The sequence below is a fragment of the Rhodococcus sp. C3V genome (assembly GCF_029269915.1).
In the GTDB taxonomy this organism is placed as follows: domain Bacteria; phylum Actinomycetota; class Actinomycetes; order Mycobacteriales; family Mycobacteriaceae; genus Rhodococcus_F; species Rhodococcus_F qingshengii.
The window spans coordinates 518254-575924 of record NZ_JARJBE010000002.1; the positions used below are offsets into that span (position 1 = coordinate 518254).

Sequence of the window (57671 nt, forward strand, 5' to 3'; positions counted from 1 at the left end):
GACGTACTCGGTGGTCGGCGATGCATCCACGGAGGTGACGGGAGCGGTCAGGTTTCCACTCGGCAGCGCGTCCATTCGTGAGCCGTCGATCGCGACCTGGACGACCGGTATGTCGGCTCCACTGCGCGCGATCACGATGGTGTCGCTGTTGCTCCAGTCGAGTGAGAGCGCGGTACTGCCCAAGCCGGACGCCACTGCGCGTGGACTCGTCAGGGCGTAGACCCCGCTGGCGGTGCGCACGACCACAGCCAGGTAGACCTTGCCGTCGATGATCATCGCCGCTCGCACGCCGTCCCGCGACAGACGCAGTTCCGAGATCGTGGAACCGACCGACGTCAGGGCCCCGACGTCGACGTTGGTGACCGACACCCGGCCGGTGCCTGGTTCACGGACGACCCGAACGACGGTATTGCCGTTCACAGCCGTCCAGACCGCGTTGTTGTCCAGCTCCCACGAGGGTCTGGTGATGGCGCTGCCTTCGAGTACCGGAACGGACCCTTCGCCGTATGTCCCGAGCGACAAGTCGAATCTTGTGCCGGGATCCGGCCGAGCGGTGTCCGCGACGGCTGCCACCAACTTGCCGTCCCGTGAGAGAGCAGCCGCCGTGAGGTTGCCCGCATTGCCTGCGAAACCGGGCACCGGAGTCGCCTCTTGCTCGGTGACACTCACCAGTGAACCGTTGCGCAGTGCATGCAGTCCGACGGTTGCACTCGTGGTGGCCAGTGGGTTGGTGGATGCGACGTCGGCGGTGGTCCAGCCGTCGGCATGAGCCGCGTCCAGCGGTTCGCCGTCGATCTCCAGAACGTACGGCCCTGCCACATCGGCGTTGGCGAGCGTCCAAATGACCTGTGCTGCAAACAAACCGCGAGTAGCAGCATCCATCGGGTTGTCAAGGCGGAAGTTGATGCGCACACCACCGAGACCGACTCCGACCTGTCCCGGCTTACCGTCGGCCTTGGTGATCGGACCGATCACCGACACGCCATTGCCCAGTTCGTTTCGCACAGCCGGCGCCAGCGCTGCCTTCGGTCCGTCGATCATCAGACCGATCAGCTGAGCCGCCACCTGGTCCTGCCCGCCGGAGATCCAGCGAAGATCGGGGACGACCGTCTGGCTGGTGGGGTCGAGGAAGAACAACGACTTCCGCTGGTAAGCGCCGAGGAACTGCGGACGCTCCATGATCACGCCGGGAGGCAGATCACTGATCCGCCATTCGCCGTCGGTCAACGCCAGGGTCATCCTCGCTTCGAAGCTGCCCTCTTCGGGAACGTACAGTCCTCCCGGGTCGAGGCGACCGACCTTGTTCACACGAATCGTGTAGACGGCTTCGGTGCTGGTTCGAGAAACCGAGAGCACATCGACCTTGTCGACGATGACAGCACTTGCCGCGTCGTCCCAACGCGCCGAAGCGTCCTTGGTGAGGTACTGACGGGCTGCGGCGTGCCGGTTGGACGGATCGGTACTCGCCTTGACGAAGTCACGTACCAGCAGGTCCGGCTCTCGCCCCGAGGCCGGTGATTCGACGGAGGTTCCGGGCACAGCGGTTGCCAGAGTTCCGATTGCCTGCGGCGAGGAGGATTCCGGCAAACTCGCGCACGCGCCGGTCAGCAACAGCACGCTGAGCGTTGTTGCGAGAAGTGCCAGACGGCGGCGGGTTCCGATCATGATCGATCCCCACCGTTGGACTCGTTCCGCGAGTCCGATTCGCGCGGAGTCGGCAGGGACGACGTGACCTCGCCGACGGTATCGGCGACGATGTCGGCTTCGCTCGGCGTGCGGACGAACTTTGTGGTCGTCGGCTTGAGAGGCAGTGGGCTCGACACGACTTTCTTGCCACGGGTGCGCGAGAGCGTCAGCCGGAAGCAGGCTCCGACTCCCGGTTCGCCCCAGGCCTCGAGCTTGCCGTCGTGCAGATTCGCGTCCTCGACACTGATTGCGAGGCCGAGTCCGGTGCCACCACTGCGGCGCACACGGGACGGGTCCGATCGCCAGAACCGGTTGAAGACCAACTTCTCCTCGCCCGGACGCAACCCGACGCCACTGTCGCGGACGATGAAGGCGAGGGCATTGTCGTCGGCGCGAAGGCGAAGCAGAATCGGCTTCCCCTCACCGTGGTCGATGGCGTTGGCAAGGAGATTTCGCAGGATGCGTTCGACGCGGCGCGGATCGACATCTGCCATGACCGGCTCGTCGGGCATGTCCACGATCAGTTCGGTGCCGGATTCGCGGGCGAGATGGCGAACCGTGGAAACGGCCGCTCGCGCACACATACGGACGTCGAGTTGTTCGGACGCAAGTTCCGCGACACCGGCGTCGTGACGGGAGATCTCGAGGAGGTCCGCCAGAAGCCCCTCGAACCTGTCCAGTTCGGCGACAAGCAGTTCCGACGACCGACGCAGCATCGGGTCGAGGTTCTCGCTGCCGTCGTAGATCAGGTCGGCGGCCATCCGGACCGTGGTCAGAGGTGTGCGGAGTTCATGGCTGACATCGGAGGTGAAGCGTTTCTGGAGGCTGCCGAACTCCTCCAGCTGGGTGATCTGTTTGGACAGACTCTCGGCCATCTCGTTGAAGGACATGGCCAGGCGCGCCATGTCGTCCTCGCCGCGGACCGGCATTCGTTCCTTGAGTCGGCCGTCTGCGAAACGCACCGCGATTCGCGAGGCCGATCGGATGGGAAGCACGACCTGTCTGGCAACCAACAGCGAAATCGCCGCCAAGAGCACCAGCAACACGGCTCCACCGATCAGCAGGGTGCTTCGAACAAGCGACAGACTTCGGTCTTCGCTGGCGAGCGGGAAGATCAGATACAGCTCGAGTCCCGATATCGACGACGCGGTGGGGCTACCGATGATCAGCGCCGGTCCGGAGTAACCGTTCGGGTTGGACACCGTCGCGAATTGGTAACTGATCTGGCCGCGTTTGACGAACTCGCGAAGGTTGTCGGGGATCTGATCGACCGGTCCCGAACTCGTCGGCTGGCGCGGCCCGTCCCCTGGCACGATGAGCACCGGGTCGAAGGTGCCGGCCGACCCGGAGGCCTGGCCCGAGGTCTGGTTTCGACGGCTCGTCAGTCCGGATGCAGCGCTTTCCAATTGAACGTTGAGCGCCGTCGAATCGTCGACGCCCGCGAGTTGGTCTTCGACGATGCCGCGGGCTCGGTCCATTTCCTCGGTCGCCGCGGTGATCTTCGTTTCCAACAGCCGATCGGTGATCTGGCTGGTCAGCACGACACCGAGAATGACGATGACGATCAAGGACAACGTCAAAGTCGAGACGACCACTCGCAATTGGAGCGAGCGTCGCCACGTGTGCGCGAGGGTGTTGCTCATCGAGTGACACCACCGCAGAAATGGCGTCAGCCGTCGGTTGAGACGACGACGCCACCTGGAAACTCCGCTCACGGCGGTCCGGCCTTGTAGCCGACCCCCCTGACCGTCAGAACCACTTCGGGATTCTCGGGATCAGTTTCGACCTTGGCGCGCAAACGCTGAACGTGCACGTTCACCAGGCGGGTGTCGGCGGCGTGGCGGTATCCCCACACCTGCTCGAGGAGGACTTCACGGGTGAACACCTGGCGCGGCTTGCGCGCCAATGCGACCAGCAGGTCGAATTCGAGTGGTGTGAGCGAGATCTGCTCGCTGCCGCGGCTGACCTTGTGTGCCGGAACGTCGATCACGATGTCGGCGATGCTCAGCAGTTCGGCCGGCTCCTCTTCCGTACGGCGCAGGCGAGCACGCACTCGCGCCACCAGCTCCTTCGGCTTGAACGGCTTCATGATGTAGTCGTCCGCACCGGATTCGAGGCCGAGCACGACGTCGACGGTGTCGGTCTTGGCCGTCAACATCACGATGGGCACGCCGGAATCCGCACGCAGAACTCGGCATACGTCGATCCCGTTCATTCCGGGAAGCATGAGATCGAGCAGGACGAGGTCGGGCCGGGTCTCACGCACTGCCGCGAGCGCCAGGGTTCCGTCGCCTACCACGTAGGGATCGAAACCCTCACCACGCAGCACGATCGTGAGCATCTCGGCGAGTGCCGTGTCGTCGTCGACAACCAGAATCCTTGGTTTCATATCCCTATCGTTGCATCTCGGAGCGATGAATCAGACCGTTACGAGGCCGTGCGGCGTGCCGCGTCTTTCCCTCTACTGTGCCGGAAAGTTCGAATCCCGGCCGCAAGGGTGACCGATCACGCGAAATCCGCGAGCCTGCGCGCCAGTTCGCCCGGGTCCGTCTCCGGCCCCACGATCCACCAGGGCGAGACCCAGTCCGTCGCTGCCAACTGCTTGTAGAGCTCACCGGTTCTGGCCTGCAGGCCGCCGTCGCGCTCGTAGGCGTCGAGCTGACGCGACGCGTCCTCGGCCTCACGCGAGCGGGCACGCTGCTCGGCCAGAGCTACCGGCACGTCGAGGTACAACTGCAGATCGGGAGCGGGAAGAGCGAGTCGACCCAACTCCAATTCACGGACCCAGGCGACCATCTCGCCGTCCACGCTCTGATGCGCGCGCGCCGCGTTGTAGGCGGCGTTGGACGCCACGTAGCGGTCGAGGAGAACAATGTCGTTGGCGGACAACAGGTCCGAGATCCGATCCGCCGCACCCGCGCGGTCCAGGGCGAACAGGACTGCCATCGCGTTCACGGATTCAGCCAGGTCTCCGTGCGATCCTTTGAGTGCCTCGGCAGCAAGATCCGCGTGGATCGACTTCCCGTACCGCGGAAAATCCAGAGTCGCGATCGACGTGCCGCCGCGGCGGAGTTCGCTCTCCACTTTGCCGATCAACGTTCGCTTTCCAGCGCCGTCGAGGCCTTCCAATGCCACCAGTGTTCCCACGGCGGACAAGCCTATCCCCCGGCCTGCTTGCGCAGACCGGGGGACGGCGGACACTACATCCTCAGTGACGAATCACCGGGTCAGTAGCGGTAGTGCTCGGGCTTGTACGGGCCTTCGACGTCGACGCCGATGTACTCTGCCTGATCCTTCGTGAGCTTGGTCAGCGTGCCACCGAGTGCCTCGACGTGGATCTTGGCGACCTTCTCGTCGAGGTGCTTCGGGAGGCGGTAGACCTCGTTGTCGTACTCGTCCGGCTTCGTCCACAGTTCGATCTGCGCGATGACCTGGTTGGAGAAGCTGTTGCTCATCACGAACGACGGGTGGCCCGTCGCGTTGCCGAGGTTGAGCAGGCGGCCTTCGGACAGCACGATGATCGAGTGGCCGTCGGCGAACGTGAACTCGTCGACCTGCGGCTTGATGTTGATCCGCGTGACGTCGCCGGACTTCTCGAGGCCGGCCATGTCGATCTCGTTGTCGAAGTGACCGATGTTGCCCAGGATGGCCTGATGCTTCATGGCCTTCATGTGCTCGAACGTGATGATGTCCTTGTTACCGGTGGACGTGATCACGATGTCGGCCCAGCCGATGGCCTGCTCGACTGTCTTGACCTCGAAGCCGTCCATGAGCGCCTGCAGGGCGTTGATGGGGTCGACCTCGGTGACCGCGACGCGAGCGCCCTGGCCGCGAAGTGCCTCGGCACAACCCTTGCCGACGTCTCCGTAACCGCAGACCAGCGCAGCCTTGCCGCCGATCAGAACGTCGGTGCCGCGGTTGATGCCGTCGAGCAGCGAGTGGCGCGTGCCGTACTTGTTGTCGAACTTGCTCTTGGTGACCGAGTCGTTGACGTTGATAGCGGGGAACGTGAGTTCACCGGCAGCGGCAACCTGGTACAGGCGCAGAACGCCCGTGGTGGTCTCCTCGGTGACGCCCTGGACGGACTCGGCGATTGCCGTCCACTTGCCCTTGTCGGACTCGAGGGACTGACGCAGAAGTGCAAGGAAGACCTTGTACTCGTCGGAATCCTGGTCGTCGTCCGTCGGCGGGACGACGCCGGCCTTCTCGAACTGTGCGCCCTTGAGCACCAGCATGGTGGCGTCGCCGCCATCGTCGAGAATCATGTTGGCAGGCTCACCCGGCCAGGTCAGCATCTGCTCGGCCGCCCACCAGTACTCTTCGAGAGTTTCACCCTTCCAGGCGAAAACCGGAACGCCCTTGGGCTCTTCCGGGGTGCCGTGCGGACCGACGACGATGGCGGCGGCAGCGTGATCCTGCGTGGAGAAGATGTTGCATGAAGCCCAGCGGACCTCGGCGCCGAGCGCGGTCAGCGTCTCGATCAGCACCGCGGTCTGAATGGTCATGTGCAGCGAGCCGGAAACGCGAGCGCCCTTGAGCGGCAACACCTCTGCGTATTCGCGACGAAGCGCCATGAGGCCGGGCATCTCGTGCTCTGCCAGACGGATTTCCTTGCGACCGAACTCCGCGAGCGAAAGATCTGCAACTTTGAAGTCGATGCCGTTACGGCTCTCGGCCACGGGCGTTGTTGAAACTGAGGTCGTCATCTGCCTCTCCTGGTTGACGTGCATACTCTGCACAAGCCTATCGGTGTACCAGGCTATCGGTTAGACGCCCTCTCCCGCCCGCCCCTCTACTGCGCGGCCCTCGCGCGCCACGTCGATGAACGGCCCGAGCAGTATGCCCAGATCCTCCGCCACCGAAGCCTCGGACTCCGGCGGCATCGAAATGTAGCTCAGCCCGAGACGCGCAATCGCCCTGGCCAGAATTCCGGCGTCGGCGGGTGACGCCTGAATCCACCCTCGCTGGAAACTCTCCGCAAGCCGCGACGACGCGCGCTCGATGATGACCGCACTGTCGGTGGTGATCAGGCGAAGCAGGTCCGGCTTGGCCTCACCGGTGAGCAGAGAGATCACCAACGGGTCGGTTGCACTGGAGGCGAAAAACGATCCGAAACCCGCCGTCAACGCCTCGACTGCACGTCCGTCGTTCGCCACCATGGCCTCGTCCACCACGTCGACGAAGCCGTCAGCAAGGCGAAGCGCGTACGCCTCGGCAAGCCCTTGCCTCGAGCCGAACTCGTTGTAGAGCGTCTGACGACTCACACCGGCATGCTTGGCCAGAACCGTCAGCGTCACCTCGGACCAGTCGCGCTCGGTCAACAACTCACGCATCGAATCGAGCACCGACGTACGCAGCAGCAGGCGCGACGCTTCTTTCTGCGGCAGACGAGTGGGCGTCGAAGTCATGGTGACGACACTACCGCCGCACCTAGGTCCGTTCGACGCCGACGCATCTCACCGTCGTTCGACCTCAACCATGAAGAAGTCGCTCTTCGCCGCCCCGCAGTCCGGGCAACTCCAGTCTTCGGGAATGTCGTCCCAGCGAGTGCCCGGTTCGATACCGTCCTCCGGCCAGCCGACTGCCTCGTCGTACTCGAAGCCGCATTGCGCGCACTGATACAGCTTGTAGTCGTTCATGATTCACTCCCCGCCGTTGCCGGCATCGGCTCGAAGTCCAGCTTTTCCCTCACGCCGCAGTCCGGACAGCACCAGTCGTCCGGCACGGCATCCCACGGCGTGCCCGCCGGAAACCCTTCTCGTGGTGCACCCTTCGATTCGTCGTAGACGTATTCACAGACCGGGCATCGATAGCTGCTCATCACGCTGCTCCGTACCGAGCAAGGATGCGATCACGCTTGGACGGCTGAACGTTGACGCGGGTGATGTCGCCGCCGTAGTGCGCAAGGACTTTGGGATCCATCACTTTTCGCCACAGCGGTGGAACGTAGGCGAGGATGATCATGCTCGCGTACCCACTGGGCAGGTTGGGCGCACCGTCCATGCTTCGAAGCGTCTGATAACGACGCGTCGGGTTCGCGTGATGATCGCTGTGACGCTGGAGGTGATACAGGAAGATGTTGGTGCAGATGTGATCACTGTTCCAACTGTGCTCCGGTGCTGCACGCTCGTACCGCCCGCTGTCCAGACGACGACGCTTCAGTCCGTAATGTTCGAGGTAGTTGACGGTTTCGAGCAGACAGAATCCGAACACGGCCTGCAGCACCAGGAACGGCAGTACCGAGAGGCCGAAGACGGCGACGAGGACACCGAACAGTACGACGGACATCAACCACGAATGCAGGACGTCGTTGCGAATTGTCCACGGCTTCTTACCCAGTCGATCGAGTCTGGCCTTTTCCAGGGACCACGACGAGCGCAGAGATCCCCACACACTGCGCGGCAGGAAGGTCCAGAAGCTCTCACCGAAGCGAGACGACGCCGGATCCTCGGGCGTGGCGACGCGCACGTGGTGTCCACGATTGTGCTCGATGTAGAAGTGGCCGTAAAACGACTGCGCCAGAGTGATCTTCGACAACCAGCGTTCGAGATCGTCCTTCTTGTGACCGAGCTCGTGTGCGGTGTTGATCCCGATTCCTGCGACACAACCGATACTGATCGCCAGACCGATCTTGGAGATCAGCCCAAGTCCCCCGTCGATTCCGAGCCAGGACAGATCGGTCGCCGACCAGAGGTAGCAGGCCAGGACCAGGCTGACCAACTGGAACGGTATGTAGATGTAGGTGCAATACCGGTAGTACTTGTCGTTCTCGAGGCGCTCCATCACTTCGTCCGGCGGATTCTCGCCGTCCGGGCCGAAGAAGATGTCGAGGATCGGGAGCAGGATGTAGACGAGCAGCGGCCCGATCCACCACCACACCGGCGAGACCGCATTCCATCCGAGACTGTTGAACAACGCGACCAATCCGACGGCGATGAAGACCGCCGTCGGCGGCACGAGGCCGAGCAGCCAGAGGTATCTCTTCTTGTCACGCCACTGCTCGGGCGGGAGCGTCTGGCCGGATTGCGAGTCCACGTGCGTCGACACGGTCTACCTCCTCGATTCGGACCGACCCGAAAACTGTGAGTCAGTTCACTATGAGGTAGACAGTACTACTGATTTTGTACAAGTGATAGACAAATCATAAACTTTGTACATCTACTCGATTTCGCCGCGTTCACGCTTCCCGATCATCGAATGCTGCCTGCTGTAGGCAAAATAGATGACAACGCCGAGGGCCATCCAGACCACGAACCTCATCCAGGTCTCCACCGACAGGTTGAACATCAGCCACAGACACGCGAGGACGGCCAGAATCGGGACCAGCGGGACCAGCGGCACCCTGAATCCGCGAGGTAGGTCGGGACGCGTCCGACGGAGCACGAGAACCCCGATCGAGACGAGAACAAAAGCGAACAGTGTGCCGATGTTGACCATTTCCTCGAGGGTGCCGATCGGAAAAACGCCGGCGAGCACCGCGACCACGACGCCGACCAAGATCGTGATCCGCACAGGGGTTCCGTGCTTGCCGGTCGGTGCCAGGCGTCGTGGCATCAGACCGTCGCGTGCCATCGCGAAGAGCACCCTGGTCTGCCCGAGCATCAGCACCATCACCACTGTCGTGAGACCGGCCAAAGCGCCGAACGAGATGACGTTTTTCGCCCACGTGATGTCGTGGAAAGCGAATGCCGTTGCCAGGTTGGAGGTATCGCCCTCGAGCTCGGTGTATTTCACCATCCCCGTCAGCACCAGTGTCACCGCCACGTACAGAACCGTGACGATCAGGAGAGAACCCAGGATGCCGCGTGGCAGCGCCTTCTGCGGCTCCTTCGCCTCCTCCGCCGTCGTGGCGACGACGTCGAAGCCGATGAACGCGAAGAACACCAGACTGGCTGCCGCGAGCAATCCGTACCACCCGAACGTGCTGCCACCGGCCCCGGTCACGTACGAGAACAACGACTGGTGGATGCCCTCTCCCGTCGAGCCCGGCTCCGACGGCGGAATGTACGGCGAGTAGTTGTCGGTGTCGATGTAGAACAGACCGACGATGATCACCAGCAACACCACCGCGACCTTGATCGCCGTGATCACCAGTGACACCCTCGACGAGAGTTTTGTGCCGGTCGCGAGCAGGATCGTGATGACAGCGATCACCAGCACCGCACCCCAGTCGAAGGATATCGGCCCCAACTCGACGATCGGGCTGCGTGAGCCCATCACTTCGCCGAGGTACAGCGACCAGCCTTTGGCGACCACCGAAGACGCCAAGGCGAATTCGAGGATGAGATCCCAGCCGATGATCCAGGCGACGAATTCGCCGAACGTCGCGTACGAGAACGTGTACGCGCTACCGGCAACCGGGACCGTCGACGCGAATTCGGCGTAACACAGCGCTGCCAGTCCGCAGGCGATGGCGGCAATGACGAACGCGAGCGAGACCGACGGCCCGGCGACATTTCCCGCCGTCCGAGCCGTGAGTGTGAAGATGCCCGCACCGATGACGACTGCGACACCGAACACCGTGAGATCCCACGAGTTCAGTTCTTTCCGGAGTTTGGTTTCCGGCTCGTCGGTGTCCTTGATGGACTGCTCGATCGATTTGGTTCGAAACAGCTTCGACCGTCCAGATCCGGCCTGCTCGTCCTTGACAGCCATTGCCGCCTCCTTGCTGGGGACCAGCAGGTCCCACCATGGGCAAGTAGAGAGATGGCATCAGCCTAAGCCCGCAGGCGCAGCTTTGTTCAGGGTTTGTCGGGGGCCTGTAGATCTGTTTCAGGGCGATCTCCTGCGCTGAGACGATCCAGGTCCGGCTCGAGGTAGATCACCCGCGCCGCAGGCACTGCAGCGCGCACGCGAGACTCGGCCTCGTCGATCGCCGTCGCCACGTCCGAGATCGTCGATCCGATCGGCACCGCAACCTTGGCAGCAACAAGGATCTCCTCGGGACCGAGGTACTGCGTCTTGCAATGAATGACGCGTTCGATACGAGTTCCGTCGACCAGGGCGTTGAGGATCAGTTCGGTCTCCACCGCCGTTGCGCCCTCACCGATCAGCAGCGACTGCATTTCGATGATCAGAATGACCGCGATGATGCCGAGCAGGACACCGATGCACAGAGTTCCGATGCCGTCGAAGACCGGATTTCCGGTCACCATCGTGAGGCCGACGCCGCCGAGTGCAAGGACGAGACCGATCAATGCGCCGGTGTCCTCGAGCAGCACAACCGGGAGTTCCGGGCTACGAGAGGTTCGGATGAAGTTCCACCACGACGCATTTCCCTTGAGCGGTCGTGATTCCTTCGCTGCGGTCCGGAAGCTGTAGCCCTCCAGACAAATCGCTATGACAAGAATCGCGATTGCCACGAAAGCCGAATTGAGTTCTTCCGGATGTTGAATCTTGTGAATACCCTCGTAAATCGCGAACAGCGAACCGAGGGTGAAGAGCACCAGTGCAACGACGAACGAATAGAAGTATCGGTTGCGCCCGTAGCCGAACGGGTGCAGTTGATCCGCGTCACGTTCTGCCTTCTTCTGCCCCAGGAGCAGCAAACCCTGATTGGACGTGTCGGCCACCGAGTGCACCGATTCGGCGAGCATCGACGACGATCCGGTGATCAAGAATCCGGCGAACTTGGCTACGGCAATTCCGGCATTGGCTCCGAGGGCCGCCAGAATTGCCTTCTTGCCACCATGAGCCGACACAATGTCTCCTAGTTTCCGACTACGGCACTGAAAACCTGCGCAGTCGGGGTCCGTGTGCTCAGGTGTATCGCGGGCTCGTCGGCAGCGATCCACGCCGCTCGGCCTCGATCGAGGTCGAGAGTGTCAGTGCCGCACGTCGCAGTGACCGCGCCGTCGGTGCAGATCAGAATCCGCGGGCCTGAAGCGTCGACGGCGATGTCCGTGGAATTAGCGTCGAACTCCAGACGCGTCAAACGAAATTCGGGCGCCGGCGTGACGTACTCGTATCTACCTGATCCTGACTGACCTGATCCTGATGACGGGGCCGGATCGAGCACTTCGATATCGGCCCCGACGAAGTCCAGAACCCTCAGCAATTCGGGCACGTCGACGTGCTTCGGTGTCAGCCCACCACGCAGAACGTTGTCGGAGTTGGCCATGATCTCGACCGCGAGTCCATGGAGATACGCGTGGAGATTGCCGGCAGCGAGAAACAGTCCTTGGCCGGGCTCGAGGGTGACGCGGTTGAGCAGCAGTGCCGCCAGAACACCGGCGTCGCCGGGGTACGCCTCGCTCAATTCCAGCGCGGTGCGGATCTCGGTCACGAATTCGGCGTCGTGGTGCGCGACGTAGGTGATGCACCCGGCAAGTACGGCAGGGAGCAAGGTCCCGAGCACCGTGGACGGCAGCGTGATCCATGTCGTGAACAACGCCCGCAGTCCGTCGGAATCGGGTTGGCCTTCGAGCAGACCGATGTACGGCTCCAACTCGTCGACGGCCAGAGCGCGCAGCAGTTTGACAGTCCGCGTCGGCTCGCGGAATCCGGCAAGCGCTTCGAATCTGCTGAGCGCGACAACGAGTTCGGGCTTGTGGCTGCCGTCCTTGTAGTTGCGAATCGGCGATTCCATGGGAACGCCGAGTGCGTTCTCACGACGAAAACCCTCGTCGGCTTGAACGGCGCTGGGGTGCGCTTGAAGTGACAGCGGTTCTTCCGCCGCAAGCAGCTTGAGCAGGAATGGGAGTCGCTCACCGAATGCCTCGAGGTTCTCACGGCCGAGTTCGCGTTCGGGCTCGCGGTGCAGGACCTCGAGCAACGACTCGCTTCCGGATTCGGTGATCACGCGCGCGGGGTCACCCGGGTGCGCGCCCAACCACAATTCCGCTTCGGGATGATTCGACGGAGTCGAAAGACCGCGTAGTTCGGCAATTGCCGTTCGCGAGCCCCACGCGTAAGAACGAAGTGCACCTTCGAGTTCACGCACTTACTTCGCACCGCCCGTCAACTGCACGTACGCCGCGGCCATGTCTACTCGAGACGCCAACACGAATACCTGCTCCATCTCCGATATGACCACGTTGGTCTGGTCTTCGTCTGCCGCAACCACCAGGTCGGCGTCAGCCAGTGCGTCCATCCGGCGCCTCGCCTCCCCGCGCGTGGATTCGGTCGCGAAGACGAACGCCCGCACCGGCGGGGTCGGCAGCGCGCCGTCGAGTTGCGGATCGTGAAAGAAGGGGTCGTGGAACACCGAATCACGTGAAGCTGCGTCCGGCGCGAACAGTGCACGCGCCGAACGAATCACCTCGGACATCTCGGCGGCAGCGGCGTTCAGGCCGGAGCTCATCAGCGCAACGCTCGAGAACTCTGCGAGTGCTGTTGTCACGGAACCACTTCCACACAGAACGACTCGCCGGCCGCTCATCCTGGTGGCCAACGACTTGGCCGGGTTGTGGAATACCTCGTTGGCCGGTCCGTCCCGCAGCGCCTCCGCATCAACTGCGTCGGCGATTCGACCGAGCACCGCCGAACGGTCCTCGATCGATCCCTTGCCCTCGATTTCGGCGGCAACCGCGAGGAAGACGGCGAGGAACCGCGTCATCGTGTGCCGGGGCGAGGCGTAGAGCCGCGGCGGCAAGGGCATGGTGCGCCCGGCCGCCACGGCTCGCATGGGCCCCTCGTCGGGAACGGCGACAACAACCTCGGCGCCGCGGCGTACGGCACTGTCAACGGATTCGACGAGGCGTGGATCACCGGCATCGTCACCGGCGACGACGACCACGTCCAACGGCCCGGCCCACGACGGCGTCCGGTCGAGAACGAGGAGCGGGCAACCGACCGAATCGCCGACGAGAGCAAGCGCGATCCTGGCTCCGTGCCGGGCGCCACCCGCGCCGGCGATCAGTACGACGCTGCGCGGACGCAGACCGGCCAATCGGGAGATCACACCCTCACCGACGGCCGACGCGGTGGCCCGAATCTGTGCGCCGCCCATGGCTACAGACCGCAGTAGCCCTTCCGAATCGGCAGCTGACAAACCCTCGCTGTCGTCGAGGTCGAGAAGCGGCATCGGCGCTGTCATCTCACCGCACCCCCTTCTCCGTTAGCAGTTCCCGCACCATCCAGCATTCCAGCTCCACGCGGTCCGTGGTGGCAAAGCCCTCGTTCCCGAGGCCGTCGTTCCTGAGATAGTCCCCCAACTATCCCAGGGCTTCGGCTCACCGACAAACCGATCAGACTCGGATTCAAGCCCGGACGATCGCCAGAATTTCGTTCACCAATGCGTCGACATCGGCGGACGTGGGTGCTTCGACGTTGAGTCGCAGCAGTGGTTCGGTGTTGGACGCGCGCAAGTTGAACCAGGCATTTCCCTCGAGACTGACCGTGACACCGTCGAGGCGATCCACCGACTCGGTGCGGTCGGCAAATGCCGCCAGTACAGCGGCCGTACGATCTGCCGCGTCAGCCACGGTGGAGTTGATCTCGCCCGAGGCCGCGTAGCGGGTGTACTCCGCCATCAACTCGGAGAGCGGACGATCCTGCTCGCCCAGTGCGGCGAGTACGTGCAGCGCCGCGAGCATGCCGGAGTCGGCGCCCCAGAAGTCGCGGAAGTAGTAGTGAGCGGAGTGCTCGCCGCCGAACACCGCACCGGTCTCGGCCATCTCCTGCTTGATGAACGAGTGGCCGACTCGGGTACGAATAGCGACGCCGCCGAGTTCTTCGACCAGTTCGGGCACTGCCCGTGACGTGATCAGGTTGTGGATGATCGACGCGCCCGGTTCCTTCGCGAGTTCGCGCTTGGCGACAAGTGCCGTCACCGCGGACGGCGAGACCGGGTCGCCCTTCTCGTCTACGACGAAGCAACGGTCCGCGTCACCGTCGAACGCCAAGCCGATGTCCGCTCCGGTTTCGCGCACGTAGGCCTGCAGGTCGACGAGGTTGGCCGGATCGAGCGGATTGGCTTCGTGGTTGGGGAACGTGCCGTCGAGCTCGAAGTACAGCGGCAGGACGTCGAGGGGCATCGGCCCGAATACGGCCGGCGCGGTATGGCCACCCATACCGTTGCCTGCATCGACTGCGACCTTCAGCGGGCGCAACGCAGCCAGGTCGACCAATCCGCGGAGGTAGCTCGCGTATTCCTCGAGGACGTCCTTGGTGCTGGCGGTGCCTGCCGGTCCGTCGTACGCGGGAACACCCGAGACGACCTCGGCGGAGATGACTGCCAGGCCGGTGTCCTGACCGACCGGCTTGGCGCCGGCCCGACACATCTTGATGCCGTTGTACTTGGCGGGATTGTGGCTCGCCGTGAACATCGCGCCCGGGCAGTTCAGCAAACCGGATGCAAAGTAGAGCTCGTCGGTCGACGCCAATCCGATGTAGACGACGTCGAGCCCTTGAGCAAGCACGCCGTCACCGAAAGCCGAAGACAGTGTGGGCGACGATGCGCGCATGTCGTAGCCGATCACAACCGTCGTGGCGGCGCCGGCCTCGTCGCGGACCAGGCGGGCGAACGACGCACCGACGTCGCGGACAAAATCTTCGTCGATCTGCTCACCGACCACACCGCGTACGTCGTACGCCTTGATGATTGCAGCAACCGACTCGGCTGTTCGCCCCACTGAAAACTCTCCTTGTGCATGCACCCTCACAGACGGGAACGTCCGGGCGCATGGCGTCCGGAGATTCGCAGTACTCGGGTGTGGAAGTACTCGGTCGAGCCTAGCGTCTACGGCGACGAATCTCGCGTCAGTTGGACGGGTCGGGCAGAACGCGTAGGTGTCCACGACGCCCTGTACGGGCAGTACTCGGAGCTGCGGGACGTATGTCCTCATCTGCATCGACGTTGGACTTGCTGCGATCTCCGAGACCGGCCTCACGTACAGCTTCAGCCAAAGCGGTCAGATCGTCTTCGTCGGGAGTACTCGACGCGAATCCGCCTTCGTGGCGGACGAGTTCCCACCCCTTGGGGGCGGTGATTCGAGAGCCGTGAGTGTCACACAAATCCCATGAATGGGGCTCGGCGACGGTTGCCAGCGGCCCGACAACCGCAGTGGAGTCCGAGTAGACATACGTAAGCGTCGCGACGGCGGGGTTCTTGCACCCGGGGCGGCAGCAGCGACGCAGAGATCTCACAGGTACGGAGCCTAGCCCTCCCCACGTCCGGAACCTACTCGGACACACCGAGCAGTTTCTCCTGTCGTAATCTGGCGCCATGCCACAAGCCCGCCGCCGACGCTCGGTCACCACTCGTTCCATCGAGCGACACGGCCGTGGCCTGCGCGGACCGCTACTTCCCCCGGAGGTGCCCGCCAGGCGTACCCGCGCGGAGAAGTTCGATCTCCTGGTGCTCGACGCCTTCTCTCCCGTCGACCTCGCGTGGCACGACCGGCTGACGAAACTCGACATCGCAGTGGACGAAGTTCCGAAGATTCACGCGCACGATCCGGAGTCCGTCACATGGCCGCCGGAGGTCATCGCAGACGGCCCGGTTCCACTGTCACGACTGATTCCGGCCGGAATCGACCGTCACGGAAATACGACTCGCGCAAGAATTGTGCTGTTTCGCCGCCCATTGGAGCAGCGAGCGAAGGATCCGGAAGAACTCACGGATCTGGTGCACGACGTGTTGGTCCATCAAGTCGGCACGTATCTGGGCGTCGACCCACAGGTCATCGACCCCACGCTGCCCGACGAGGACTGATACTGCCCGACGAGGACTGACGCACTGTCAGACGAAAAAACTGATGTCACACGAAGAAGTAAATCCACACGAAGAACAAAACAGTCGTTGCTTGACCTGCAATTCCCCGTTGCAGGTCAGACTTTCGAAGACCGCCCGTCAGCCCCGACGCTGACAGAACCGATTCAGCAGCAGATCAGATGATCCCCCGCTTGAGTCGCCGACGCTCGCGCTCGGACAACCCTCCCCAGATTCCGAACCGTTCGTCGTTCGCGAGCGCGTACTCGAGGCACTCGTCACGAACTTCACAACCGAGGCAGATCCGTTTTGCTTCCCTCGTCGATCCTCCCTTTTCAGGAAAGAACGCTTCGGGATCGGTCTGCGCGCAGAGAGCACGCTCCTGCCACTGATCCTCGATGGTGTCGAACAATTCTTCGAAGCCGGTGACGAGACTCAGCACTGGCCGAGTACTCATACCGTCGAACTCACTGCTGCAGGCACCTTCTGCTGCGCCTGCTCGGGAATCGGTCTGCGGTTCGTCGCTTACTGTCATTGCGAGAGAACTGATCTCGACATTTTCATTGGGCATCGTTCCGCCTCCTCACCTGTAATAGCGCAGAATTTTCACTCCATCTTCAACCCCACCCCGTCGACCGTTCGAAACTGTGTTCGAAACCGGCCCCGCTGCAAGTGAACTCACAAGTAGCGGTTGGAATGACACATTTGAGATTACACACGTCCAGCGTGTCGCGGTCAAGCTAAACAAGATGAATCCATTAGTATTCCGGCCCTCAATTGACGGGACCTTCTGCCCGCCAGACACGACGACGCGCCGACCGCCTAGGCTCTGTTGTCGTGAACGTGACTGTATTGGTTGGCGGCGTCGGCGGGGCCCGTTTCCTTCAAGGTGTTCAAAACGCGCTCGGAATCGCCGGTGGTGAATCCCTCGAGAAATACGAAGGCCCACATCGCATCACGGCCGTCGTCAACGTCGGGGACGACGTGTGGATGCACGGTCTGCGCATCTGCCCCGATCTGGACACTTGTATGTACACACTCGGCGGCGGCATCGACACCGAACGCGGGTGGGGGCACGCCGGCGAAACCTGGAATGCGAAAGAAGAACTCGCCGCGTACGGCGCGAAGCCGGACTGGTTCGGCCTCGGAGATCGCGATATCGCAACGCATTTGATTCGCAGCCAGATGCTCCGCACGGGATATCCGTTGTCCGCGATCACCGAAGCGTTGTGCAATCGCTGGAATCCCGGTGTCGCACTGCTTCCCGTGAGCGACGACCGCAGCGAAACACACGTCGTGATCACCGATCCGGAAGACGGTGAGCAGAAGGCGATTCATTTCCAGGAGTGGTGGGTACGCCATCGGGCACAGGTGGAAACGCACAGCTTCGCTCACGTCGGCGCCGAGCAGGCCAAGCCCGCGCCAGGGGTGGTCGAGGCGATTGACGGTGCCGACATCGTGCTGATCGCACCGTCCAATCCCGTCGTGAGCGTCGGCGCAATCCTCGCGGTGCCCGGCATTCGCGGTGCCCTGCGAACAACCGCGGCCAAGGTTGTCGGCCTCTCCCCCGTCATCGGCGGAAAACCGTTGCGCGGCATGGCTGACGAGTGCCTCGAGGTGATCGGGGTCGAGACGACTTCGGAGGCGATCGGTCGCCACTACGGAGCTCGTTCGATCAACGGCATTCTCGACGGCTGGCTCGTCGACGAAGGTGACACGGCCGACATCGACGGGGTGGACGTGCGAAGCATCCCACTTTTGATGACGTCCCCCGAAGAGACCGCGAAAATGGTTCGCACGGCTTTCGAGATCGCCGGAGTCGAACTGTGACCGAGCCCGGAACCGAAGCAAGCCGCGACAGAAATCACTCTCCCGGTGATCACTCCCCCGGCGCCGCAATCGAAGTCATTCCCGTGCTCGGGCTTCCCGAGTTCCGGCCCGGAGACGACTTGGCCACCGCTGTCGTCGACGCGACGCCGTGGCTCGAGAGCGGCGACGTCGTTGTCGTCACGAGCAAGGTGTTCTCCAAAGTCGAGGGTCGCATCGTTTCCTCACCGACCGATCCGGAAGAGCGCGACGCGGCACGACGCCTCCTGGTGGATCAGGAAGCCGTCCGCGTCGTGGCACGCAAGGGCCGCACTCTGATCACCGAGAACAAACTCGGAATCGTGCAGGCCGCATCGGGCATCGACGGCTCCAACGTCGACGGTGCCGAATTGGCGCTGCTCCCCGTGGATCCGGATGCGAGCGCTGCGGGTCTGCGCGCCCGAATTCTCGAGAGCACGGGCAAGTCCGTCGCCGTCGTCGTCACCGACACGATGGGTCGTGCGTGGCGCAACGGGCAGACCGACGCCGCAATCGGTTCCTCCGGCATTCCGGTCCTGCACGGCTACCTCGGAGCACAGGACAGTCAAGGCAACGATCTGATCGTCACCGAGATCGCGATCGCGGACGAAATCGCCGCTGCGGGCGACTTGGTCAAGGGCAAGCTGGGCGGCGTTCCCGTCGCCGTCGTTCGTGGGCTTCGGTTCGAGGACGACGGTTCGAGTGGCCAGGATCTGATTCGCCGCGGCCCGGACGATCTGTTCTGGCTGGGCACCGAGGAAGCTACGGCGATGGGCCGTGGCCAGGCGCTGCTGTTGCGTCGATCGGTCCGACAGTTCGCAAGTGATCCCGTCGACGCGGAGATCATTCGCAGCTCGATCGCCGAGGCACTCACCGCTCCCGCACCGCACCACACGAGACCGGTTCGATTCGTGTGGCTACGCACGGAGTCGGTCCGCACGGCTCTTCTCGAGCAGATGCGCGAGAAGTGGGCCGCCGATCTTCGCGCCGACGGTCGCAGTGACGAATCCGTCGAGGCCCGGGTTGCCCGCGGAAACATCCTGTTCGACGCCCCCGAGGTCGTCATTCCCTTCTGCGTGCCCGATGGCGCACACAGTTATCCGGATGCCGGACGAACCGCGGCGGAGTCGACGATGTTCACGGTCGCCGCCGGCGCGGCAGTGCAGGGACTGCTGGTCTCGTTGGCCACCCGCGGCGTGGGAAGCTGCTGGATCGGATCGACGATCTTCGCCGCCGATCTCGTACGCGAACAACTCGATCTCCCGGCGGATTGGCAGCCACTCGGTGCCATCGCAATCGGGCACCCCCTCGAACCACTGACTCCGCGCTCTGTCTCCGCCCCCGGGGACGCGTTGGTGGAGCTGTAGGTCCCATGTCAGCCGAATCGCTGCACGCCTCCGCCAAGGGCGTCCTGGAGGGCTGGGAGACGTCCTCCGAAGCGGACGAATCATTGCGGCACACGATGCTCGCGTTCCTCGATTCGGCTCCGGACGGCTGCCTTCGTCGCCACGCACCGGGACACATCACCGCGTCGTCTCTCGTCCTCGACGAGAGTGGCTGCCACGTCTTGCTGACCCTGCATCCCAAGGTGGGCAGGTGGATTCAGCTCGGCGGCCACTGCGAGCCCGACGACGAGACGGTGGTAGATGCGGCATTGCGGGAAGCTCGCGAGGAGTCCGGAATTCACGACGTTCGGATAGACGCGGACCTACTCTCCGCCCACACGCATCCGATCACGTGCTCACTCGGAGTACCGACTCGCCATCTCGATCTACGGTTTCTTGTTGTGGCGCCGGACAATTCACATATCGTCCGCAGCGCAGAGTCCACCGACCTCAGATGGTGGCCGGTGGACGCGCTCCCACCTACAGCGGAACGCGAGACCATCGACCACCTGGTCGCGCTCGCCCGTCAGCGCAAGAATCAGGACTGAATCGGAGAAAGCTGGGGCTGCTTGGCGCTCACGCCGTCGCCCGACGATGTTCCCTTCACGCGCCGAGCTACCCACGGCACCAAGAACTCTCGCGCCCATTGACGATCCTCGCGACGAGTTTCGGCTTTCGTGAGGACCGGCGCAGGCCCGAGATCGGGCGGGGTCAATCCGTGTTCGACGCCGAGCACGTCGAGCACACGCGTCGCCATGTTCTCGTGCCCGGAGGGCGACATGTGGAGGCGATCCCAGTCCCACATCCGAAGGTCCTGATATTCGGAGAATCGCCAGAAGTCGACGAGGGTCGCGTCGTGGCGGTCGGCCACCTCGCGAACAAGCTCGTTGTAGATCGCCAGACGTCCGCGGAGCTTGCCGAAGAAGGCGGACCATCCGGTGTCGTACGCGGTGAACATCAGAACCCGAGCGCCGGATGCAGTGAGCTGACCGATTGCCGAATCGTAGCGGGCGACCATCGCATCGATGTCGAGCTTCGGACGCATCATGTCGTTTCCGCCGGCGTAGATGGTCACCAGATCGGGCTTCAACGCCAGAGCGGGTTCCAACTGCTCGTCGATGATCGGTCCGAGTAGGCGACCACGAATCGCCAGGTTGGCGTAGCGGAAGTCGGGATTGTTCACCGCCAGCTGCTCGGCCACTCGGTCTGCCCACCCGCGCAGACCGTTGGGGAATCGTTCGTCGGCGTCGCCGACGCCCTCGGTGAACGAGTCACCGAGGGCAACGTAACGGCTCGGAAGAGAAGTCATACCCGCCAGTATTCCAGTAGGTCAGCTAACGATCACACATCTGTGCTGAAGCGCACGCCACCGTCCGGCAGCGTCACCCCCGGCCACACGCGTGCGCCGCGCAACAATTCACACCGCGCACCGATGTCCGCGCCGTCGCCGATGACAGCGTCGCGGACCAGCGCTCGGGGTCCGATACGGACGCCGAATCCGAGGATCGATCGTTCGACCACCGCCCCGGCTTCCACAACGGCGCCGTCGAAGAGAATTGCACCGTCGAGGCGAGCGCCTGCACCAACTTCTGCGCCTCGACCGACAACCGTGCCGCCGATCAGAACAGCGCCCGGCGCGATTCCGGCCCCAGGGTGAACCAGCGACTCGCCGCGCGGACCTTCGAGAGCCGGCGAAGGTGCGATACCTCGCACCAGGTCGGCGGAACCGCGAACGAAGTCCTCGGGGGTTCCCATGTCACGCCAGTACGACGAGTCGACGTGGCCGAACACCCGCTTGCCCTCGGCCAGGAGATTCGGGAACACCTCGCGCTCGACCGATACCGGTCGTCCTTCGGGGATCTGTTCGATGATCTCGCGCTTGAAGACGTAGCAGCCGGCGTTGATCTGATCCGTCGGCGGATCCTGAGTCTTCTCCAGGAATGCCGAGACTCGTCCGTCCTCGTCGGTCGGAACACAACCGAATGCTCGCGGGTCTCCCACACGAACCAGATGCAGGGTCACGTCGGCGTCCGTCTTCTCGTGGGTCTCGAGAATGCCGTTCAGATCGGTGCCACCGAGCACGTCGCCGTTGAACACCATGACGTTGTCACCGCGCAACTTCGGCAGAACATTGCGGATTCCGCCACCGGTGCCCAGCGGTTCGGTCTCGAAGACGTAGTCGATCTCGAGGCCCATCTTGGAGCCGTCGCCGAAGTAGTCCTCGAATACCTCTGCCTTGAAGGACGTTCCGAGCACGACGTGCTTGATTCCGGCTGCCTCGATGCGGGCGAGCAGGTGCGTCAGGAACGGCAGGCCGGCGGTCGGAAGCATCGGCTTGGGTGCCGACAGCGTCAGCGGACGCAGCCGAGTGCCTTTGCCGCCTACCAGGATTACGGCGTCGGTCGGATTCGGATCGGACATCATTTTCCCCCGTGGTTCGAAACTGATGGGTTGTCGGTCGAGTTGTCGGTGCGAGCGCGCTCGCGAACTGCAGAAGCTACGGCGATCTTGGATCGCACCGCGAGGCCACCGCGCAAGGCAAGTCGTAGCGGAGCCTGCCACCAGTGCGGATGGCGATCAGCCTGGAACTGGTACGCACTGCGATGATGGGCAGGCAACATCAGTTCCGGATGACGTCCTGCCGCATGGCCTTTGGCATGGGTGACGACGGCCGAGGGGACGAATACGTTGAGCCACCCGGCTTTTCCGAGGCGGTCACCGAAGTCCACGTCCTCCATGTACATGAAGTAACGAGAGTCGAAACCGGAGATGGTGTCGAAGGCGTCGCGTCGCACCAGCAGGCACGACCCGGAAAGCCACCCCACTGCACGCTCGGTGACGGCCTCGTTCTCCTGACGGTAACGAGCAGTCCACGGGTTCTTCGGCCATACGGTACCGAGCAACGCGTGCCCGACGCCCGAGGTGATGTCGGGCACCGTTCGCGCCGACGGATAGACACTGCCGTCCGGTTCGAGGACCTTCGGCCCCAGTGCACCGGCCCTTGGCCACCGATTTGCCGCAGCCACCAATTCGTCGAGTGAACCGGGTGCCCATTGGACGTCCGGGTTGGAAATCACGACGAATTCGATCGACGAATCGATCTCCGCTACAGCCCGATTTATCGCTCCCCCGTACCCGATGTTTCCGCCGGTTCGAAGCAGACGGACATGCTCGTACTTGGCATCGGCGGCCTCGGGGGCACCATCGGTCGACCCATTGTCGGCCATGATGACCTGGGGTTTTTCTGTCGTCGCCACAGCGAGCGTGCTCAAGAAATTCTCGAGATGCTCGCCTGGCGAGTAGGTCACCGTTACCACGGCCAGCTTGGGACTCACGCCGGTCAGCCTAGCCGTCCGCGGCTACTGCCCCGAACAATGCTCACGCCAGAGCGGCGTGCAGAGCCTCTCGCCACGGGCGCAGCGGCGTCATTCCCGCGGTAACCCACGCGCGCTCGGACAAGACCGAATATGCCGGGCGCGGGGCAGGGCGTACGAACTCCGCACTGCTGCACGGGCGCACCCGAGCAGGGTCTGCGCCGATCTCCTCGAAAACAGCTCGCGCCAACTCGTACCAACTTGCTTGCCCGCCATTGGTCACGTGGAATGTCGACGCACCCGTGAAGTCCAGCAGCGCGAGTTCGACGATGCCGCCGGCCAGATCGACGCTGTACGTGGGTGACCCGATCTGGTCGTCCACGACGTTCACGAATTCGCGTTCGGCTTCGAGCCTTCTCATCGTGGCGACAAAATCCGTGCCGACACCGGAGTACACCCACGCGGTGCGGACAACGGCCGCGTCAGCCCCCGACTCTCGAACAGCGATCTCGCCGTCCAGTTTGGTTCGGCCGTAGACCGTCGCGGGACCGGTCGGTGCATCGACGTCGTATGGCGAGCTTGCATCGCCCGGAAAGACGTAGTCCGTCGAAACGTGGATCAACCGCGAACCCACCCGTGCACAGGCTTGCGCGAGATTCCGCGGTCCGATCTCGTTGACCGCCCTCGCCGCCTCCTGGTCGGTCTCGGCAGCATCGACGGCCGTGTACGCAGCGCAGTTGATCAGCACCGAACCAGGCGAGACGAAGTCGTCGACCGCGCGGCTGTCGGTGATGTCGAGCTCGCGGGAACCGACGGCCGTCACAGTGTGACCCGCCGACGTTGCGAGAGCATCGATACGTGTTCCGAGCTGCCCTCGGGCGCCGGTGAGCAGGATATTCGTCACACGGTTGAGTCTGGCACGCCGCGTCGAGGTACCCGCGGCCGAGCATCGGACCAGTAACCTGAAGGGGTGTCCCACCAGCAACCGCAGCGCCGCGCGCGTCCACGACCTGCGCCGATTCGGACCAAGACGAGCCCGGCTCGCATAGCGGTCGCGGTGCTGTCCGTGCTCGTACTGCTGGTCACCGGGTTCGCGTGGCGGGGTGTGGACTCGTTGAGAAACAGCCTTGCCACTGCCAGCGGACTCGGCCTCGGTGGCGGCAAGGACGGCGCCATCGACATTCTGATGGTGGGAACGGACAGTCGAACGGACGCGCACGGCAACCCGCTCTCACAAAGCGAGCTCGACTCGTTGCGCGCAGGTGAGGAAGTTGCGTCCAATACCGACACCATCATCTTGATCCGCGTCCCCAACGACGGGAGTTCCGCGACCGCGATCTCGATTCCCCGCGACGCGTACGTCAACGTCCCGGGTATCGGTATGTCGAAGATCAACGCCGCGTTCGGTGCCACCAAGGAAACCGAACGGCTGAAGTTGGTCAACAACGGGTCGTCCGACAGCGACGCAGACAAGAAGTCGACGGAAGCCGGCCGGACCGCGCTCATCGGAGCGGTGGCGAATCTGACCGGCATCACCGTCGATCACTACGCCGAAGTCGGACTACTCGGATTCGTCCTGCTGACCAACGCAGTGGGCGGAGTCGACGTGTGCCTCAACGCGCCGGTCGACGAACCGATGTCCGGAGCCAATTTCGCGGCCGGGAAACAGACACTCGACGGCGCCGACGCGCTGAGCTTCGTGCGACAACGACACGATCTTCCTCGCGGCGACCTGGACCGGATCGTTCGCCAGCAGGTGTTCATGGCTTCTCTCGTCAGCAAGGTACTCAGCGCAAAAACCCTCAGTGACCCCGGCAAGCTCAGTCAGCTGACCTCGGCTGTCCAGCGTTCCGTCGTGATCGACGACGACTGGGACATCATCGAGTTCGCCAAGCAGTTGCAGAATCTGGCCGGCGGCAAGGTGCAATTCGAGACCATTCCCGTTCTCGACATCAACGGCATGACCGATTACGGCGAGTCCATCGTCAAGGTCGATCCCAAGGCCGTCAAGAAGTACATCGCGGGATTGGTCGGCGCCGACAGCGAGGACTCGGAGACCTCCGAAGCACCGACCACGGTGAATGCCTCCTCGATCACGGTCGACGTCGCAAACGCCAGTGACATCGCAGGGTTGGCCAGCGGGGTTTCCGAAGCGTTGAGTGCCCTCGGGTACAAGCAGGGTCAGGTCGGCAACAACACCGGCTCCGACGTCACCGAATCGACGGTGTTCGCAAAGTCCGCGGACGACGACGCAGCACTCGCGGTCGCCGAGGCACTCGGCGGTCTGACGGTCAAGGCGGATTCGTCATTGTCCTCGGGCAAGGTTCGGGTTGTCATTGCCGAGGACTACAGCGGCCCGCAGTCCGCGGACGCGGTATCCCCGTCCGAAGGAGCGACAAGCACCACTGAATCGTCGAGCACCACCGAGACCAGCCCCACTCCCGCCCCTCCCGGCCCGCCGATCGACGCGGCCTCCAACGGCCCGCGCTGTGTCAACTGAACCGCTGCGTAAGCTGATTAGGTGCCTTCGCCTGTAGACAACCTGACCGACGCCCTCCTCGGACCGATCCTGGCTGCCGACCCGGCCGGCCCTCGCGTGACCTACTACGACGACGCCACCGGCGAGCGCATCGAATTGTCTGCGAGCACTCTGGCCAACTGGGCGGCAAAGACAGCGAACATGGTTCGCGACGAGTTCGCTCTCGAGTCCGGCGGCAAAGTTGCCGTGCTGCTTCCCGCGCACTGGCAGAGCGTCGCCGTCTTGCTGGGTGTGTGGTGGGCAGGCGGTGAGGTGGTCCTCTCCCCCGACGCCGACGCCGAACTGGCTTTTGTCACTGCCGACCGACTGGACGATGTTGCGGACGTACCGGAAGTAGCCGCACTCTCCCTCGACGCGTTCGGCAAAGGTTTGAGCGATCTTCCGCTCGGCGTCGCCGACTACGCAACCTCCATCCGTGTGCACGGCGACCAGTTCCGTAGCGCCGGGGCCGGTTCGGCGCTGGAAGGCCGGTCCGTAGCGGACACGATCGACGCGGCACGGGCATCGGCGAAGAACGTCGAATTGGTGTCGACGGATCGTGTCCTCTCCAGTCGCACGTGGGACACGGCAGACGAATTGATCGACGGGCTTCTGGCAGTTCTCGCCGCGGGTGCCTCACTCGTGCAGGTGGCCCACCCGGACGCGGAAGCTACCGCGCGCCGAGTGGGCACCGAGAAGGTCACGAAACAGTTCTGAACGCTAGCTCGCGAGAGCTGTTACCGGTGACACCAGCCCCGCCCGCCTAGCGGGGAGCAGTGACGCGATCACACCGCAGATTCCGCCGATCAACACGATGGCTACCAACTGCACCCACGGCACTGCGCTGAGGGCGATGTCCTCGATCCCGAATACCGATGCGGTACCGGCTACACCGAACACCATCCCGAACAGCACTCCGATCACCGATGCGACTCCTGCCACCAGCAGTGCTTCCCAGATCAACATGGCTCGAATTCCCTTCTTCGTCAGTCCGAGTGCGCGAAGCAGTCCGGATTCGCGGCGCCGTTCGAGAACGGACAGTGCCATGGTGTTTCCGACGCCGATCAAAGCGATCAACACCGCTACCGACAGCAATCCGGCAACCACCATGAGCATGGTGTCGAGGATCGAATCGAGAGCTGAACGCATCTCGGTCATGCCCTGAACATCGCTGCCCGGCGCTCCCTGGCGTGCCAGTTCGGTGATGCGGTCGGTGGCGGCCAAAGCCTGTTCGTCAGTATCCGTCCCCAGCCTTACCCAGTACGAATCGGTGGTCGGCGCGGTGGCCGCTGCACCGAGATCGCCTCGATCCAGTAGTGCTGGTTGACCTTTCACGCCCTCGACCACGCTGACGTTCACGACGCCGCGATCCCCACGCACCGTCGCCGTATCGCCCGCCGAGAGCTTGTATTCGGTCAGGTCAGCGGGCGAGAGCACCAACTGACCGGCCGCGGGTACCGAGATCTCGGTACGCAGAACATCTTTCACCCGCGCAGCGTCGACGCCGAATCCGGCCAACGAACCGCGCCCGTCGATCGTCAGTTCGGCCTTGTCCAGACCGCTCACCGCGCCGACACCGTTGACCGCGGCGATGTCTGTGCCCAACCCTGCGGGAAGCGGTGCCGAACCTGAACTGCTCACCATGACGTCGACGGGGAATTGACTGTCCATCGCCGCGGGTGCGGCTTCCTTGACCGTCGCGATTCCCACGACGAGCGTGCTCGTCAAGGCCACACCGATCAACAATGCGGTGGCTGTCGCCGAGGTGCGGCGTGGGTTCCTACCGGCGTTGCCTGCTGCCAGGCTTCCCACCGGACCGATCAGTCTCGCTAACACTCCGCCGGCCGCATTGATCAGTGCAGGCACGATTCGACCGGACAGTGCCGCGATCCCCAGGAACGAGAACAGTCCACCGGCGGTTGCCGCCGGCACCTGCTGATTCGTCACTCCCAGGACGGTCATCGCGATGCCCGCGAGCAGGGTCACGACGCCGAGAACCCGGCGCACCACCGATACCTGAACGCTCTCAGGCTTGGACTCCATCGGCTGCAGCGCCGCCAGCGGGGAGAGCCTCGTTGCCGCCCGCCCGGGCGCAGATGCAGCGAGCATCGTCATCACGATGCCGACAGCGAGACCGACCAGCACGGTCACCGGGGTGACGCTCAGTGACGAAAGAGGAACCGGCACATCGGCGGCCGTTGCTACCCGACCGATCGCCCAGGCGAGTCCGACACCGAGTCCGACGCCGATCACCGAGGCGATCACGCCGACCGCCGCGGCTTCACTGCGAATGCTCCGGCGAACCTGTTTGGCCGTGGCGCCGACGCATCGCAGCAACGCAAGTTCCTGAGTGCGCGCCGCGAGCAGCACGGCAAATGTATTGGCGATCACCAGCGCGGCAACAACAACGGCGATGGCGCCGAAGGCGAGCAACACCGTGCTGAGGATCTTGGTGCCGCCCATGTATTCGGCTGCGGCGTTGTCTGTGGCTTCGTCGCCGGTCAGCACGGTGGAGTCCGCGGGCAACGCGCTCGAGATCGAATCCACGAGTTCTTGCTGAGAGCGTGAACCGTCACCGGCGACACGGAACTCACGTTCGGCACTGTCACCGGCCCACGCGCTCACCTGCTCGGCGGTGGTGAATATCTTGATCCCGCCCAGTCGTTGCGCCGAACCGGAGAGGTCGACCAGTCCGACTACCTCCGCGGTGGGTGCAGCGGCACCGACCGTCGAATCCCGTGCCGTGACTGTGATTCGGGCACCGATCGGTATCCCGGAGTCCGCGCTCACCAACACCTGCCCCAGACCGGCCGGAATCGATCCCTCCGACACCTTCTCCCAACGCAATTCGGGATTGTCGGCAATCGAGAGCGCATCCCCGTAGGACGCGCCCTTTGCCTCGGAGTCGACACGAACATAGGTCGACACGTCGTCGGCCACCGCCGAGACGCCCGGCACCGCGCTCAGCAGTGCTTCCGTCACGCCTGGACCGGACGCGACGACATCTGTGGTTTCGTATTGCGTCGCAAGTGATTTGCTCACACTCGCGTCGACCGTCGAGCTTAAGGTCAACGTCGCGACGATGTATCCGACGGCGATCACCACCGCGAGTATCGACGCCACATAGCGCCCGGCGTGTGCCCGCGCCTGCGCAAAAGCCAGACCTCTCATCGCAATGCACCCGAAACTGCAGGAACATCGGCCAGGTCGTCGGCACCGAGAGCTCGCATGGCACCGATCACCGAGTCGACGGTGGGATGGTCGATCTCTCCGGCTATACGCCCGTCCGCGATCAACACGACTCGATCCGCGTACGACGCCGCCACCGGATCGTGTGTCACCATCACGACCGTCTGACCGGTCTCCCGGACACTGGTGCGCAAGAGTCCCAGAACCTCTGTCCCGGAACGGGAATCCAGGTTGCCGGTAGGCTCGTCGGCAAAGATCACGTCGGGCTGGGGCAGTAATGCACGGGCGACAGCTACACGTTGCTGCTGACCGCCGGACAACTCGTGCGGCAGGTGGCCGAGGCGCTGCGACAGGCCCAGCTTTCCGATCACCTCGTCCATCCACTCGGGCGAGGGTTCACTACCTGCCAGCTTCATCGGCAGCAGCATGTTCTCCCGAGCAGTGAGCACCGGTAGCAGGTTGAACGCTTGGAAGACGAATCCGATTCGCTCGCGTCGCAGTTCGGTGAGCTCCGTGTCGCCGAGTTTCGTGACTTCGGTGTCGCCCAGGAAAACCTGCCCACCCGAGACCGTGTCGAGTCCGGCCAGGCAGTGCATGAGCGTCGACTTTCCGGAGCCGGACGGGCCCATGATCGCGGTGAACCGCTCGCGACCGAAGTCCACGTCGACTCCGCCGAGCGCGTGAACCGTGGTCTCACCGGTGCCGTACACCTTGGTGACACCGCGGGCAGTGATCGCCGGCACTGCGGCTGGTTCCGTCGTGGTGTGCGCATGCATTTTTTGCCCTCCGTAAAGCTTCTCGCTATGACGGAATCAACGTTATTGCAGCGCAAGTGGTCTCCGCGTCGGAGTGCGGGGCGATCTTGGAGAGCCCGGTGTCATCCCGGGGTAGGACTGGACAGGGCGGCGTGTCAGCCCTCGGTGCCGAGGAGATCTGCGCGCCGGACAAGTCCGATCTGGAAGGCGAAGACGACTGCCTGTACACGATCACGAGAATGAGTCTTCGAAAGAACCCGTCCGACATGGGTTTTCACTGTCGTCTCGGAGACGTGGAATTTTGCAGCGATCTCCGAATTCGACAGCCCGTACGCCATGGCTTCGAGCACCTCGACCTCGCGCGGCGTCAACTCTTCGGGCAACTGCGCTTCGGGCGCCGAGCCTTCCAGGAGCGGTCCGACGTGCTGAAGCAGTCGCCGAGTGGCCCGGGCTTCGATCACCGCGTCCCCGCGGTGCACGGTGCGGATGGCGTCGAGCAACTGCTCCGGTGGCACGTCCTTGAGCAGGAAACCACTGGCGCCCGCCCGGATAGCCGACATCACGTACTCGTCGTTGTCGAAGGTGGTGAGCACCACGACCTTCGGCGCATCGGGGTCGGCCAGGAGCCGACGAGTCGCCTCGATGCCGTCCATCTTCGGCATCTGGACATCCATCAGAACGACGTCGACATGACGGGCGGCCAACTCGGTCAACGCCTGCTGACCGTCCGAAGCCTCGACAACCACCGACAGATCCGGCTGTGAGTCGATGACCATTCGAAAACCTGCGCGGACCAGCTGCTGATCGTCGATCAGTGCCACTGCGATCGGAGCCACGTGTTCGTCCATGCCACTCACCTTAAGACCTTCGGACGTTTCAAGACCTACCCAGACGTTCGTTCGTACGGCAAGACGGCCCGGACGCTGTATCCGCCGCCTGATTTCGGTCCGGCGGTCACTTTGCCTCCGTGCAGCTTGGCTCGCTCGGCCATTCCGATCAGTCCCTGTCCGCCTGGTGACGATTCGACCAGCGCGGCGCTGCCGCCTCGTCCGTCGTCGGTGATACCGAGAACGAGTTCGGTTTCAGCCCATGTCATCTCGACGCTCGCCTGTGCTCCAGGCCCCGCATGTTTGAGAACGTTCGTCAGCGATTCCTGCACGATGCGATACGCCGTCAACCCCGCACCCGCAGAGAGTTCGCGTGGTTCCCCGGTCACGCTGACGGCGATGTCGAGTCCGCTGCTGCGTAACTCGTGGAAGAGACTGTCGATGTCGCCGGCGCCCGGGATCACCGAGAAATCACGGGGCGTGTCCTCGCGCAGGACGGACAGCAGCGATCGCATGTCGGTCAACGCTTGGCGGCCGGTGGAGGCAATTGTTTCGAGTGCCTGAATTGCAGCCTGAGGATCCTTGGCCGCGCTGTAGCGTCCACCGTCGGCCTGAGCGATGACAACGGTCAACGAATGCGCGACGATGTCGTGCATCTCGCGCGCAATCCTCGAGCGTTCGCTGATCGTCGCGATTTCCGCTTCCTGCGCACGCTCGAGTTCGAGCAACCGTGCGCGCTCGGTCAGACCTTCCAATTGTTTGGTGCGAACTCGACGCAAATCACCGAACGCCCAGACCGCGAGCATGAAGATCATGACGGCCACGGACTGCATGACCTGCGAGGACACCGGGATTCCGTCGTAGCCGAAGTATCGAACAGTCCCGGCAATCGAGCCGAGCAACGCGAGCACCAGCCCGGTGAGTGAACTCCACCGAGCGCCGTAGGCGGCCAGCGCGTACAGGGAGATGGGTACGACAACGGCCGATGCGAGCAGTGTGTTGCCGATGAAGATCACGTGTAGAACTGCGAACCCTGCGATCACCATGCCGGAGAGTTCGGGGCGCGAGCGTCGCCACGCCAACGGAACGGTCATACCCAGCGAGATGAACACCGCCAGCGGACTCGCCTCGACCGCCACGACAACGCTGAACAGTGCGGCAACCGTCGCAATGCAGATGTCCACACCGCGAGCATGATCCGCGCTCCAACGGACGAAGCGTTCACTAGTCGGAAAACGAGCCATGCCGCCAAGAGTAGCTTTTACTGACGAGCTCTCACTCAGGTGCGGTAACCGCCGTCTTCGAGACCGGCCTCGATTTCGAAGCGGTTGCGCGGCCCGCGATGACGCAGTTCCTCACGCAGGTACAACAACCCGAATATGATTCCGTACCTGGCCCATTGGTCCGCGTGGACTGCCTCGTGGCGAAGGACGGATCGCGTCGTGTTTCGCCGCGTGAGATACACACCACCGAGAGTTGTTCCCCCTCTGGCGAACCCGCTGCGCAGCCCGGAAGCGACGAAGATCCCGGACTCGTCGTCGAAGCGGATGTCCGCGCGGAGAATCCCGGCGTAGAACAGGGCGACGCGGGTGACGAATGCGGACTGCGCGCTGCCCCGACTCGCTCGGATCAGCGGCAGCCCGCGTCGTGCACACACGAGAGAATCAGCCCAGCAGTTTCTCGCGGAGCGCCTTGTCCTTGTCGAGGACCATCGACTCGAGGCTCTCCTGGAAGGCCACCATCCGCTGCTGAAGTGCAGGGTCCGAAGCGCCGAGGATCCGAGCAGCCAACAGACCGGCGTTGCGAGCACCACCGATCGAGACCGTCGCCACCGGGACGCCGGCCGGCATCTGCACGATCGAAAGCAGCGAATCCATACCGTCGAGGTACTTGAGCGGCACCGGAACACCGATGACGGGCAACGGCGTGGCCGAGGCAACCATGCCCGGAAGATGCGCGGCGCCACCGGCACCGGCGATGATGACCTTGATTCCGCGGTCGGAAGCTTCCTTGGCGTAGTCGAGCATCCGCTGAGGCGTGCGGTGCGCCGAGACGACACCGACCTCGAAGCGGATACCGAACTCGGCCAAAGCTTCGGCTGCAGCTTCCATGGTCGGCCAATCCGAATCGCTGCCCATGATCAGGCCGACCTGCGCGCTCTCACTCACCGTGTACATCCCATCCGTCGGTCCAAACTGCATACGAAAGCCAATGTGCTGCACGCTCGGCGCGTTCCCGTACTGCGGCAACGTAATTCGGATCGTCGATGGATCCGGCGCCGCCCACGATGTTGACGTGACCGATCTTGCGATCCTTGCGCTCACCCTTGCCGTACAGGTGGATCTTCGCGTCGGGCATCCGAGCGAACAGGTGATGGACACGCTCGTCCATCGTCATCTCGGGTGCTTCCGGCGCACCGAGAACGTTGGCCATCACCGTTACCGGCGCGATCGGCGAGGTGTCGCCGAGCGGGTAGTCGAGAACTGCACGCAGATGCTGTTCGAACTGAGAGGTGCGAGCGCCGTCCATCGTCCAGTGACCGGAGTTGTGCGGGCGCATGGCCAGCTCGTTGACCACGAGAGTGCCGTCAGTCGTCTCGAAGAGTTCGACGGCCATCGAGCCGACAACACCGAGCTCGGACGCGATGCGCAACGCCAATTGTTCGGCTTCCTCGGCAACGGCACTCGAAAGGGCGGGAGCAGGTGCGATCACGACGGCGCACTGGCCGTTGCGCTGAACGGTCTCTACGACCGGCCACGTAGCGCCCTGGCCGAACGGCGACCGCGCGACCATGGCGGACAGTTCCCGACGCATCGAGACCATTTCCTCGACGATCAGCGGAACACCCTTGTCCAGCTGCTCGGTGACAATGGCCTCTGCTTCGTCCTGATCGTCGGTGATCCAGACTCCGCGGCCGTCGTAGCCTCCGCGAGTTGCCTTGATGACAAGCGGCCAACCGTGTTGGGCACCGAAACGCACGACGTCTTCTGCCCACGTCACTTCGGCGTACGCAGGTACGGGCGCGCCCAGTTCGGCAAGTTTGCGACGCATCAGCAGTTTGTCCTGAGCGAAGATCAGAGCCTGCGGCGGCGGCTGAACGTTCACGCCTTCGGCAACAAGAACCTCGAGATGCTCCGTGGGCACGTGCTCGTGGTCGAACGTCAGTGCATTGGAACCGACCGCTGCGCGGCGAAGAGCGTCGAGGTCGGTGTGGCTGCCGAGCACGACGTCGGGGCTGACCTGGGCTGCCGGCTCGTCCGAAGTCCCGGAGAGCACTCGGAGCGTCTGGCCCAGGGCCACCGCAGCCTGGTGAGTCATCCTGGCCAACTGTCCGCCACCGATCATGGTGACGACGGGCATGGATGCTTTTGCCGGTCGAGGGGTGGTCGGGCGGGCGGGGATCTGCGCGGGATCGTTGTTGCCGGTCACGGCTCTCTATGTTGTCATGTGCCGCGTTCGCCCGTTCATTCAGCGTTCCCAATCTGTGATTCTGCTGATGAATCCGCGGCAAATTGGTGGTAACGCGGTTTCGTTTCGTAAACTCATCTGTTGTGCCATTTGTCGACGGGGTCATTGCCCGCATACCCCAACCGTTTCGTGACATCGCTCTGCGTCACAGCGAGCTGATCAAATTCGCGATCGTCGGCGGAACGACCTTCCTCATCGACTCGGGCATCTTCTACACACTCAAGCTGTCGATCCTCGAATCCAAGCCGATCACGGCCAAGATCATCGCCGGCGTCGTCGCGGTGATCGCGTCGTACATTCTCAACCGCGAGTGGTCGTTCAAGAACCGTGGTGGCCGTGAACCAGCGCACGAAGCTGCGCTGTTCTTCATCATCAGCGCCATCGGTGTCGTCATCAGCTTCATCCCGCTGTACATCTCCAGTTACGTCTTCAACCTGCGCGTACCCGAAGTCAGCCTGGCGACGGAGAACATCGCCGACTTCATCAGTGCATATGTCATCGGCAACCTGCTGCAGATGGCGTTCCGATTCTGGGCCTTCCGCAAGTTCGTGTTTCCCGACGAGAATCCGGAACCGCTCGAACTGTCCGACACCACAGGGTTGCCCGAAACCACAGCGTTATCCGAAACCACAGCGCCTGAGCCGGTAATTCCTGATGCCGAAGAGGAGCTCGGGCACTCCTGAGTTTTCCGTCTGCGCCGGCCTTTCGGTCAGCGCGGTTCGCGGTGCGGAACGACGTCCGCGGTCGGCGCCGTGTTGGCCACCGGCAGGAAGACGGCGAACAAGGCAGGCTTACGCCTCTGCAGTTCCAGTCGGCCCCCGTCGGCTTCGATCAGTGCACGTGCGAGCGCCAACCCGACGCCGGTGGACCCCGCCCCCGAAAATCCTCTGTCGAAGATGTGCGGCGCCAGATCGTTCTCCACACCGGAGCCTTCGTCGGTGACCTCGACGCACACCATCGAGTCACGGCGAGACGAACTGCGACCCGTACCGTCGATCAATCGCACAGACACCGTGCACGTGCCTTCACCGTGTTCGAACGAATTGTCGACCAGAACGGAAACAGCTTCACGCAGACGCGAACCTGTGGTCGCGGCCATCACCGTGCGATCGCCGCGTAGGCGCAGCCTGCGTCCCTCTCCGTCGAACTGAGCCTGCCAGTCGCGAGTCACCTGTTCCAGCTCGCCGACTACCGACACCAGACTCGCCGATGACCCACTGGTGCGCGACGAGCGAATCAGGTCGTCGATTCCGTCGGTGAGCCTGTCCACTTGCGCCATGGCTTCCTCGGCCTCGTTCACGACGTCAGGATCTTCGTGAACGGACAACTCGTCCAGGCGCAGCCGCACTGCAGTCAGTCGACTGCGCAGTTGATGCGAGACGTCCGCAACCAGCGCGCGCTCTCGTTGCAGCCGCACGGAGATCTCCACGGTTGCCGCATCGAGGACGTCGGACACGCGGTCGAGTTCGGGGATGTCGTGCCGACGAGGATCCGGCCGGAAGTCGCCTTCGGCGAGGCGCGCCGCCCGGTCGGCCACATCCTGCAGCGGATCGGCAAGCCGACGCGCAGTGACCACAGCTACCACGGTGCCTGCCGTGATGGACAGAAGCACGAGCACGCCGACAGCCATCACCGCTTGTTTCTGCTGGGTGCGCAGGTTCTCCGACGGCACCTCGAGGCGCAACGAGCCGGACGTTCCCATCGCGAGCGATTCGACGAGTGCGTTCTTGACCGTCGCCTCACCGACGTCGACGCGTGCGGCGCCGTCGACGACGGTCGGATACACGACGACGAGGCGCCCGTCGTTCGGGGTGAGAACCTTGAGCGAATCTGTGTTCAACGCACCTTCGACGAGTCCGTTCGTCCCCTCTTGCGCGATGACCTCAGCGGCCATCCGGTCGAGGCGCACCCGGAGATCACTTCGCGTCACGTCCTCCACCCAGAGCCACGCCGTGTAGATCAGCGGAACCCCCAGCAGCAACGCCGTCATGATCACGACAGCGAGAATCGACTGCAATATGCGACGCCGCATGCCGGCAGTTCCTGATTCTCGAGAAGTTAGTCGGTGTTGATTCGGAAACCGACACCGCGGACGGTGGCAATCCTGCGTTCCACGGCGGGGCCCTCGTCGCCGATCTTGCGGCGCAGCCACGACATGTGCATGTCGAGCGTCTTCGATCCACGAAGCTCGACGTCGCCCCACACCTCACGAAGGATCGTATCGCGCGAGACCACTTCCCCGGCGTGCTCGAGGAGGACCCGCAGAAGCTCGTATTCCTTGTTGGCCAAGGCGATTTCGGAGCCGTTGACGAGTACGCGTCGTGCCGCGGGCTCGAGCCTGATGCCACCGACCTCGACGATCGTGTCCTCGCGGCCACCGTGGCGACGCAGGAGTGCTCGCACACGTGCCATCAACTCGGCGAGACGAAACGGCTTGCTGACGTAGTCGTCGGCGCCCGCGTCCAACCCGACCACGAAGTCGACTTCGTCGGTCCTGGCGGTCAACATCAGCACGGCGAGCGAGGTGCGATGCGCACGAATCTGTCGGCAGACCTCGAGGCCGTCCATGCCCGGAAGGCCGAGATCGAGAATCAACAGGTCGAAATCACCTTCGAGCGCCTGCTGCAACGCAGCGGGTCCGGTCGGTTCGACCGTCACCGAATACCCTTCACGCCCCAAGGCGCGGGAAAGGGGTGCAGCAATGGCCTCGTCGTCTTCGGCTAGCAATACGGCAGTCACACGAACAGACTACGGACAACACGCCTTTGCACGTTGATTACCAGCCATTTCGATCATTCGGGTCGTCGTTTTCACCTGAAGGCCACTGCGGTGCCTGCGATGGTGGCTGCTGCATGGAATCGAAAACCTGGTGATACAGCAGGGCGTGAACGTGCTCGACGTCAGGAATGTCGTCGAACTCGAGCGGATCGTCACTGGCAGATGCGATGACCAGAGTTCCGGTCTTGAGCATTCGATCGATCAGGCCGTGACGGAACTGAACATTGCTGATCCGCCCCATGGGAATGTCGATACCCGTGTGCGTGAGCACTCCGTGGCGGATGAGCACCCGCCGATCGGTGACGATGAAATGCGTGAACTTCCAAACCGTGAAGGGCGCAACCGACCGCCAGGCCACGACACCGAGCCAGATGATTCCGACGGCAATGGACGACACGGTGCGAGCCGTGCCGTCCAATCTCGTCTGTGCGAGGCCCAGCAAGAACCCGGCGACGGCCGTCGCAAGTACGAACGTCAGCGCCGGAAGCACCAACATCTTCCAATGAGGATGGCGATGCAGTATCAGTTCCTCGTCCTGAGCGAGGGCGTCTTCGGGATATCCCATGACGGGAAGTCTGCCACCCCGCACCGACTTTCAGGCACACCGACTTTCAGTCACACCCGTCTTCAGGGCAACGCTCAGGGCTGCGCGATCTTTCGCAGCACCAACGGGGTCACGACGATGATGATGCCGTACAGCACCATCCACACGCCGACCACGATGCGGAAGACGTCGAGCGAGAGTTCGGGCTGCAGAAGGACGATTGCACCCGCGACGATGCTGATGACTCCGAGCACGATCGACAGACCGCGATCGACGGTGTGCCCGGACGCCGCGTCGACCAGATCGAGAACGCCACGGAATACCCACCAGGCACCGATCACCAACGCGATCAGAACCACCGTCTGCAAAGGGCTACGGAGAACCAGGAATCCGAGGAGCACTGCCAACGCGCCGGAGATCGCGACGAGCGTCCGAGTTCCACCCGAAGCCGTCACGTCCGCAAACGAACGGATGATCTGAACGATTCCGAATCCGAACAACTGGATCGCAATGACAACCGCGACCACGAACAGCGTGGCATCCGGCCACGCGAGTACCGCGATACCCAGGCCCAATGTAAGGACACCGAGCAGCACCGTCACGCCGGTGAGTACGCGGCGAGCGCTCTCGGCCGTCTCGGCTTCGGTCGGAACAACGATCGGTGTGGTCATGACGCCCCTAGGCAGCTCGGTAAATCCCGCAGTTGAATGAAATGAAGGACGGACGGTTGGTTCGAAAACCGGTCCGGGCCAAAAATTAGCACTTTGGTGCCAGAAAATCCGGCAACGTTCACGATTCGGTGACCGGGGCGGCGCGAAGGTGCGTGATATCACCCGCTGCGACCGCAAAGGTCTCCCCATCTGTTCCCTCGATTTCGATGACGACGCGTCCGGAAGTGTCGACGTCGGTCGCGATACCGAACACCTCCTTGTCGCCCGGCAAAACCGCGCGGACTCGTTTGCCCAGCGTCCCGCAGCGCTGCCGGTATTCGGCAGCCAACACAGATGTATCCCATTTCGACGATTCCCAAGCACGGAATTGCGTCGCCAATTCACGGGCGATTGCGCGAACGAGAGTGTCGCGGTCGACAGTCGATGCTTCTTCGATCAGCAGTGACGTAGCGGTCGGGACGGGCAGCTCCTCGACGCCGAGGCTCACGTTCAGCCCGATCCCCACCACCACCGCGGGATCGGGCGCCGTCCTCGCCACCTCGGCCAGAATGCCGGCGACCTTCTTGTCACCGATGAGAACGTCGTTCGGCCACTTGAGTTCTGCGGGCACTTCGGCCACGTTGCGCAGCGCGTCGACGACCGCGATTCCCGACAGTAGCGGGAGCCAACCCATGTCCGCGAGATTCATTCCGGGCATCGACAGCAGAACCGACATCGAGATCTGCGCTTGCGGCGGACTCACCCACGTGCGCGAATGACGGCCACGGGCACTCGCCTGATATTCGGCGATCAGAACGTGACGGTCGGCATCCGGATCTGCCGCTCGCGCAAGGAGATCCGCGTTCGTCGAACCGGTCTCCTCGACAACGTCGAGGCGGTTCCAGAAAACGCGCGCGTCGTCGTTGTCACTGCGCACGAGTGCGCGTCGTAGGGCATTGCCGTCGAGGGGCGGTCGGTTCAAGTCGGTCCACATAGCCCCAGCCTATGACGACGGCGAGAATGTACTGGTCAGTAGCTTGAGCCTGCAAGACAGCGACAATCGGACCTGCCTTCGAAGCCCCCCACGCACTCTCGTTAAGCTCACGTCCATGACCACTGTCCAAGAGCCGAACGCGCCGGAGGCGGCGGCCGCACCCGATATCCACACGACCGCGGGAAAGCTCGCGGACCTGCGGAATCGCCAAGCCCAGGCGCAGGCACCGAGCGGCGAAGCCGCCATCGACAAGGTGCACGCCAAAGGCAAGCTGACCGCCCGCGAGCGCATCACCGCCCTCCTCGACGAGGGCTCCTTCGTCGAACTCGACGCACTGGCACGGCACCGAAGTGTGAACTTCGGTCTCGCTGACAACCGCCCGGTCGGCGACGGCGTCGTCACCGGTTACGGCACCATCGACGGCCGCGACGTCTGTGTCTTCTCACAGGACGCCACCGTTTTCGGCGGATCGCTCGGCGAAATCTACGGTGAGAAGATCGTCAAGGTCATGGACCTCGCGATCCGCACCGGACGGCCCCTCGTCGGCATCAACGAAGGTGCAGGCGCGCGCATTCAGGAAGGCGTCGTCTCGCTCGGCCTCTACGGCGAGATCTTCCACCGCAACGTCCAGGCCTCGGGTGTCATCCCCCAGATCTCACTGATCATGGGACCCGCCGCCGGCGGCCACGTCTACTCCCCCGCACTGACCGACTTCGTCGTGATGGTCGACGAGACTTCCCAGATGTTCGTCACCGGCCCCGACGTCATCAAGACAGTCACCGGTGAAGACGTCACGATGGAAGACCTCGGTGGTGCTCGCACCCACATGGTCAAGTCCGGCGTCGCCCACTACGTCGCTTCCGGCGAGCAGGACGCACTCGACTACGTCAAGGACCTGCTCAGCTACCTGCCGTCCAACAACCAGGCAGCAGCTCCCCGCGGCGAGATCACCGACCCGATCGTCGGTTCGATCGAAGACAGCCTGACCGCTGAGGACATCGAACTCGACACCCTCATCCCGGACTCGGCCAACCAGCCGTACGACATGCACGAGGTCATTCGTCGCATCCTCGACGACGACGAGTTCCTCGAGGTCCAGGCCGAGCGCGCGATGAACATCATCGTCGGTTTCGGTCGCGTCGACGGACGCTCGGTCGGCATCGTCGCCAACCAGCCCACCCAGTTCGCGGGCTGCCTCGACATCGACGCCTCGGAGAAGGCCGCTCGCTTCGTGCGTACCTGCGACGCGTTCAACGTCCCGATCATCACCCTCGTCGACGTTCCCGGTTTTCTCCCCGGAACCGAGCAGGAATACAACGGCATCATCCGTCGCGGCGCGAAGCTCCTCTACGCGTACGGCGAGGCAACGGTCGGCAAAATCACGGTCATCACCCGCAAGGCGTACGGCGGAGCGTACGACGTCATGGGCTCCAAGCACATGGGCGCCGACGTGAACCTGGCATGGCCGACCGCTCAGATCGCCGTCATGGGTGCATCCGGAGCAGTCGGATTCGTCTACCGCAAGCAGCTTCTCGAAGCCGCGAAGAACGGCGAAGACGTCGATGCATTGCGCCTCAAGCTGCAGAACGAGTACGAGGACACACTCGTCAACCCGTACGTCGCCGCTGAGCGCGGATACGTCGACGCTGTCATTCCTCCGTCGCACACCCGCGGACAAATCGTTTCCGCATTGCGACTGCTAGAGCGCAAGGCCGTTTCCCTTCCGCCCAAGAAGCATGGGAACATTCCCCTATGACCGCAACCACCGAGGACATTCTCAGCGAAGATGTCGCACTGGCGGAGACTGCACCGACCAACGGTGCGGTCGTCGAGGGAACCGCGACGGATGCTTCGCTCACGGAGCTGACCGAGACGTCGACCTCCGACGCGTCGGTCATCAAGATCGTCAAGGGTTCGCCCACCGACGTCGAGATCGCGGCACTGGTCAGCGTGCTTGCCGCGGCTGCCGGCAGCGGTCAAGCTCCCGAGTCGAACGTTCCCGCGGAGACCTGGGGCGATCCGACTCAGTTCCACCGCACGCGTGCGCCGTTCTCGCCGTACGCGTACCTGAACCCCGCGATCCGTCGCAGCTGACGATCACTCTGCTGACGTGACTCAACTGGTTCTAGCTTCAGCGTCCCCGGCTCGCCTCGCAGTTCTGCGGGCGGCCGGGGTTTCGCCGCTTGTGCGTGTCTCCGGTGTCGACGAGGACAAGATCGCCGACAACCTCGGCCCCGACGCCGCCCCCGAAAAAGTCGTGACGGTGCTGGCGGAGGCCAAGGCCGCCGAGATCGTCCCCGGCCTCGCCGCCGACAATCTCACCGACGTAGTCGTTGTCGGGTGCGATTCGATGCTCCTGATCGACGGGCAACTTCAAGGCAAGCCGGGCAGCGTCGATATCGCCCGAAAGCGATGGGCCGCAATGGCCGGACGCAGCGCCACTCTCTTGACCGGGCACTGTGTCCTGCGCGTCGCCGACGGCCGCATCGTTCGCATGGCCTCGGATCACAGCGCAACAGTGGTTCATTTCGCGCAACCGTCCACCGAAGATCTCGAGGCATACCTGGCAACGGGCGAGCCGCTCCAAGTTGCCGGAGCATTCACGCTCGACAGTCTCGGCGGCTGGTTCGTGGAGAGAATCGAGGGTGATCCCTCGAGTGTCATCGGTATCGGATTACCTTTGGTACGAACACTTCTCGAGCGTGTCGGGGTTTCCGTCTCGGATCTCTGGCGCACGCAGAGCATCTTCTGACGCGTTTTCTCCAAGCACGTTTTCTCCAAGCACCACTGACCAGCCCCGCATCGGGTCCATGCCGATGCGAAGCTGGTCGTTTTTGTTGTCACCGAAAAGGTTTGACCCTTCAGGTTTTGAAGGTGGTGTTGGCCGGCCGCGGGTGCTGCTGCGGGTCGATCGAGGGCGGCGGAATGAACCACGGCTTGTTGTCGACACCGATCCGAATCTCCCACTTCCCGACGAACCCGGATTTGCGGTGCATCAACCGATGATGCGAACGGCACAGCAGGACCAGGTTGCTCATCACAGTCGGGCCACCGTTCGCCCAGTGCCGGATATGGTGCGCATCAGTCCACGCCGGTACACACGTGCAGCCGGGGAACGCGCAGCCTTTGTCTCGGGCGATCAACGCCACTCGCTGCTCCGCGGTGACCACCCGTTTCCCGGGTTTCGCATCCAACGGCGCGCCGTGATCGTCGAGCAGGACGGTGGAGAGGAAACAATCACACCCGAGAAGCCTGGTCTGCGACACCGACAGCGGCCCCAGCCACGGCATGTGCCCGACATCGAGATCAGACGGAGACTCTTCACCATCGGAGGGTGCGGCGGCGCAGTCCCGATGCTCCGCCAAATCACGAGCATTGATGTGCACGTTCACATGCGGACGTTGACCACCGTCTGTGCCTGTTTTGGCGCAGTCCAGGTAACGGCGGATCAGTTCGGTGAACCCGTCCGCCGTCCGTTTCGCCGCCGACCGAGCATCGGGCGTCCCATCCGGTGCTGGGGTCGGCATCGTCAAATTCGACAACGCCGACAACAACATTTCACCGGTCAGGGCGTCGAAATCCCCACGCACCACCACCCGGCCATTGAGCGTCGACGCGATCCGCAACTCATTGAGATCCACATCCTCGGCGGGCGGAATCTCATCCGATTCGAACAACCGCTCCAACGTCGCGATCACGTTCCGCACTTTCGTCGTCGTCGCCTCCACCCCCGACGCAGCCGCCAACAACAGATCGATGCACTTCGGTAGCGCCTCCTCCGGCATGCCCTTCGGTGGTGATTCACAGAACGCCACGATCAACACGGCATGATCGAACGAACAATCCCCGCAATCGAACCGAGCAGCCACCGCCGGAAACGGCCGCAAAGCTGCACCCAACGCGGCGATCTTCTTCCCGTCCCGAACCTGCAACATCGTGTTAGCCGCCAACCACGCACCCACCCCGCGACTGGCGATCACCTGATCATCCGGGCGCATCGAGAGTTCGTCGACCACTGCCACCCGCACAGCCTCGAGACGAAGAATCTCCGCGCTCGCCGACACCGCAGCCGCACGTAACTCAGCAGCAGACAACTGCCACAGACGTCCGCGTAACCCCACCGCAGAACCAGACACCACGTCCGACAACAAGACACTCATTGAATCCCCCGATCCCCTGCATACAGGGTACTCGAACACCTGTTCGAGTCAAGGGCAATTTTCAGACCGGCGAATTGACCCGCGGCAGAGCAGTCGACGCCAATCCGATACCGAGCGCAATTGCTGCGATGATCGCGAGCACACGGCGCTGCGCTTCGAGAAATGCTTCGCCGGCCGCCGCGCGAGTCGATGCGTACGCGGCATCAACTGCCACCTGAACGGATTGACCCCCGGCACCGGCGGAGCCGTCCCGGCGACATTCCGGCGCCACCTCCATCGGTGTTCCGGATGCCAATTGGCTTGTCGCGCAATCGACAAAGGACTTTTCGGCGATGTCGATCAGGCCGGGACCAACGCCGGCAGCTTCAAGGTTCGCAACGTACTCGGGCCGCTCCCCCTGCACTGCTTGCGGAGCTTGCCCCGCGACGAGCGAGAAGAACACCACTCCGATCAAGGCCAGTCCGATGGAGCTGCCAACCTGCTGAACGGTAGGAAGCAGTCCCGACACCGAACCCGCGTGCGCGGGTTCGACCGTCGCAAGGATCGCGGTTTGCAGTGGTGCCACGAACAGTCCGAGACCTGCGCCCCCGAGAAGCAGCGGACCGGCGAGCGCGAGCCAGCGTGGATCGGTTCCTTCGCGTTCGAGGATGATCGACAGCGCGATCAGCGAGCCGGCAAAGACGACCATCCCCAGGATCAGAACACGGTTTCCGAGCATCCGGTACACCGCCGATGAGAGAACCGCCGCCACGCCCATTCCGACGGCCCACGGCAGCGTCATGACGCCCGCTCGCAATGCGGAGAACCCGAAGCCGAACTGAAGGGTGAGACTGATGGTGAAGATCAAGGAAGTCAGAGTTCCGAAGAAAACGAACGCAAGAACCGCGCCGATTGTGAAGGCTCGGTCGCGGAAAAGCTCGAGACGAAGGACCGGATCGCCGCCTCGTTTCGCCAAACGCGATTCGTAGAGCACAAACGCCACTGCCACCGGCGCCGACATCGCGAGCATTACGACAAGACCTGTGGGCCATCCGCGCGCCCTTCCCTCGGCCAGGGGAAGGATCAGCAGGAACAGCGCCAGTGATGACAGTGCGGCGCCGATGAGGTCCAGTGAGCGCACATGCTCAGCGCGAGCATCGACGAGATGGAAATATCCGAGAATCAAGGCGGCGATGCCGATCGGGATGTTGACGAAGAAGATCAGGCGCCAGCCCCAGTCGAACAGATTCCACTCGATCAGCAGCCCGCCGATCAGAGGCCCGCTGACCGTTGCGAGCCCGATGGTCGCACCGTAGATCCCGAAGACTCGCGGATGCCTGGCCTTCGGAAACAGACCCGAGATGATGGCGAACGTCTGGGCGGACATCGAACCGGCCGCCAATCCTTGCAGACCCCGGAAGACGATCAACATCGTCGCGCTCTGCGCGAGCCCGCACAGCAACGAGGCAACCACGAATACGGACAAGGCGGTCAGAAAAACAACTCTACGGCCGAACAGGTCCCCCAGCCGCGCTGCAGTGATCAACGAACACGCGAAAGCCAGGATGTACACGCTGACCATGAGCAACTGCGCCGATACGCCTGCTTGAAGATCGACGGCGATACTCGGAAGCGCGACGTTGACGATGGTCGCGTCGAGCAATTGCATGAATGCCGCCGCCAGACTCGTCGCCAACCCGAGCCAGGGCGTCAGAGAACCAGCTCGCCGCCCGCCCTTGTGGTCGGCGCCGACAGCGTCACCTAAAGGGTCCGGAAGCACCGAATGATCCTAATCGAACACAACGCTTCTAGAACCTGTTCTTGTTTAGATTGTAGTATTTCGGACAATTCAGTCCCCCAGATGGGATAGTTCGTCGTCTGCCCATTTTCAGAGCAGGCTTCTCGACGACACACGCAGGAGTTCTACTCGATGGATCTGAACTTGATCACCCATTGGCACCCGCTTCCTGGGCGGGTAATCGAATGGGGCGTCACGCATGCTTCCGCTCAACGAGCCGCCGAAGCCGAGATCGACCGAGAACTACCCCCGACCACGATGCAGGATCGCCACCTGCGACGCGCCCGCGTCACCGCGGAGAAGGGCGATCCGCAGTCTCCGTGGATCGGTATCGCCTTCGATTTTGCAGGAACACTGGACCGCGACGCCATGACGCGAGCCCTTCAGCGCTACATCCGTCGCCACGACACGCTGCACAGCTGGTTCTCGTTCGACGAAGCAACCACCGACGCTGCGGACACCTCGTTCGAGGTCCGTCGACACGTGGTGCCGGTCGAAAGCATCGAACTCGAGTACCGCGTCGGCGACGACGTCTCCGAATCCGAGGCGATCCGCGCGCTCGTCGCGACCAAGTTCGCCACCGAAACCAGCGCGCTGCAGTGGCCGGCCTTCGTGTTCGGTGCCGTCGAGCACCACCATGCCGACCTCGAAGCCGATCCGAGCTTCACCCTGTTCCATGCAGTCGACCACGCCCATTCGGACATGAACTCGATGGTGCTGATGTACGCAGAATTGCGTCAGCTCTACGCCGCGGAAACGACCGGATCGCATCCCGAGCTCGGGCCGGCCGGAAGTTACGCACAGTTCGGTCGCGTCGAGCGCGCACGAACAACCGAACTGACGATGCAGTCACCCGAAGTGCACCAGTGGCTCGGTTACCTCATGCGCAGCGGCGGCTCGTTCCCCGGATTTCCGCTCCCGCTCGGGGCCGAAGACGCGCCCAAACCGGCTATCGGTTCACGCTTCGACCTGGCCGACGACATCGAGTGCGAGAAGTTCGGTGCGGTTTGTAAAGCCAACGGCGCCAACTTCATCGGCGGAATGTTCACCGCGCTCGCGATTGCGGAATTCGAACTCGCCGGACGCGACAAGTACATCGCCCTCTCGCCGGTCAGCACACGAACCGAGGCCGACTCGTTTGCGCAGGGCTGGTACATCAACCTGATCCCGGTCGGCATCGACGTCGACGACAAGCGACGCTTCACCGAGTTGGCAAAGCTCGGGCAGCAGGGGTACCACGACGGCAAGGCACTCCTCGATGTCTCTGTGCAGCAGGTCATCGATCTGGTTCTGTCGAGCTTGGCCGAGTCGGATTCCGCACCCGGCGGACTGTCGAGGACGCTCACCCCGCCGCCGATCGTCTCGTACATCGACGGCCGCCGCATGCCGGATCCGTACAGTTATGCCGAGACGAAGGCAACGGGAATCGTCGGCGGCAAAGAGACTCAGATCGCGTCGATGTGGATCAACCGGATGCACACCGGAACCTGGATCGCCGTGTCTCACCCCGACACCCCCATTGCCCACGAATCGGCCACCCGCTTCGCCGAGCACGTCTCCAAGATCATCAAAACTGTTGCAGCTCAAGGCGACTACTCGTTCGCGGCACCAGAGGGAGCGGCCTGATGCATGTCACCTCGATCGATCGATACGGACTCGAGCCCGGAATCGTCACCGAATGGTCGCTCCAGCCCGCGGACGGCGCCGTCACCGAGTCGGAAGTACCACCGTCGTACAACCAGCATTTTCACCTCGAGACTGCGCGAACACACGGCATGGGCCGGAGTGTGTGGATGGCAGCCGCATTCGACCTTCCCGGAGAACTGAATCGGCCTGCACTCGATCTCGCGCTGCGCCTGTTCATCAGTCGCCATGACACTCTGCACACAGGATTCGAGGTGGGCGAGTTCACCACCACCCGAATGGGACTCGATCCCGACGGCACACACATCGAGACTTCGGAACCTCTGAAATTCGATTCGACCGAAGACCTCCGAGCGCATCTCAAGAAGCGATTCACGACGGTATGCGATCCACTGACCTTCCCTGCATACACGTTTGCCACGGTCGAACGCGAAGAGCACTACACGGTCCTGAGCGCGTTCGATCACACACTCGTCGACGGCTACTCGTTGGTCATCGCTCTCGGGGAACTGCGACAGATCTACGAGGGACTGATCGCCCTACCCGATCTGACCGACCACGAGGCCGTCGACGCAGTGATGAGCCGACTGGGTGACCCGGGAAGTTTCGTGCGGTACTGCGAACTGGAGGCAGACGCTCTGCTTCCAGTCGACAACGACCCTCGAATCCGCGAGTGGGCAAGGTTCTACGAGATCTGCGGTGGCACATCACCGAGTTTCCCCTTGGATCTCGGCGTCGAGGGCGGAAAGCCCGCGCCGCAGGGCGCCGATGTGCGCGTGCTGCTCGACGAGGAGCTGACGGCGACGTTCGACGAGATCTGCCTATCCGCCGGCGGTAGCGTGTTCACCGGAATCCTCACTGCGATGGGACTTTCCGTCCACTCGTACACCGGGCAGTCGACGCTTCCGCTGCAATTTCCGCTTCACATCCGCAAAGATCCACGTTGGGCCGACGCGATCGGCTGGCTCACCACGAGCGCGCCGATCACGGTCCAGATCACTCCCGATGCGGATTTCGGTGCATCCCTTGCACATACGCACGCGTCGTTCCGAGTTGCGTTGACGCTCGAGGGCGTCACCATGGCCCAGGTTCGAGATGCTTTGGGCGACAAGATTCGACGCACGCGCACCGACGTCTTCATGGTGTCGTACATCGATTACCGCAAACTACCCGGCACAGACGATCATGATCTCCTCAACGCCCATCACATCAGCAATGTGACGGTCGCCGACGATGCCCAGTTCTGGATTTCGCGAACGAACCGTGGTCTCTCGCTGCGTTCACGCTTTCCCGACACCCAGACGGCAAACGAGACCATGGTGAATTTCCTCACCGAACTCGACCGGATTCTGAGGGAAGTCTGCGCCCGGGGCGTGACGCCGATCGGAAGTGTCACCGAACAATTGAGAGATTCGAGCGTCGGAGCAGGAACACCGAGGATTTAGGGTCGGTAACGGGCACGAGCAGGCAGAACCTGCTTCCGGGCGTCTCACCTTGCGCACAGCGCATAGAATCGATCAAGTCCGTGTTCGAACCGAACGATTCGTCTTCAGGAGTACGCCCGTGCCCGTTGCCCCCGATCCCTCAACCGCGTTTGCCGAGTTCGCGCATCCCGACCGGTTGGTCTCGACGGAATGGCTCTCGGCGAATCTCGGTGCGCCGGGCCTCAAGGTTGTCGAATCCGACGAAGACGTGTTGTTGTACGACGTCGGCCACATCCCCGGAGCCGTGAAGATCGACTGGCATCTCGACCTCAACGATCCGGTCACCCGCGACTACATCGACGGTGCGAAGTTCGCAGAGTTGATGAACCGCAAGGGCATCGGCCGCGACGACACCGTGGTCATCTACGGCGACAAGAGCAACTGGTGGGCGGCCTACGCACTGTGGGTCTTCACTCTGTTCGGCCACGAGGACGTCCGTCTTCTCGACGGTGGCCGCGATGCGTGGATCGCCGAGAACCGCGACACCGCTTTCGACGTTCCCGACATCACGTCAACGGATTACCCGGTCGTCGAGCGCAACGACGCTCCCATCCGCGCATTCAAGGACGACGTTCTCGCGCACTTGGGCGACGGGCCGCTCATCGACGTGCGATCTCCGCAGGAGTACACCGGCGAGCGCACCCACATGCCCGACTACCCCGAAGAGGGTGCGTTGCGTGGTGGCCACATTCCCAGCGCGCTCAGCATCCCGTGGGCGAAGGCAGCGGCACCGGACAGCCGCTTCCGCACCCGTACCGAACTCGGCGAGATCTACGGCGACCTGTCGGCCGACGACAACATCGTCGCGTACTGCCGCATCGGTGAGCGTTCCAGTCACACCTGGTTCGTGTTGACTCATCTTCTCGGCTACCCGAACGTTCGTAACTACGACGGTTCATGGACCGAGTGGGGCAATGCCGTGCGCGTCCCGATCGTCCAGGGCGAAGAGCCCGGAGCCGTTCCTTCCTCCGTATCGGCGTCATGAGCGCTCTTCCTTCGGCTCTGGCCGAGATCGTCGACGACTTCGCGGCCGTCGGCGGCTCGGACAAGCTCACCCTTCTTCTCGAGTTCAGCCGAGAGCTGCCGCCGTTGCCGGCGGAGCTCGAGCAGAGCGCGATGGAGCCGGTCCCCGAATGTCAGTCGCCGCTCTTCCTCTCGGTCGACGATTCGGATCGCGACAACGTCCGTCTGTACTTCAGCGCTCCCCCCGAGGCTCCCACGACGCGTGGTTTCGCATCGATCCTCGCGCAGGGGCTCGACGGCCACAGCGCCGACGAGATCCTCGGTGTACCCGACGACTTCTATTCGGCGCTCGGTCTCGCAGAAGCCGTGAGCCCGCTCCGTCTGCGCGGAATGTCGGCCATGCTCGCGCGCATCAAGCGGCACTTGCGGGGCTGAAAACATGGAGTTCACCGAACTGGCCGACTATGCGATTCCGGCCGGCGCACTCGTCGAATGGTTGCCGTGCGCAACCGGGCCCTGGGTTCCGGATCCGCGGCCCGTCTCCTACATTCACGAGGCACATCTCAACCGTTCCGCTGCAGGCGCAGGCGACAAGTCTTGGCTGGGAACAGCTTTCGAGATTTCCGGCCCGCTCGACGTCGATGCGTTCCGAGTCGCTCTCGGCCGGTGGATCGACCGTCACGAAGTTCTGCGCTCGCATACCGTCCTCGAGCCCTCGAGCGGCGAGATCACCCGGCACACGGTCCCGCTCGGCGGAATCGACATCGGGGTCGTCAGCCACGGCTACGACGCGTCCAGCCAGGACAACTTCGACCACCTTCACCGCCTGTTCGACGATTACGCGTCCCCGCACAGTTGGCCGTCGTACGTCTTCGCGACGTTGACGCCCCGCGGTGGCGACGGTCCGTTCACCGTGTTCTTCGCGGCGGACCACTCGATCATCGACGGGTTCTCGATCGTGCTGGTCGCTCACGAGATCGCTGCTCTGTACCGCGAGGCCTCGACCGGTAGTGCTGCAAATCTGTTTCCGGTGGGCAGCTACGTCGATTTCGGTGCCGTCGAACGCGAGCAGATGGCCGACATGGAAGCCGAGAAGGCTGCGGTCGAGATCTGGCGAAAGGCTCTCGGCACGGATGGTCTACCCCAGTTCCCGCTACCGATCGGTGACCGTGGAACCGATTCTCAGAACGGCCTGTCGACCTGGCTGCTCGACGCCGACCAGTCCAAGGCCTTCAGTTCGACGTGTGCAGCCACCGGCGTGGGGTACTTCGCCGGACTTCTCGGCGGACTTGCCGCTGTAGGTCGCGAAGTCGCGGGATCCGATCGATTCGAGGTCGTGACGCCGGTTCACACCCGCAGCGCTCAGGAGTGGGCGGGCGCGCTCGGCTGGTTCGTCGGACTGTGCCCGGTCGAGTTCGCCGTTGGATCAGACTGTTCGTTCGGCGACCTCGCGACACGCGCCGCCGAATCCATCGCTTCGGTCAAGCCTGCCGCAGCTGTCCCGTTCGATCGGATCGGTGAGCACCTCGAAACCCCGATCCGACCGCGATTCGTCGTGTCCTACATGGACGTTCGCTTCGTGCCCGAAGCCGCACAGTGGCCCGAATGGAACGCCAGAGCACTTCGAAGCAAGGCATATACGCACGACGTCTACATCTGGATCAACCGCACACCCCAGGGACTCAACCTCGCGGTCAGGTACCCAGGCAACGAGACGGCGAACGCCGCGGTTCACGCCTACGTGGCCGCACTGCGCCGGACCATCGAAGAAATCGTCACCGAACCGGACGCCGCCACCTCCGACAGCTACTCATCGGTAGTTTTCGAAACCGTTTCCTAAGCCGGAGTGGGCTTTAGCGATCCGGTTACAACCAGCGCCGAAGCGATGCATACACTCCGAAGTGATGCCAATCCCCCGATGGTGAAATCCCAGAGGAATACACCGCGGAGACAGACTATGCGAACCACAGGAGGCTCAGTGCCCAGTCATGCCAGCGCGCACATTACGAAGGTGCTTGTCGCGAACCGCGGTGAAATCGCGGTACGGGTCATCCGGGCGGCCAAGGATGCCGGCTACGGCAGCGTTGCCGTTTACGCCGAGCCCGATGCAGACGCGCAGTTCGTGAAGCTCGCAGACGAGGCATTTGCCCTCGGTGGACAGACGTCCGCCGAGTCCTACCTCGTGTTCGACAAGATCCTCGACGCAGCCAAGAAGTCCGGCGCCGACGCCATCCACCCCGGCTACGGTTTCCTCTCCGAGAACGCCGACTTCGCCCAGGCAGTCATCGACGCGAACCTCATCTGGATCGGTCCGTCGCCGCAGTCCATCCGCGACCTCGGCGACAAGGTCACGGCGCGCCACATCGCAGAACGCGCGAAGGCACCGATGGCAGCCGGCACCAAGGATCCCGTCAAGGGCGCCGACGAGGTCGTCGCATTCGCCAAGGAATACGGCGTCCCGGTTGCGATCAAGGCTGCCTTCGGTGGCGGTGGACGCGGCATGAAGGTCGCCCAGACCATCGAGGAAATCCCCGAGCTGTTCGAGTCGGCCACCCGTGAGGCCATCGCAGCCTTCGGTCGCGGCGAGTGCTTCGTCGAGCAGTACCTGGACAAGGCCCGCCACGTCGAGGCTCAGGTCATCGCCGACCAGCACGGCAACGTCGTCGTCGCCGGTACCCGCGACTGCTCGCTGCAGCGTCGCTTCCAGAAACTCGTCGAAGAGGCTCCCGCTCCCTTCCTGACGGACGACCAGCGCGCACGCATCCACGCATCCGCCAAGGCCATCTGCAAGGAAGCCGGCTACTACGGCGCCGGAACGGTCGAGTACCTGGTTCAGGGCGACACCATCTCCTTCCTCGAGGTCAACACCCGCCTGCAGGTCGAGCACCCCGTCACGGAAGAGACCGCGGGCATCGACCTCGTGCGTCAGCAGTTCCTCATCGCCAACGGCGAAGAACTCTCCATCAAGGAAGATCCCACCCCGCGTGGACACTCCTTCGAGTTCCGCATCAACGGCGAAGACGCCGGCCGCGGCTTCATGCCTGCCCCCGGCCCGGTCTCCGTCTACCGTGAGCCCACGGGCCCCGGCGTTCGCGTCGATTCCGGTGTTGTTGCCGGCGACGTCATCGGCGGACAGTTCGACTCCATGCTCGCCAAGCTCATCGTCACCGGCGCCACCCGCGAAGAAGCCCTCCAGCGGGCATCGCGCGCTCTGGCCGAGTTCGAGATCGACGGCCTCGCGACCGTTCTCCCGTTCCACCGCCACATCGTCGAGAACCCGGCGTTCATCGGTGACGGCGAGAAGTTCGACATCTACACCAAGTGGATCGAAACCGACTGGGTCAACCCCATCGAGCCGTACGCAGGCGCCGGTGCTCCCGTCGACGACGAGGACGAGGACGAGGCTCTGCCGCGTCAGAACGTCGTCGTCGAGGTCGGTGGACGTCGCGTCGAGGTTTCCCTCCCGGGCCAGTTCTCGCTCGGCAACGGCGGCGGCGCTGCCTCCGGTGCGATCCGCAAGAAGCCGAAGGCGCGCAAGCGCGGCGGCGCCGGCGGAGGTGCAGCATCGGGTGACGCTGTCACGGCTCCGATGCAGGGCACCGTCGTCAAGGTTGCAGTGACCGAAGGCCAGGAAGTCGCAGAAGGCGATCTGATCGCCGTTCTCGAAGCCATGAAGATGGAAAACCCCGTCAACGCGCACAAGGCCGGTGTCGTCACCGGACTGTCCGTCGAGCCGGGTGCAGCAATCACGCAGGGAACGGTTCTCGCAGAACTGAAGTAGGGCCTCCGGCCCCGTGCGCCTTTCCGGTAGTCCCCACTACCGGAAAGGCGCACAGTCGTTTGAGTAGGCTGTAACGATGGCTGACGTCCCCGACATTCGCATCGGCACTGCAGAACGCGAGCAGGCACTCGATCTCCTGAGCGAGCACTTCGCCGCAGGCCGCCTCACCGTCACCGAGTTCGACGAGAGAAGCGGAATCGTCAGTGCCGCAACAACTCGCAGTGAACTCGTTCCGGTGTTCGCCGATCTTCCGGGCAACTACCAAGCCCCCGGCACCGCTCCCCTGTCGATGGTGACGCCTCCCGACGCGCCGGCGGAGCGAGGCTTCAACCCCGACTGGTCCGGTCGCGTCATGGCCGTCGTCCCGATTCTCGCGGTGATCCTGTTCTTCGTCACCGGTACCTGGTTGTGGTTCCTCGCGATTCCCCTGGCCGGTGCACTGCTGTTCGGTACCGACCGGGAACGCAAAGCCAAGCGCCGCCGCGAGCGGGACTCCGACTGATGGAGCCGATCGAGATCAACGCAGGCGGCTGGTATCTACGCGCACTACGCGCAGACGAGCGTGTGGACGACCGCCCCGCCCTTGCCGATGGTGGTATCACCGACCCCGATTACGTGAGTCAGCGAAGCGCTCAGTGGCACGAAAACAGCGTCTACTCCTGGGCAGTGTGCCAACCCAACACCGGTGAGCTTCTCGCCGAGGTCGTTCTGACGCCTCTCGACTCCACCGCCCTGCTCACCGGCTGGGCCCGCGACGGGCACACCGAGGCGCTCACGACGGCCGCCGACGCCGTCACCAGATTCGCCGAAGGTGCACTCGGACTCGTCGTCGTCGAGGGGCAGACGAATTGAAGAACAACCGATACTGGCCGTTGGCGATCGCCGTGGTCATTGCCCTGATCATGCTCTTCTCCCCGGGTTCCACCGTGCCCTCGAGCCCGGAGAACACCGACAAGATCACTCACACGCTGATGTTCGCGGTATTGGCGATCACCTCGTTGCACGCGCGGATCCCGGTGTGGCTCACGGCTGTTTGGTTGTTGATCTTTGCCGCGACGTCCGAGGTTCTTCAAGCAGCGCTGCCCATTTCGCGTTCCGGTTCGATCTGGGACGGCAGCGCCGACCTGCTCGGCATCGCCATCGGGATCGGTATCGTCAGCCTCGTGACGAGGCGACGAACTTCCCGCCGAGACGAGCCGAGCAGGTCCTGATCAGCTGAGCAGGTTGCTCCGCAATTGGTCCTGGGTCGACGCGTCGATCTTCAAGCCGTCGGTGAAGTAGGCCTCGATGGATCCGTGTACCTGCGCGAGCTCTGCCATCGACGCCTCCAGGTACTCGCGCCTGACACCGAGGACACCCTCGAGCAGGGTCGGGTCGATCCCCTTGGCCTCGAATCGCTCGAGGAGCGGCGCGAACATCGGCAACAAAATCTTGTTGGTTTCGAGGTAGTCCGCGAAGACCGCGTCCTCGGAGGCACCCAGGAACAGCAGTAACGCGGCCGCTGCCCAACCCGTGCGATCCTTGCCCGTGGTGCAGTGAATGAGTGCCGGCGAGCTGGGCGGCTGCGCCAAGTCGACGAACAGTTGCCGGTACGACGCGACCGCACTCGGCAAGGTCACGAAATCGCGGTAACTTCCCTGAAAGTACTCGAGCGCCTGGCCGCTGCCCAACGCTTCGGCAGCAAACGCCGGGTCGGCGATCATCTGCTGCATCTGAGCCGGAATGGCGCGATACTGCTTGTCCGCCAATACGTCCAGGCCGATTTCTCGGATACCGTCCGGCGTCAGATCCGGTGCCGTCTCGCGTTCGGATTCGGTGCGCAGATCGTAGATCGTGACGATGCCCAGATCGGCGAGGGTCTGTGCGCCGTCCGCACTGAGCGATGCCAGATCGGTGGAACGAAACACGCTCCCGGTGCGGACGGTGCCACCGAAGCTCGATTCGGGGCCACCGATGTCTCGGAGGTTCGCCAGGGACGGTACGACGGAAGACAGCTTCGGAGTATCGGTCATACCTGAGAATGTATCGGTCGCCGAGAAACCGTGATCGGGGAAGAGCAGCCGGAGAAATAAGATCGAGACACATCATCTCCCGTAATTGCTGCGCTACAGATCCGTAACATGCTCAAGTAATCCTGTGGACATGCCTACAACGAATTCCAGTGGTCTCGGAGCCTTCGATGCGCTCGGTGACCACCAGGCAGTCGCGGCGCTGCTCGAGTGTTGCCATTCCGCCGTGTGGGCACAGGAAATCGCCTCGTCTCGCCCGTTCGCCGATCTGGAAGCTCTGTTCGACAAAGCAGATGCGGTGCTGGCCGAGCTTCCCGAGTCCGAGATCGACGACGCTCTCTCCGGCCACCCACGAATCGGTGAGCGAAGCGAGAGCGCGTCCTCTACCCGTGAACAGTCGGGAGTCTCGTCGGCGACAGAAGACGTACTCGCGGAACTTCGACGGAAGAACGCCGAGTACGAAGAGACATTCGGCCATGTTTACCTGGTCTGCGCGTCGGGGAAATCTGGAACGGAGCTCCTCGACATCCTTCGAGGTCGTCTCCGAAACGACCCGGCGACCGAGCGTTCCGTGCTTCGAACCGAATTGGCCGCCATCAATCGGATCAGACTCGCCCGTCTGATCGATGCACTCGCCGGAGGCACAGCATGAGCAAGACCCTCAGCACGCACGTTCTCGACGCGACGACGGGCAACCCCGCGGCGGGGATTCGCGTCGAACTTCGTGATCGAGACGGCGCCTCCGTCACCACTGCGGAGACCGACTCCGACGGCCGCATCCCCGAACTTGCTCCCGGTGGCCTGACCGCCGGTCACTACACCCTGACTTTCGACACCGGAACGTATTTCGAGACCAACGGACAAGAAAACTTCTACCCGGAAGTGACAGTGACCTTCCGGGTGGACGACACGGCACGGGGCTATCACGTCCCACTGTTGCTGTCTCCCTTTGCCTATTCCACCTATCGCGGGAGCTGAACACGTGACTACCGAAAACATCACGACCGGCAACATCACAACCGGCAGTACGAACACCGAACGGTTGAGCGGATCGATCGAACTATCGGGTCACCAGTACGGCAAAGCGGAAAATCGAGTAGTCCGAATCTATCGAGACACCCCCCGTCACGAAATTCACGACATCAACGTCTCCACCTGCCTGCGTGGAGATTTCGCCGACGCGTACCTCACCGGTGATCAATCGAAGGTTCTGCCGACCGACACGCAGAAACAAACGGCCTACTCCTACGCCAAGGAAAAGGGTCTGATCTCGATCGAGACGTACGGACTCGAACTCGCCCGTCATTTCGTCGACGACATCGAACCGGTCAGTGGCGCGCGGATCGAGATCGAGGAATACGCCTGGGAGCGTGCGATTGTCGACGGCAGCGAGCACGACTACACCTGGATTCGGAAGGGTCAGGAAGTTCGGACGGCGTCGATCACCATCGCCGATACCGGGACATGGGTGATCGGCGGCCTGAAGGACCTCGTGATCCTCAAATCGACCGGTAGTGAGTTCTCGGGTTTTCTCGAAGATCCGTACACCGTTCTCGAGCCGACCGACGACCGCGTCATGGCGACGACGTTGGTCGCCCAGTGGCGATTCGTCACCACCGACGTCGACTGGGAATCGGTCTACGCGGGCATCAAGGCACAGATCGTCAAGCAGTTCGCACAGGTACATTCACTTGCCCTGCAGCAGACGCTCTTCCACATCGGCAAGGCAATCCTCGAGGAATTCCCGATCATCGCGGAGGTTCGACTGTCCGCACCCAACAAGCATCATTTCGAATATGCACTCGGCCGCTTCGGAGTGGAGAACGACAACGAGGTGTTCCACGCTGCGGATCGTCCGTACGGCCTGATCCAAGCTGCGGTCAGCCGATCCGACGCACCAGACGCGGGACCGTCGTGGACCACCTACGCCGGTTGGTTGTCGTGACCGAATCAGCTCTCGGGGCAACACTCGTCGTGGCGGGCGCTCATGTGGTCACGATGGACGGCGACCGCTCCGAGTACTCCGACGGCTATGTGGCGATCTCGGGCAACAAGATCGAAGACGTCGGCACCGGAACGCCACCCGAATACCCGGGTGCGCAAGTGATCGACGGGAGTGGTTGCCTGATCACGCCGGGTCTGGTCAACACACATCATCATCTCTACCAATGGATCACCCGAGGCCTGGCCGCGGACTCGACGCTTTTCGAGTGGCTGACCACCCTGTACCCCGTCTGGGCGGGTATCGACGCCGACGCCGTCCACGTGGCGGCCACCGGCGGCCTCACGTGGTTGGCGAAAACCGGATGTACGACCACCACCGACCACCACTACGTCGTTCCCCGCGACGCCGGCGACGTTTTCGAGGCCGAGATCACCGCTGCTGCGCAGGTCGGCCTTCGATTCCACCCGTGTCGTGGGTCGATGGATCTCGGCCAGAGTTCCGGCGGCCTGCCACCGGATCACGTCGTGGAAAAACTCGATGACATCCTGACCGGCACGCAGTCGGTGATCGACCGTTGGCACGACCCGAATCCCGGATCGATGCTGCAGATCGCGGTAGCTCCCTGCTCACCCTTCTCGGTGACGGAGGCATTGCTCCGCGAGTCCGCGACGCTGGCCCGCGAAAACGGCGTGCGCATGCACACGCATCTGGCCGAGACACTGGACGAGGAGAGATTCTGCCGCGAGCATTTCGGTTGCACGCCGGTCGAATACATGGAACGAGTCGGCTGGGTGGGCCCGGACGTCTGGTACGCCCACGCAGTCCATCTCGACGACGCCGGTATCGAGACGATGGCGCGAACCGGAACTGCGGCGGCGCACTGCCCGACCTCCAACGCGCGCCTGGGAGCCGGTATCGCCCGTGCCGCCGATCTGGTGAACGGCGGGGTCACCGTGGGGCTCGGCGTGGACGGCGCGGCGAGCAATGAAGCTTGCAGCCTGATCGAGGAGTCTCGTCATGCACTTCTGTTTGCTCGCGCGAAGGGCGGACCGCAGACGATGACGGTGCGAAAAGCCTTGGAATTGGGAACGATCGCCGGCGCACGAGTTCTGGGCCGCGAGGGCGAAATCGGATCGATCGAGGTCGGAAAACTTGCCGACCTGGCGGTGTGGAAACTCGACACCGTCGCGCATGCCGGCATCACCGATCCGGTGGCGGCGCTCGTACTCGGCTCGACTCCCCCGCTGAAGTTACTGCTCGTCAACGGGCGAATCGTAGTTGCCGACGGACGAGTCACCACCG

58 protein-coding genes (2 of these 58 only partly in view) are annotated in these 57671 nt (G+C 63.3%); 23 read left to right on the top strand and 35 right to left on the bottom strand.

Going from position 1 to position 57671, the window contains the following annotated elements:
- From lpqB to P3G66_RS07505, 15 genes are all read right to left on the bottom strand, one after another.
- Window positions 1–1665: the 5' portion of an MtrAB system accessory lipoprotein LpqB gene (gene lpqB / locus P3G66_RS07435; protein WP_003940768.1), read on the bottom strand. Its footprint begins 114 nt before the window's first position; the window shows 1665 of its 1779 coding nt (coding positions 1–1665); the start codon lies at window positions 1663–1665; the stop codon falls past the left edge of the window.
- Entirely contained in the window at window positions 1662–3401 is a 1740-nt protein-coding gene (gene mtrB / locus P3G66_RS07440; protein WP_019747781.1) for an MtrAB system histidine kinase MtrB, read from the bottom strand. Before mtrB ends, lpqB begins: the two co-directional genes overlap by 4 nt.
- Window positions 3398–4075 carry an MtrAB system response regulator MtrA gene (mtrA, locus tag P3G66_RS07445; RefSeq protein ID WP_003941013.1) on the bottom strand — a complete coding sequence of 226 codons (678 nt, stop codon included), beginning with the start codon at window positions 4073–4075 and terminating at the stop codon, window positions 3398–3400. Before mtrA ends, mtrB begins: the two co-directional genes overlap by 4 nt.
- Before the next feature lie 116 nt (window positions 4076–4191).
- Window positions 4192–4833: a dTMP kinase gene (locus P3G66_RS07450; RefSeq protein WP_276116353.1), complete on the bottom strand. Its 642-nt coding sequence runs from the start codon at window positions 4831–4833 to the stop codon at window positions 4192–4194.
- Window positions 4834–4913: 80 nt separating this feature from the next.
- Window positions 4914–6392, bottom strand: coding sequence for an adenosylhomocysteinase (gene ahcY / locus P3G66_RS07455; RefSeq protein ID WP_003940766.1), 1479 nt, complete (start codon window positions 6390–6392; stop codon window positions 4914–4916).
- 60 nt (window positions 6393–6452) lie between these two features.
- Window positions 6453–7094 (bottom strand): TetR family transcriptional regulator, encoded by a 642-nt coding sequence (locus tag P3G66_RS07460; RefSeq protein WP_054828338.1) that lies wholly within the window; start codon window positions 7092–7094, stop codon window positions 6453–6455.
- A 48-nt stretch (window positions 7095–7142) separates the two neighbouring features.
- A complete protein-coding gene (locus P3G66_RS07465; RefSeq protein WP_003940894.1) occupies window positions 7143–7325 on the bottom strand; it encodes a rubredoxin in 183 nt (60 codons plus the stop codon).
- Window positions 7322–7507, bottom strand: a complete 186-nt coding sequence (locus P3G66_RS07470) for a rubredoxin (RefSeq protein WP_003940827.1) — start codon at window positions 7505–7507, stop codon at window positions 7322–7324. Before P3G66_RS07470 ends, P3G66_RS07465 begins: the two co-directional genes overlap by 4 nt.
- A complete protein-coding gene (locus P3G66_RS07475; protein ID WP_030535014.1) occupies window positions 7507–8733 on the bottom strand; it encodes an alkane 1-monooxygenase in 1227 nt (408 codons plus the stop codon). The genes P3G66_RS07470 and P3G66_RS07475 overlap by 1 nt, the downstream gene beginning before the upstream one ends.
- Window positions 8734–8844: 111 nt before the next feature.
- Window positions 8845–10341, bottom strand: coding sequence for an amino acid permease (locus P3G66_RS07480; RefSeq protein WP_030535015.1), 1497 nt, complete (start codon window positions 10339–10341; stop codon window positions 8845–8847).
- 86 nt (window positions 10342–10427) lie between these two features.
- A complete protein-coding gene (locus tag P3G66_RS07485) occupies window positions 10428–11387 on the bottom strand; it encodes a cation diffusion facilitator family transporter (RefSeq protein ID WP_003940794.1) in 960 nt (319 codons plus the stop codon).
- Between the two features lie 8 nt (window positions 11388–11395).
- On the bottom strand, window positions 11396–12628 hold the full coding sequence (manA, locus tag P3G66_RS07490; RefSeq protein ID WP_047271699.1) for a mannose-6-phosphate isomerase, class I: 1233 nt from the start codon (window positions 12626–12628) through the stop codon (window positions 11396–11398).
- Complete coding sequence (locus P3G66_RS07495; RefSeq protein ID WP_047271702.1) at window positions 12629–13723, bottom strand: hypothetical protein; 1095 nt, start codon at window positions 13721–13723, stop codon at window positions 12629–12631.
- Window positions 13724–13886: 163 nt separating this feature from the next.
- On the bottom strand, window positions 13887–15260 hold the full coding sequence (locus P3G66_RS07500) for a phosphomannomutase/phosphoglucomutase (protein WP_003941022.1): 1374 nt from the start codon (window positions 15258–15260) through the stop codon (window positions 13887–13889).
- 127 nt (window positions 15261–15387) lie between these two features.
- Complete coding sequence (locus P3G66_RS07505) at window positions 15388–15774, bottom strand: DUF3499 domain-containing protein (RefSeq protein ID WP_007731177.1); 387 nt, start codon at window positions 15772–15774, stop codon at window positions 15388–15390.
- Window positions 15775–15853: 79 nt separating this feature from the next.
- Between P3G66_RS07505 and P3G66_RS07510 the strand changes: the two genes are divergently transcribed.
- Entirely contained in the window at window positions 15854–16342 is a 489-nt protein-coding gene (locus tag P3G66_RS07510) for a metallopeptidase family protein (RefSeq protein ID WP_003940797.1), read from the top strand.
- A gap of 175 nt (window positions 16343–16517) precedes the next feature.
- On the opposite strand, the gene P3G66_RS07515 is transcribed toward P3G66_RS07510, so the two are convergent.
- On the bottom strand, window positions 16518–16796 hold the full coding sequence (locus P3G66_RS07515) for a WhiB family transcriptional regulator (RefSeq protein WP_020907098.1): 279 nt from the start codon (window positions 16794–16796) through the stop codon (window positions 16518–16520).
- Window positions 16797–17176: 380 nt separating this feature from the next.
- Here P3G66_RS07515 and cofD point away from each other — a divergent pair, with 380 nt between their 5' ends.
- Genes cofD through P3G66_RS07530 form a run of 3 tightly spaced genes read left to right on the top strand, consistent with a single transcriptional unit; the run spans window position 17177 to window position 20117 of the window.
- Window positions 17177–18169, top strand: a complete 993-nt coding sequence (cofD, locus tag P3G66_RS07520) for a 2-phospho-L-lactate transferase (RefSeq protein WP_003940958.1) — start codon at window positions 17177–17179, stop codon at window positions 18167–18169.
- Window positions 18166–19551, top strand: coding sequence for a coenzyme F420-0:L-glutamate ligase (locus P3G66_RS07525; protein WP_003940947.1), 1386 nt, complete (start codon window positions 18166–18168; stop codon window positions 19549–19551). Before cofD ends, P3G66_RS07525 begins: the two co-directional genes overlap by 4 nt.
- A 5-nt stretch (window positions 19552–19556) precedes the next feature.
- On the top strand, window positions 19557–20117 hold the full coding sequence (locus tag P3G66_RS07530) for an NUDIX domain-containing protein (RefSeq protein WP_003940680.1): 561 nt from the start codon (window positions 19557–19559) through the stop codon (window positions 20115–20117).
- On the opposite strand, the gene P3G66_RS07535 is transcribed toward P3G66_RS07530, so the two are convergent.
- From P3G66_RS07535 to rfbD, 4 genes are read right to left on the bottom strand one after another with little or no spacing between them, the layout of a single operon-like run.
- Window positions 20108–20878 carry an SGNH/GDSL hydrolase family protein gene (locus P3G66_RS07535; protein ID WP_003940765.1) on the bottom strand — a complete coding sequence of 257 codons (771 nt, stop codon included), beginning with the start codon at window positions 20876–20878 and terminating at the stop codon, window positions 20108–20110. The two genes, P3G66_RS07530 and P3G66_RS07535, sit on opposite strands and share 10 nt — an antisense overlap.
- 32 nt (window positions 20879–20910) lie before the next feature.
- Window positions 20911–21993 carry an NDP-sugar synthase gene (locus P3G66_RS07540; protein WP_037125580.1) on the bottom strand — a complete coding sequence of 361 codons (1083 nt, stop codon included), beginning with the start codon at window positions 21991–21993 and terminating at the stop codon, window positions 20911–20913.
- Window positions 21990–22904, bottom strand: coding sequence for a glycosyltransferase family 2 protein (locus tag P3G66_RS07545; protein WP_003940999.1), 915 nt, complete (start codon window positions 22902–22904; stop codon window positions 21990–21992). The genes P3G66_RS07540 and P3G66_RS07545 overlap by 4 nt, the downstream gene beginning before the upstream one ends.
- Window positions 22905–22947: 43 nt before the next feature.
- Window positions 22948–23787: a dTDP-4-dehydrorhamnose reductase gene (gene rfbD / locus P3G66_RS07550; RefSeq protein ID WP_003940884.1), complete on the bottom strand. Its 840-nt coding sequence runs from the start codon at window positions 23785–23787 to the stop codon at window positions 22948–22950.
- A 114-nt stretch (window positions 23788–23901) separates the two neighbouring features.
- On the opposite strand from rfbD, the gene P3G66_RS07555 reads away from it, so the two are divergent.
- Entirely contained in the window at window positions 23902–25383 is a 1482-nt protein-coding gene (locus P3G66_RS07555; RefSeq protein WP_054187643.1) for an LCP family protein, read from the top strand.
- A gap of 21 nt (window positions 25384–25404) precedes the next feature.
- The gene (locus P3G66_RS07560; RefSeq protein WP_276116354.1) at window positions 25405–26118 is read left to right on the top strand and encodes a TIGR03089 family protein; all 714 of its coding nucleotides are present in this window, start codon (window positions 25405–25407) and stop codon (window positions 26116–26118) included.
- Between the two features lie 3 nt (window positions 26119–26121).
- On the opposite strand, the gene P3G66_RS07565 is transcribed toward P3G66_RS07560, so the two are convergent.
- The 7 genes from P3G66_RS07565 to P3G66_RS07595 form a co-directional block, all read right to left on the bottom strand.
- A complete protein-coding gene (locus P3G66_RS07565) occupies window positions 26122–28572 on the bottom strand; it encodes an FtsX family ABC transporter permease (RefSeq protein ID WP_276116355.1) in 2451 nt (816 codons plus the stop codon).
- Window positions 28569–29366: an ABC transporter ATP-binding protein gene (locus tag P3G66_RS07570; RefSeq protein ID WP_003940882.1), complete on the bottom strand. Its 798-nt coding sequence runs from the start codon at window positions 29364–29366 to the stop codon at window positions 28569–28571. Before P3G66_RS07570 ends, P3G66_RS07565 begins: the two co-directional genes overlap by 4 nt.
- Before the next feature lie 134 nt (window positions 29367–29500).
- Window positions 29501–30193 carry a response regulator transcription factor gene (locus P3G66_RS07575; protein WP_003940960.1) on the bottom strand — a complete coding sequence of 231 codons (693 nt, stop codon included), beginning with the start codon at window positions 30191–30193 and terminating at the stop codon, window positions 29501–29503.
- A 35-nt stretch (window positions 30194–30228) separates the two neighbouring features.
- Window positions 30229–31416, bottom strand: a complete 1188-nt coding sequence (locus tag P3G66_RS07580; RefSeq protein WP_007731164.1) for a sensor histidine kinase — start codon at window positions 31414–31416, stop codon at window positions 30229–30231.
- A gap of 35 nt (window positions 31417–31451) precedes the next feature.
- Window positions 31452–31829, bottom strand: coding sequence for a hypothetical protein (locus tag P3G66_RS07585; RefSeq protein WP_054832030.1), 378 nt, complete (start codon window positions 31827–31829; stop codon window positions 31452–31454).
- A 7-nt stretch (window positions 31830–31836) separates the two neighbouring features.
- The gene (gene purE, locus P3G66_RS07590; RefSeq protein WP_042922155.1) at window positions 31837–32349 is read right to left on the bottom strand and encodes a 5-(carboxyamino)imidazole ribonucleotide mutase; all 513 of its coding nucleotides are present in this window, start codon (window positions 32347–32349) and stop codon (window positions 31837–31839) included.
- Complete coding sequence (locus P3G66_RS07595) at window positions 32333–33601, bottom strand: 5-(carboxyamino)imidazole ribonucleotide synthase (RefSeq protein ID WP_047271712.1); 1269 nt, start codon at window positions 33599–33601, stop codon at window positions 32333–32335. Before P3G66_RS07595 ends, purE begins: the two co-directional genes overlap by 17 nt.
- Before the next feature lie 122 nt (window positions 33602–33723).
- Between P3G66_RS07595 and P3G66_RS07600 the strand changes: the two genes are divergently transcribed.
- On the top strand, window positions 33724–34323 hold the full coding sequence (locus P3G66_RS07600) for a GtrA family protein (protein ID WP_081557655.1): 600 nt from the start codon (window positions 33724–33726) through the stop codon (window positions 34321–34323).
- 26 nt (window positions 34324–34349) lie between these two features.
- On the opposite strand, the gene P3G66_RS07605 is transcribed toward P3G66_RS07600, so the two are convergent.
- The 5 genes from P3G66_RS07605 to P3G66_RS07625 form a co-directional block, all read right to left on the bottom strand.
- Entirely contained in the window at window positions 34350–35672 is a 1323-nt protein-coding gene (locus P3G66_RS07605; RefSeq protein ID WP_007731154.1) for a HAMP domain-containing sensor histidine kinase, read from the bottom strand.
- 26 nt (window positions 35673–35698) lie between these two features.
- A complete protein-coding gene (locus tag P3G66_RS07610; RefSeq protein WP_003940916.1) occupies window positions 35699–36379 on the bottom strand; it encodes a response regulator transcription factor in 681 nt (226 codons plus the stop codon).
- Between the two features lie 37 nt (window positions 36380–36416).
- The gene (locus P3G66_RS07615) at window positions 36417–36983 is read right to left on the bottom strand and encodes a PH domain-containing protein (RefSeq protein ID WP_003941034.1); all 567 of its coding nucleotides are present in this window, start codon (window positions 36981–36983) and stop codon (window positions 36417–36419) included.
- A 74-nt stretch (window positions 36984–37057) separates the two neighbouring features.
- Complete coding sequence (locus tag P3G66_RS07620; RefSeq protein ID WP_003941007.1) at window positions 37058–37633, bottom strand: DUF308 domain-containing protein; 576 nt, start codon at window positions 37631–37633, stop codon at window positions 37058–37060.
- A gap of 118 nt (window positions 37634–37751) precedes the next feature.
- Window positions 37752–38606 carry a biotin--[acetyl-CoA-carboxylase] ligase gene (locus P3G66_RS07625; protein WP_003940755.1) on the bottom strand — a complete coding sequence of 285 codons (855 nt, stop codon included), beginning with the start codon at window positions 38604–38606 and terminating at the stop codon, window positions 37752–37754.
- Window positions 38607–38721: 115 nt separating this feature from the next.
- Between P3G66_RS07625 and P3G66_RS07630 the strand changes: the two genes are divergently transcribed.
- From P3G66_RS07630 to P3G66_RS07640, 3 genes are read left to right on the top strand one after another with little or no spacing between them, the layout of a single operon-like run.
- A complete protein-coding gene (locus tag P3G66_RS07630; protein WP_003940853.1) occupies window positions 38722–40362 on the top strand; it encodes an acyl-CoA carboxylase subunit beta in 1641 nt (546 codons plus the stop codon).
- Window positions 40359–40700 carry an acyl-CoA carboxylase epsilon subunit gene (locus tag P3G66_RS07635; protein WP_007731147.1) on the top strand — a complete coding sequence of 114 codons (342 nt, stop codon included), beginning with the start codon at window positions 40359–40361 and terminating at the stop codon, window positions 40698–40700. The genes P3G66_RS07630 and P3G66_RS07635 overlap by 4 nt, the downstream gene beginning before the upstream one ends.
- A gap of 16 nt (window positions 40701–40716) precedes the next feature.
- Window positions 40717–41358, top strand: coding sequence for a nucleoside triphosphate pyrophosphatase (locus P3G66_RS07640; RefSeq protein WP_007731146.1), 642 nt, complete (start codon window positions 40717–40719; stop codon window positions 41356–41358).
- A gap of 109 nt (window positions 41359–41467) precedes the next feature.
- Here P3G66_RS07640 and P3G66_RS07645 read toward each other — a convergent pair whose 3' ends face one another.
- Window positions 41468–42766 (bottom strand): HNH endonuclease signature motif containing protein, encoded by a 1299-nt coding sequence (locus P3G66_RS07645; protein WP_276116356.1) that lies wholly within the window; start codon window positions 42764–42766, stop codon window positions 41468–41470.
- A gap of 61 nt (window positions 42767–42827) precedes the next feature.
- Window positions 42828–44525, bottom strand: coding sequence for an MFS transporter (locus P3G66_RS07650; RefSeq protein ID WP_276116357.1), 1698 nt, complete (start codon window positions 44523–44525; stop codon window positions 42828–42830).
- Window positions 44526–44675: 150 nt separating this feature from the next.
- Between P3G66_RS07650 and P3G66_RS07655 the strand changes: the two genes are divergently transcribed.
- From P3G66_RS07655 to P3G66_RS07695, 9 genes are all read left to right on the top strand, one after another.
- Complete coding sequence (locus tag P3G66_RS07655) at window positions 44676–46169, top strand: condensation domain-containing protein (RefSeq protein WP_276116358.1); 1494 nt, start codon at window positions 44676–44678, stop codon at window positions 46167–46169.
- Window positions 46169–47632 (top strand): condensation domain-containing protein, encoded by a 1464-nt coding sequence (locus tag P3G66_RS07660; RefSeq protein ID WP_276116359.1) that lies wholly within the window; start codon window positions 46169–46171, stop codon window positions 47630–47632. The genes P3G66_RS07655 and P3G66_RS07660 overlap by 1 nt, the downstream gene beginning before the upstream one ends.
- Before the next feature lie 118 nt (window positions 47633–47750).
- Entirely contained in the window at window positions 47751–48656 is a 906-nt protein-coding gene (locus tag P3G66_RS07665; protein ID WP_003940962.1) for a sulfurtransferase, read from the top strand.
- Window positions 48653–49069, top strand: coding sequence for a SufE family protein (locus tag P3G66_RS07670; protein WP_276116360.1), 417 nt, complete (start codon window positions 48653–48655; stop codon window positions 49067–49069). The genes P3G66_RS07665 and P3G66_RS07670 overlap by 4 nt, the downstream gene beginning before the upstream one ends.
- A 4-nt stretch (window positions 49070–49073) precedes the next feature.
- Entirely contained in the window at window positions 49074–50474 is a 1401-nt protein-coding gene (locus tag P3G66_RS07675) for a condensation domain-containing protein (RefSeq protein ID WP_003940858.1), read from the top strand.
- Between the two features lie 138 nt (window positions 50475–50612).
- Window positions 50613–52415, top strand: a complete 1803-nt coding sequence (locus P3G66_RS07680; RefSeq protein ID WP_276116361.1) for an acetyl/propionyl/methylcrotonyl-CoA carboxylase subunit alpha — start codon at window positions 50613–50615, stop codon at window positions 52413–52415.
- 76 nt (window positions 52416–52491) lie between these two features.
- Window positions 52492–52917 carry a DUF1707 domain-containing protein gene (locus P3G66_RS07685; protein WP_003940708.1) on the top strand — a complete coding sequence of 142 codons (426 nt, stop codon included), beginning with the start codon at window positions 52492–52494 and terminating at the stop codon, window positions 52915–52917.
- Complete coding sequence (locus P3G66_RS07690; protein WP_003940792.1) at window positions 52917–53267, top strand: hypothetical protein; 351 nt, start codon at window positions 52917–52919, stop codon at window positions 53265–53267. Before P3G66_RS07685 ends, P3G66_RS07690 begins: the two co-directional genes overlap by 1 nt.
- Window positions 53264–53626 carry a VanZ family protein gene (locus P3G66_RS07695; RefSeq protein ID WP_042922147.1) on the top strand — a complete coding sequence of 121 codons (363 nt, stop codon included), beginning with the start codon at window positions 53264–53266 and terminating at the stop codon, window positions 53624–53626. The genes P3G66_RS07690 and P3G66_RS07695 overlap by 4 nt, the downstream gene beginning before the upstream one ends.
- Here P3G66_RS07695 and P3G66_RS07700 read toward each other — a convergent pair whose 3' ends face one another.
- Window positions 53627–54427: a tyrosine-protein phosphatase gene (locus P3G66_RS07700; protein ID WP_007727222.1), complete on the bottom strand. Its 801-nt coding sequence runs from the start codon at window positions 54425–54427 to the stop codon at window positions 53627–53629.
- Between the two features lie 130 nt (window positions 54428–54557).
- On the opposite strand from P3G66_RS07700, the gene uraD reads away from it, so the two are divergent.
- The 4 genes from uraD to P3G66_RS07720 form a co-directional block, all read left to right on the top strand.
- Window positions 54558–55076: a 2-oxo-4-hydroxy-4-carboxy-5-ureidoimidazoline decarboxylase gene (gene uraD / locus P3G66_RS07705; RefSeq protein ID WP_042922194.1), complete on the top strand. Its 519-nt coding sequence runs from the start codon at window positions 54558–54560 to the stop codon at window positions 55074–55076.
- Window positions 55073–55402, top strand: coding sequence for a hydroxyisourate hydrolase (gene uraH, locus P3G66_RS07710; protein WP_007727227.1), 330 nt, complete (start codon window positions 55073–55075; stop codon window positions 55400–55402). The genes uraD and uraH overlap by 4 nt, the downstream gene beginning before the upstream one ends.
- A 64-nt stretch (window positions 55403–55466) precedes the next feature.
- On the top strand, window positions 55467–56369 hold the full coding sequence (gene pucL / locus P3G66_RS07715) for a factor-independent urate hydroxylase (RefSeq protein WP_030535035.1): 903 nt from the start codon (window positions 55467–55469) through the stop codon (window positions 56367–56369).
- Window positions 56370–56422: 53 nt separating this feature from the next.
- A protein-coding gene (locus P3G66_RS07720) for an 8-oxoguanine deaminase (protein WP_276116407.1) crosses the window boundary here: on the top strand, window positions 56423–57671 show its 5' portion. It continues 65 nt past the right edge of the window; 1249 of the gene's 1314 nt are visible here — the first part of the coding sequence; its start codon is at window positions 56423–56425; its stop codon lies off the right edge, out of view.

Excerpts from the sequence above, each read along its gene's own strand:
- mtrA (WP_003941013.1), bottom strand. The coding sequence starts at position 4,075 with ATGAAACCAAGGATTCTGGTTGTCGACGACGACACGGCACTCGCCGAG.
- ahcY (WP_003940766.1), bottom strand. The coding sequence starts at position 6,392 with ATGACGACCTCAGTTTCAACAACGCCCGTGGCCGAGAGCCGTAACGGC.
- P3G66_RS07460 (WP_054828338.1), bottom strand. The coding sequence starts at position 7,094 with ATGACTTCGACGCCCACTCGTCTGCCGCAGAAAGAAGCGTCGCGCCTG.
- P3G66_RS07465 (WP_003940894.1), bottom strand. The coding sequence starts at position 7,325 with ATGAACGACTACAAGCTGTATCAGTGCGCGCAATGCGGCTTCGAGTAC.
- P3G66_RS07470 (WP_003940827.1), bottom strand. The coding sequence starts at position 7,507 with ATGAGCAGCTATCGATGCCCGGTCTGTGAATACGTCTACGACGAATCG.
- P3G66_RS07480 (WP_030535015.1), bottom strand. The coding sequence starts at position 10,341 with ATGGCTGTCAAGGACGAGCAGGCCGGATCTGGACGGTCGAAGCTGTTT.
- P3G66_RS07495 (WP_047271702.1), bottom strand. The coding sequence starts at position 13,723 with ATGACAGCGCCGATGCCGCTTCTCGACCTCGACGACAGCGAGGGTTTG.
- P3G66_RS07510 (WP_003940797.1), top strand. The coding sequence starts at position 15,854 with ATGCCACAAGCCCGCCGCCGACGCTCGGTCACCACTCGTTCCATCGAG.
- P3G66_RS07515 (WP_020907098.1), bottom strand. The coding sequence starts at position 16,796 with ATGAGTACTCGGCCAGTGCTGAGTCTCGTCACCGGCTTCGAAGAATTG.
- P3G66_RS07530 (WP_003940680.1), top strand. The coding sequence starts at position 19,557 with ATGTCAGCCGAATCGCTGCACGCCTCCGCCAAGGGCGTCCTGGAGGGC.
- P3G66_RS07535 (WP_003940765.1), bottom strand. The coding sequence starts at position 20,878 with ATGACTTCTCTTCCGAGCCGTTACGTTGCCCTCGGTGACTCGTTCACC.
- P3G66_RS07540 (WP_037125580.1), bottom strand. The coding sequence starts at position 21,993 with ATGATGTCCGATCCGAATCCGACCGACGCCGTAATCCTGGTAGGCGGC.
- P3G66_RS07565 (WP_276116355.1), bottom strand. The coding sequence starts at position 28,572 with ATGAGAGGTCTGGCTTTTGCGCAGGCGCGGGCACACGCCGGGCGCTAT.
- P3G66_RS07570 (WP_003940882.1), bottom strand. The coding sequence starts at position 29,366 with ATGCATGCGCACACCACGACGGAACCAGCCGCAGTGCCGGCGATCACT.
- P3G66_RS07575 (WP_003940960.1), bottom strand. The coding sequence starts at position 30,193 with ATGGACGAACACGTGGCTCCGATCGCAGTGGCACTGATCGACGATCAG.
- P3G66_RS07580 (WP_007731164.1), bottom strand. The coding sequence starts at position 31,416 with ATGGCTCGTTTTCCGACTAGTGAACGCTTCGTCCGTTGGAGCGCGGAT.
- purE (WP_042922155.1), bottom strand. The coding sequence starts at position 32,349 with ATGTACACGGTGAGTGAGAGCGCGCAGGTCGGCCTGATCATGGGCAGC.
- P3G66_RS07605 (WP_007731154.1), bottom strand. The coding sequence starts at position 35,672 with ATGCGGCGTCGCATATTGCAGTCGATTCTCGCTGTCGTGATCATGACG.
- P3G66_RS07615 (WP_003941034.1), bottom strand. The coding sequence starts at position 36,983 with ATGGGATATCCCGAAGACGCCCTCGCTCAGGACGAGGAACTGATACTG.
- P3G66_RS07620 (WP_003941007.1), bottom strand. The coding sequence starts at position 37,633 with ATGACCACACCGATCGTTGTTCCGACCGAAGCCGAGACGGCCGAGAGC.
- P3G66_RS07625 (WP_003940755.1), bottom strand. The coding sequence starts at position 38,606 with ATGTGGACCGACTTGAACCGACCGCCCCTCGACGGCAATGCCCTACGA.
- P3G66_RS07630 (WP_003940853.1), top strand. The coding sequence starts at position 38,722 with ATGACCACTGTCCAAGAGCCGAACGCGCCGGAGGCGGCGGCCGCACCC.
- P3G66_RS07635 (WP_007731147.1), top strand. The coding sequence starts at position 40,359 with ATGACCGCAACCACCGAGGACATTCTCAGCGAAGATGTCGCACTGGCG.
- P3G66_RS07645 (WP_276116356.1), bottom strand. The coding sequence starts at position 42,766 with ATGAGTGTCTTGTTGTCGGACGTGGTGTCTGGTTCTGCGGTGGGGTTA.
- P3G66_RS07655 (WP_276116358.1), top strand. The coding sequence starts at position 44,676 with ATGGATCTGAACTTGATCACCCATTGGCACCCGCTTCCTGGGCGGGTA.
- P3G66_RS07660 (WP_276116359.1), top strand. The coding sequence starts at position 46,169 with ATGCATGTCACCTCGATCGATCGATACGGACTCGAGCCCGGAATCGTC.
- P3G66_RS07670 (WP_276116360.1), top strand. The coding sequence starts at position 48,653 with ATGAGCGCTCTTCCTTCGGCTCTGGCCGAGATCGTCGACGACTTCGCG.
- P3G66_RS07675 (WP_003940858.1), top strand. The coding sequence starts at position 49,074 with ATGGAGTTCACCGAACTGGCCGACTATGCGATTCCGGCCGGCGCACTC.
- P3G66_RS07685 (WP_003940708.1), top strand. The coding sequence starts at position 52,492 with ATGGCTGACGTCCCCGACATTCGCATCGGCACTGCAGAACGCGAGCAG.
- P3G66_RS07690 (WP_003940792.1), top strand. The coding sequence starts at position 52,917 with ATGGAGCCGATCGAGATCAACGCAGGCGGCTGGTATCTACGCGCACTA.
- P3G66_RS07700 (WP_007727222.1), bottom strand. The coding sequence starts at position 54,427 with ATGACCGATACTCCGAAGCTGTCTTCCGTCGTACCGTCCCTGGCGAAC.
- uraD (WP_042922194.1), top strand. The coding sequence starts at position 54,558 with ATGCCTACAACGAATTCCAGTGGTCTCGGAGCCTTCGATGCGCTCGGT.
- uraH (WP_007727227.1), top strand. The coding sequence starts at position 55,073 with ATGAGCAAGACCCTCAGCACGCACGTTCTCGACGCGACGACGGGCAAC.